Here is a 57671-nt window from a genome sequence, read left to right as displayed (position 1 = left end):
CTATCCGGCTCGGAAACTATTTACCAGCTTGGCCAAGATTTTTATTTGGATTATATAAAAAATATAATTTTACTCGGCGGAAGAGTGGATCATGATGGCTTGCTGTACTGGGTCTTTGACGGCAGAAGTGAGTTTGAAATGTTCAACTACTTAATGGATAACTTCCATATAAAACCAGAGGCCATTAACTTTTCTGCGGGAGAAATAATACGTAATAATTATTGGAAAAAGCATAATTCAGAAGAAAAAGGCAGGGCTGCATTTAAAAAGTTAATTGAAAAAGGCATCGATATTAATCTGCCTTTCAATAATGGCAATGACTTTAATTCTTTCTTGGGGCTCGTGTTTTGCCTTGAGCCTATTGTGTTTGAGCAGTATTTATTACAAAAACCCAGCCAACACATTATCGCTGATTTACCATGGGGGTTTGCGATTGAGAATGAATACTTTCATGATAAGCAATTGCAATTGGTTAAAAAATTGAACGAGTTGGGCTATCAGCTGCCTCTGGATGAGATCATCGAGTTATTGGAAGAAGAAGAATTGTACGATTACGCCAAAGCCCTTGCCTACTAAGCTGACGCTCGCCCCTAAGCGTATTCTGCTTAGGGGCTTATATTTCCCTTCATGCATCTTAGTGATTAAACACCCTTAAAATGCTGATAGGTGGTAAAGAGAAGAGATCAAATTGACCAAGGCCTAATCTTAAACCAAGTTTGTAAGCTTACATTGACGAAACTTTATGGCATTACTGGGTTATGTTATTGAACTCCAGCTTGATTTGACAACGCTTAATCAAAAAAACTAAGGAAATAACCATGGACACTACCCACGAGACAGCAGAGATAGAGCAAATTTTAATCAGGCTCAAACTGAACGACGCCGCGTTGAGTGAGATTGAAAACCAAACCCCTGAACTTTGCAATGTCGCGATTCAAGCTCACCCTGAAGCACTCCAGTATGTACAAAACCAAACCCCTGAACTTTGTCTTACAGCGGTCAAGCTAAGTGGATGGGCACTACCCCATGTAAAAGAGCAAACCGCAGAGATTTGCCTTGAGGCGGTTAAGCAAACCGGTTACGTATTACGCTTTGTAAAACAACAAACCCCAGAGATTTGTTTGGCTGCCATTCAACACAGTGGTTTAGCGATCCAACAGGTAAAGGAGCAGACACCGGAGCTTTGTTTGGCAGCGGTAAAGCAAAATGGTAACGCATTACGCTTTGTAAAACAGCAGACCCCTGAGATATGTGCGATTGCGGTTACCCAGAACGGCTACGCATTAGAATATGTTAAAGAGCAGACCCCTGAGCTGTGTCTTGCTGCGGTAACGCAAGATGGCAATATATTAGAGCATGTAAAACAGCAGACACCGGAACTTTGCCTTGCTGCGGTAAGGCAAAATGGCAACGCACTTCGCTATGTCAAAGAGCAGAGCGCTGAGATTTGCCGTGAAGCGGTAAAACAAAATGGCCGCGTATTATCAATGGTACAAGATCAAACCCATGAGATCTGTCTTGAGGCGGCAAAGAATTGTGGTTCTGTATTACAGGAAATTGAACAGCAAACTCCTGAAATTTGTCTTGCAGCGGTAACGCAGAACGGTATGGTATTAAATTATGTAAAAGAGCAAACCCCTGAGATTTGTCTCGCAGCGGTAAAACAAAATGGCTACGCACTACGCCATGTAAAACAACAAACGCCCGAGATTTGTTTGGCAGCGGTAAAGCAAAATAGCTACGTATTGGAGTATGTAAAAGAGCAAACCCCTGAGATTCTTTTAGCTGCGGGCAAGTAGGGTAGAAAGCTCACGGCTCTACAAAAAAACAGGGCGTTTAGTAGTTTGAGCGTGATAGTTTTTTTACATGTCTTGCACACTGGCTAAACGCCCTTAAAAATCTATGACTTATCGAGATAAATAAGCGGTGAACCCAAGCTGCTAGTAACTTGATTTTATCGCTCTTATGGTTGGCTGGACGAGATGACGCGCAATAAAAAACTTAAAGATATTGAATACAGAGTGTAACCATGACTGAGCCAACCATCGAACAGGTAAACCAGATTTTAACCCAGGCTAACCTTGCGTCAGTGACATTGACTACTCCGTCTTTCAAGTTATCGAAGGTTATCAACTCAATTATTAAAGACAGTAGCTTGAGCGAAGAAACTAACTTTGAACGGATCCGAGTCCTCCTTAAAGCCAGTATTTTAACAGAACGTGATGTTTTGGAACTGTATAATAATAAAGTCGAACATATGGACTTATCTTATGAACACTGTCCACTGGTCAAAATACTGGCACCATTAGAACGAGATGGAACCTTATATTTATCTGACTCTGAAGCTATTTACGAGCTCAGTTGGGATCTGTATCTGGATTATATAAAAAGTATTGTCATGCTCGGGGGAAGAGTAGACTATGATGGATTATTGTGTTGGTTGTTTGATGATAGATACGAAGTTGAGATGTTTAATTACTTAATGGACAATTTCAATATTAAAAAAGAGACAATAAACTATGTTGCAGCACAATTATTATACAATCAATACTGTAGCGATGAAGAGCCAGATGAGGAAGATAGGGCTCTGTTTAACCGGTTAATTGAAAAAGGTATTGATATTAATCTACCTTTCGATGAAAACTCTCATATGTCTGCATTTCATTCATTTCTTGGTGCTGCTTTATTTTGTTCACCTGATCTTTTTGAGCAATATTTATTACAGAGACCCAGCCAAGAGATTATTGAAAACTTACCTTGGTCATACCCTATTAGCGAAGCTGCTTTCACTGACAAACACTTACATTTAATAAATAAACTTATCGAGCTTGGTTATCATGTGCCTGTAGATGAAATAATTTCGGAACTAGAAGAATACGAATATTTTGATTACGCCAAAGCCCTTGCTCTTTAAGTTGACTCTGCCTCTAAGCTTATTCTGCTTAGGGGCTTATATTTTCCTCAATATACTCCAGCAATAAAATACCCTTCGTAGTTTGAGATTTGGTATGTCAACTGGTAGCTTTGTTGATACTTCCCTCTTAATTATTTGTTTTAGTGAATAATTTATTAGTGAGAAACCCTGTTGGTTTTGTATTGTGGTGGCAGGATAAGTAATCAATAGCAGCGTATAGATACCTTATCCGCGATATTTTACTACCAGCAAGATCTTTACCTTTCACTGGCCCTGCTGGACGAGATGACGCGCATGATAAAACTTAGGGATATTGAATACAGAGTGTAACAATGACTGAACCGACAATAGAACGCATCAACCAATGCCTAACCCAAGCCGACTTTGCAGCGGTGGCAAGAATTACGTCTTACTACCAGATATGGGAAGTGATAGATGCCATTCTTGAAGATAGCAACTTTAGTGAAGAAACCAATTTTGAACGAATCCGAGTATTACTTAGAGCTGGTATTTTAACCGATCTAAACATTCTGGAATTTTATAATAGTCATGTCGAAGATATGAACTTATCTTATGAACATTGTCCACTGGTCAAAATACTGGCGCCATTAGAGCGTGATGGCACCTTATATTTTTCTGGGTGTGACAGTTTTTACGAAGACCTATGTTATGATCTTTATTTAGATTATATAAAAAGTATTGTCCGACTCGGGGGCAAAGTAGACTGTGATGGTATGTTACGTTGGGTATTTAATGAGCACCGACGCGAGTTTTATTTGTTTAACTACCTTCTGAATAACTTCACTGTTAAACCAGAGACAATAAACTCTGTTGCAGGGGCAATCATACTCAATAATTATTGGCAAAATGGTTCTTCAGAAGAACAAAGGGAAGCCAAAGCAGCATTTGAAAAATTAATTGAAAAAGGAATTGATATTAATCTGACCATTGAGGAAGATGATTGGCACTCACAGTTTAACTCTTTCTTGGGAATTGCTTTTTGCTATGACCCGGATCTCTTTGAGCAGTATTTATTACAGAAACCCAGCCAACAAATTATTGCAAATTTACCATGGGATTTTTCTATTAAAGAAGAATTTTTCGATGATAAACAAGTACGTTTGGTTCAAAAACTGATTGAGTTGGGCTACCAGCTTCCTCTGGATGAGATCATCGAGTTATTGGAAGAACAAGAGCTGGACGATTACGCTAAAGCCCTTGCTCCCCCTTGTCCCTAAGCTAGCCCTGATGACGGCCTGCCACCAACACATCTCAGTGATAAACGCCCTCTGGTTCTGATAGGGCGAGTTTGTGCGAGTGCGTTTGCTAAAGGCGGGTAGGTTTGGAGCGGGTGGCACGGTTTTAATGACCCAGTGATTGGTTGTGGTGCAGGCGAGATGATGGTTTGTATCAGTAGAACCGCCGTCACCTTCAAATAAGGCTATTCAGCCGGGCACTTTTACGATGTAATGAGCGCCAATCGATGATTTAGGAATACAACAGATGAAAATTTGGGTTGATGCAGATGCGTGTCCAGTGGTGATCAGAGACATTCTTTTTAGGGCTTCTGAGCGAACTGGTGTGGAAGTCACCTTGGTGGCGAATCAGTTTATCCGCACCCCTGCTTCTCCAAAAGTGACCATGCTTCAGGTTCAGGCTGGTTTTGATGTGGCAGACAATGAGATTGTCCAACGTTGTGAGGCGGGCGATTTAGTCATCACCAGTGATATCCCACTGGCCGATGAGATCATTACCAAAGGCGGCCATGTGTTGAGCTCTCGAGGTGAGCAGTTTACGAAAGAGAACATAAAATCTCGTCTTAATATTCGTGATTTTATGGAAACCATGCGCAGTAGCGGTGTACAAACAGGGGGGCCAGCGCCCTTGAACCAAGCCGATCGACAGCAATTTGCTAACCACTTGGACAAATGGCTAGTACAGTGGCAAAGGGCACAAAAGTAGGAGTAGGGCATGTCCTTGGTTAACCAACTATCACTGTTTATTGATGTTGTGCAGCAAGGGTCTTTCACCAAAGCGGCCACCTTGCACAACATGGATAATTCGTCATTATCGAAACAGATCAAAAAACTGGAATCTGAGCTCGGTGTCCAGCTGCTCAATCGCTCTACTCGTTCCTTTTCCTTAACACCAGCGGGTGAAGAGATTTTGGAACAAGCCCACAGTCTGGTGGACACACTCGGGCATGTTCATTCGATTGCCGATTCTTATCAGGCAAGACCAAAAGGGCGAATACGCATCACAGCGCCCTTACATATTGGTCAACATTACCTTCAGCCTGTGATTACGCAATTTATGCGCAGCTACCCTGAGGTTGAAATTAACCTGCAAATGGATGATAAGCGCTCCGACATCATTTCTGATCATTTTGATGTTGCGTTTCGCCTTGGTCGGCTGGAAGATTCGAGTTTGATTGCGAGGAAAATCGCCGATATCAGACCGATAATTTTGGCGTCTGAACGTTTTATTAGGCAGTATGGAGATCCTCAAACCCCCGAGGAGTTAATGAGCTTACCTTCGGTGGTCTACAGCAATGGACCACTCACCGTGGATACGGCTCGTATTAGTGAAACACCAGAGAGTAGTCGCTTCATTAATCACAAAATGACAGGGAAATATAAGGTCAATGATGTGCTGACCTTATTGGCGGCAGTCCAAGATGGATTGGGCTATGCCATGATTTCATCCTCCAATCTCTATTGTCCCGTTGCCGACATCAACCTCAAGCCACTGCTCACTCATTACGGCTTATGCAATCGTGGGCTCGCACTCTACGCCTTGTACCCACATCGCAAGCAAACCGCTTTAGTGAGAGAGTTTATCTCGGCAGTGAAGGCCCATATCGGAACGCCGCCCCTTTGGGAAAAGCACGTCCCCAATTTTTCTCAGCTATACCCAACCCGCTAAATGATGAGTATTGCGTTGTCGCGGGCATGTTTTTACATCATTGGTGTGCCTAGAGGCACAGTGGCGCTAAGTTGGCTGTATCCTGCCAATCAGTTTAGATAAGCATAAAAAAATCGGAAACCGAGACTCGGTTTCCGATTGCGTTGGTGTACAGGCAGTCGTGTTCTGCTCTCAATTCACTTTGCGTTATGATGCTAACGAGTGATTAGGCGTAGCTTAACTTATGGTGTTGCAACTCGGTACGCATGCCCATCAACAAGCTGACACACATGGTGAGTAGAATCACGGTAAATGGTAAGCCAGTTGAGATGGTTCCGGCCTGTAATGCCTGAATCGCCTCTGTACCACCAACCCAAAGCAGCATGGCGGCGATAGCCCCTTCAACTGAGGCCCAGAAGATGCGTTGCGGGATAGGAGCATCGACTTTACCGCCTGCTGTAATGCTGTCGACAACCAAAGAGGCCGAATCAGAAGAAGTGATAAAGAACACCATGATCAGCACAATAGAAATCACAGACAGTAGTGTTCCCATTGGCATAGCATCAAAGGCATAAAACAGAGAGAGCGTAATGTCGGTCAAACCATTCTGACCGAGCTCACCAACTTGGTTGACCACTTGTTCAATGGCCAGGCCACCGAAAGCAGACATCCAAACCACTGTGATAGCGGTAGGAATCAAGATCACCGCTGAAAGGAATTCGCGTACTGTACGACCTTTGGAAATACGAGCGATAAACATACCGACACATGGTGACCAAGATACCCACCAAGCCCAGTAGAATACGGTCCAACCGTGCATCCAAGCTTCGTCTTCGCGTCCATAAGGGTTGCTCAGTGGAAGCATGTTTTCTACATAGCCTGTTAACGTAGTGGGAATCGTACCCAATGCCGTCGCTAGGCCAGCAATGATCACAAACATCAGTAGGGCGAAAGCCACAAGTAGGTTGATGTTACTGAGAACCTTCACGCCACCATCAATGCCGCGCACAACCGACATCACCGCCAGACTGGTAACAAAGGCAATCACACCGAGTTGTAACCCTAGGCCACTATCGATACCAAAGACATGGCTGATACCACTGGCAGCTTGCTGAGCGCCTAGGCCCAATGAGGTGGCAAGACCAAATAGTGTCGCTAGGACAGCAAGGGTATCGATGATATGACCAAACCAGCCCCATGTGCGGTCACCCAAAATTGGATAAAACACGGAGCGAATGGAAAGTGGTAAGCCTTTATTGAATGCAAAGAATGCCATCGCAAGTGCGACTACGGCGTAAATCGCCCATGGGTGAAGGCCCCAGTGGAACATTGTGGCGCCAAGGGCGACTTTAGCTGCTTCTTCAGTGAATGGCTCGACACCAAGTGGTGTTTCAAACCAGCCAGTGAAGTAAGCAACGGGTTCGGCAACGCCCCAGAACATCAGACCGATGCCCATCCCGGCGGCAAACAGCATTGCAATCCACGACAAGTTGGAGTGCTCAGGCTTAGCGTCGACACCGCCGATACGAATTTTACCAAATGGAGATAAAACCAGACCAATACAAAAAATCAGAAACACATTGCCTGACCACATAAACAGCGTATCAAATGACTCAATGATTTGCAGTTTTACGCCATCAAGAGTGGATTTTGCAACGTTAGGGTCGGCGATAAGAAGGGCGATAAGAAAGACAATGATCAGGCCAGCACTGGCACCAAAAACGGGATTATGGACGTCAAAACCCCATTTCTGAACGTTGTCTTGGCCGACGGTATAATCGGTATTTTCAATACTATACCTATCCTTATTACTACTCATTAATCCTCGCTAATTATTTAGAGTTCGAAGTAAATTGTGCGGTGCAGGGTAGCAGAAGGTCAACCAAAACGAAAGTCAGTCAGGGTTTTTAACAATAATTGTATAAATAATGTAAGGAGGATTAGGTAGAGGTCTAATGAAATGTGTCAGTTCTGTAACCTGTGACGTTGATTGCTTTGGTTGGCGAATTGCCACTTTCGCTTCCTTGCTGTGTGAGTGATGGTTGAACGCCACAACGATGTAAATGGTTCTTTTCAGTGAGTGATGTCTATGGGCTAAATCGCGGCTCAATGGCCGCGTTGTGAAAGAGAATGAAACTGTGTCGAGAGGTGGTGGTTTTTGAGGGTACAAATCAGCACGCCTTGCTGAGCGTTGTTGGATGTACCAGCTAATTCTCCTCTCTCATCCCAAACACTGTTTTGGCCGCAAGTTTCCCATCCACCGGTTTTTGATATGTGATTGCAGAGGAGCACGGGTAATCGATGGTGACCAGCAATACCAGACAAAATCTGCCCATCAGCAGTAAAGCCAGAAGGTGAGATCAAAGCACTAACAAGATACAGATCGGCTTGATTGTCGCTTGCGCTCTGAGCGTGCTGAGGTTGAGCAAAATCAGCACACACTGCGAGGGCAATACGTTTATTGTTCAAGGTGAATAAGTAATGGGTATTGCCTGAAGTGCAATACGTATCTTCACCGTCATGTAAGTACTGTTTGGAATAGAATTCAACCTTGCCATCTGGGAAGCAAATTACGGCGGCAATCGTCGGTTTTGAGCTGGGATTTGACAGTGGACAGCCTGCGATGACGGTAATCTTGTGTTCGCTGGCCGCGGCTGAAAGTGATTTAATCGCCGGAGTTGATGAGTCAAAAGCAAGCTCGTCGAGTAGGTCCAGTTCGTACCCTGTTAAAGAAAGTTCAGGAAATACAACGAGATTGGCGCCAAGTTGGGAGGATTGCGCCACGTGCGTAAGGTGATGACGCAAATTGGTTTCAATGTCTCCTCGCTCGACTGGAGCCTGAGCCAAGGCAATGATCAGTGTCTGTTCCATATTCAGTAATCCCTTTCCTTTATTGGTTTCTCATTTGATGGTTTTACAGGGGTTTTTCACAGCGGAAGAAAATAAAATTTGGGTTGGTTTTCAAGCGTTGATATGTGGTTTCACACATGGATTTCACTTTTTCATCCACGCTGCCTTCGGTAATGCGAGCTATTTTTAACCCAGATGCACTAATGGCCTCACTGATTTCCATTAGGGAGCGTCGATAGAAGCTCACTTTGACCGGTTTTCCTACGGTGTTCCACTCTTCTTCAATGTATTCGCATGCAAAGTAATTGCCCGATGCTGAACTCTCAAAGTCCACAAATGGGTGATGGGTTGAAAATACCATGTAACCACCGGGTTTTAGGACTCGATAGACTTCTGCGAAGACGGGAGAAAGATTTTCGATATAGTGCAAAACCAGAGGGCAGACAATGACATCGGCACTGTTCTCGGTTTCGTTGGGAAGTCCAACAGCAAGGTTCTGAATATAAGCGTTCACCCGATCGCCAAGTTTGGATTGTACTAGGTTGATCATGTCTTTAGAGGCATCAACGCAAGTCAGGTGTTTGACTGATTGGCCCAGCAACCACTCAGCATAGACGCCAGAGCCACAGCCCATGTCAATCACAGTCGCATCGGCCAGGTCATCAAGAAGCTCGATGGTGGAAGGACGCTCAAGCAAGGCGTTGTAGATGTTGTTTCTTATCACAGCATCATACTGTTTGGCGTGTTTGGTGTACATTTCAGACATGGTATCGGCCTTTTGTGTGGGCAGTAAGGTTGGTATCAAGGGGCTAGGGTTTGCGCGACAATCTGGCGTGAACACCATTCGAGCTTTCATTGCTCGCACAAGGATTCGATCGCGGCGAGAATCGAGTCAAATTGAATTTTAACAATACACACCTGAGCTTTACTGAATTCATGCGCTTGAATGAGGTCGGTGACATCTGCCAAATTGTATCTTGTAGGCTTGAGGTTGAGTTCAACCTTGTTACCGTGGGCTGTCAGTTCAAAGCACCTCCCTTCAGAATCGATAATCATATCGTCACTGTCGAGTATCAATGACTCTGATTCTCGAGTAAGCCTGTCACGTGAAGCGAGGTAAACCAGTTCGTTATCTCCTGCGAGCTTAAGGAGCGCTGGCCATTGCACCTCATTGTTCTCTTTGTTGACTGTGGTATCTATCAAAGCGATTCCTTAGGTTTTAGGTGAAGAAAACGTGAGCAAGCAGCTATTATATAAGCATTTTCCTTTTTTAATGTGCGATATCAACCATTTAATTTTTGCTGACTTTGAGACCGGGGTGTTGAGCATTGGTCGAGGACAATTCGCTGATTATTAGTCGATATTTTATAATAAAGTTTTGATTTATAAGGTTTATTTTATGAGTTAGAAAATCAGTGACTGCTAATATGGTCATCTATTGCTGTTGGGCACCTCGTGCTATTTAGATAAACGATTTTCATTGCTTATTTTTATCTCTATGATTAATAAGAATTTTTAATAATTAATATCAATTAATTAATAAATCGGCTATTTCCTACAGGAATCATAGTGTTATGCGGATTGAATGATAGTTTGTTAGTGAGATACATTCTCATTGGGATTATTCCCAACCATAAAATATGGAGAATTAAAATTGAAAACTAACAACGTCATTGGCTTAGTGACCCTTTTTGCTGCAACCTGCGTTTCAGCGAATGCTACCCTTACCTTTCCTGATACCCCATCATCGGTTCCAGATGCACCGATTGTGTTTCCCAAATCTCAGCATCCGATCGCGCTCATAGGTGGTTACACTATTGAAGATGGCATTCTGAAATCGAGAACTTACGACTGTGGTATTAACATCAGTGACTTAAACCTTACCGCTAAACTAATATGGGATGGCGTGACACCTAAACTGGCGATTATGGGCGACGATTTAATCATGTGCCGCTCAGGAGTAAACAATCCGTTTGAGCTTGACCTTAATCCCTTCTTTGACAACATTCCTGATCATGTCCTTTCTCGTCTCGAAGTGGCCAATACCGTTGACTTAAATCGCTAATGTATCGGCTAAGTAAAGGCTGAAGTTGTGACCTCTTTGATGTTCAATCATGATTTGGATGTTGTTACGTACGGTCATCTGTAGGGGCTTGTTGACATCAATGAGTTATCCCTAGCAAGTAAAAGCGCCCCACCCAAGTGGTTGAGCGCTTTTTTTGATTGTGCGAGAGTATTATACGCGCTCAGAGGTGACAAACTTTTTGAAGAAATCCGATAGATCAATGGTCGCAAGATCTTTGAACTCACCGGCATCGTAAAAACGACCTTTACAAGTCGGGCAGCTTTCAAACCAAATATGTGGTTGCTTGGGGTCGACGAGTCTTAGCATCTGGTTGTTTGGGCAAATTGGGCAGTCAATACGATCGATGGCGTTGTACGCTTTGCCGATTTCCTCATCGCCGACATCGATGACATCAGCAAGTGGCTTCATCGCCTCGATTTCATGGGCATCTAACCACAGCCCTTTACAGTCAAGACATCTCTCCACATCACCAAGTGGGGTTTGGAGTTGCTCGAAGTTAGAGTCGCATTTTGGGCATTTCATCTTGTTACCTTTTTATCCAATCTGAGTATTGTTGGGTTACTTCTTGTTGTCTTGTTTGCCCGTTAGGTCGCCCTGTGTGATGGAAATACACTATCGACATACATCGCGGGAGTACAAGTGCTTATTGTATAATTCCTAACTATATCAGACAGTAAGTAATCAAACGAGTGGCTGTGCATCAAAATGAGTAATTAAACAATTAAGGGTGCCGAGCCTTTGAGGTCATCTTCCACAGGCACTACTCAAGCTGAGCGAGCGCTTGGTAAGGGTCAACGCCCACTTTCTCATAGGTACCTTCATCAATTTGAATAGTGTGAAACTCCGCTTCACCTTGAGTGTTGATGAAATTGACTTCAAGCCACACGTGACCATATTCGTCGATTAACCAGACTCGCCACAGCAAGTTGGAATCGATGACACCTTGGTATATTTTATAGGTTTCGTATAGGCGATGATTGACGTCCCGAGAAGCACTCTCTAAATCACTCGGTAGCTGAGTGACGTGAACCAGATAATCCAATTCAATCATTATTTTTCCTTACAACTAGACGACATGATATTGATGGTGATTTTATACATTTAACATGTGTATATATACAGTTTTATTTCCAAAGGAGTGGCGCAAAAATCGCTGTGAAGGATGATTTAACGCCATTATAAGCCGTTTTTAGGGGGGAAGGATGTGCGTTACCTTTCGCAGCTCAACAAGGACGCCCCTTGGGTTAAGAGGCGGGTTTACCTCAGCTTTCAGGTGGTTTCAAACAGATCTCCCTGAGCGTCCTCTAAGCCTCTTAGATGATGATAGGCGCCACCTTGCGGAGTTTTATGGGAATCAACGCCATGCCCGTGTTCCAGTACTGTCACCACGGAAAAGCTGGTGATGACAATTTCTCCAACCTGGTCTAACTTGGAGCGAATGTCCATGACACAGCGGATAGAAGAGCCATGCTGGAAGCTGATTTGTTTGCTCAACACATCTTGTTTGAAACTCAGATCTTTCATCGCAAAGCTGATGTTTTGCCCTTGCCAGATGCCTTTCCATCGGTAGTTTCCTTGCCTTAGTACTGGAGAAACGATTTCTATCACGGCATTGTCAATGGTTTGTATCGGCAGCCGATGGGAAGGTAAAACAAATTGTTTGAAAGTGGCCCTGCTGATCTGCGACTCGGGCATGGCATCAGAGCCCGATGCGGTCAGCCCATTAATACCGAGTTTGGTGACTTTAGGGTAAGCGCTGAGAGACTTAAACAGATTCGAGCGGCGGGTGATCACCTTGTAGTTCTCATTCACCACTTCAGCAACCTGTGACACTGTTTTAAGGCTGACACGCTCAGATCTGACCTCCGCTTTTAGCTTCTCAATTCTCAGCTTACGTTCCTCTATGCTTAAACGCAGTTCTTCCTTTTGTAAACGCTCAAGCTCTGAGTCTGATTTAGGAAGCAGAGGGATGGCAATTGAAGCGATGCCTACAATGACTGAAAGTATACCTGCATTGGCGCTGGCCACGCGCCAGATATCACGAAGTCCCCCTTCCTGACGGGCTTCACTTTCTATCTGAATGTGTTCATTGATCGTGGCGGCAATTTCAAAAAGTATGGCGATGACCTCAGCTTCGCACTGATGTCGCACCAGTGCATCCATCGAGTGAGAGTCGTCATTAAAGTAATAGTGGAGTTGAAATTTATTGACTAACACCTGTTTATCCATACAGTATTTTTTAAGTTTCCCATACACAATACGGACAAATTTTTTTATTTCAAATGCAACTGCGTGACTATGTTCAAAGTTTGCAATAATAGAGCAACGTGAGCTTGAATGGCGTTGTGGCTTGCCAGGGTAAAGGCGTTTTAGCGAGTGCCGTGACTGAAACAAAGCCCCATACCATGAGATATAGGGCTTGGCTTACAAAGTTATCATGGCACTTATCTCGACTAGGAGACTTTGTCCAAGTTTGAGGCTGAGGCATCTTCCTCTGCTTGATCGGAGAAAATCTCAGCGACTGCACTTCGTTCTAACTCACCTTGCAGATTACCTTCATCATCGACGACAGGCAGTGAATAGTCGCAAGAGATACTGTCCATCAGCACTTCTTCGATAGCGGCATCTGGAGAAATGGAAGGGACTTCCTCGTAAATTTCTTCGTTAAACTCCTCACTGGAGGTATCTTTTGCTGCATCGAGTAAACCTTCTTTGGTCACAACGCCTTGATAACCCTCTTCGGTCACATGATAGGCGTAATCTTGTTTGATGCCTTTCATTTGTTTGATGGCTTCTTGAATGTTGGTCGCAGAAATACGGTAGGCGGGTGGCTGCATGACGGTTTCAACGGTTAGAGCGCGAGCTCGATTGACGTCTTTGACAAACGCTTCAACGTATTCATCGGCTGGGTGCAGCAGGATTTCATCAGGTGTGCCTTGCTGGACTAGCAGGCCATCTTTCAAAATCGCGATGCGATCGCCGAGGCGAAGTGCTTCGTCGAGGTCGTGGGTAATGAATACGATGGTTTTGTGCAGTTTCTCTTGTAACTCGATCAGTTGATCTTGCATTTCACTGCGGATCAAAGGATCGAGGGCAGAAAACGCCTCGTCCATCAGGAGGATTTCTGCATCAGTGCTGAGGGCTCTTGCTAAACCAACACGCTGCTGCTGACCGCCGGAAAGCTGCGCAGGATATTGGTTTTCGTAACCGTTGAGGCCAACAGTATCTAGCCATTGTTGGGCTTTGTTCTGCCTTTGGGCTTTATCAACCCCTTGAACTTCAAGGCCGTAGGCCACGTTTTCTACCACGGTACGGTGTGGTAACAAGCCAAAGCGCTGAAATACCATCGACATTTTATGGCGACGAAACTCTTCCAGTTGTTTCTGATTGAGTTGCATCACGTCGGTGCCTTCGACCAGAATTTGCCCTTGCGTCGGATCGATAAGGCGATTGAAGTGACGGATCAATGTTGACTTGCCCGAGCCGGAAAGCCCCATAATCACGAAGATTTCGCCTTTGTTTATTTTCAGGTTGATGTCTTTAAGACCGACAGTGTGGCCTGTCTCCGCCAGCACTTGTTCTTTGCTTTCACCAGCTTTCACACGTGCCATTACAGACTCAGGTTTGTGCCCGAAGACTTTATACAAGCCGCTAATTTCAATTAGAGGTTCAGTCATGTTTCATGTCTCCTAGGTGAGCTTGAGTACGTTTTGCGTAGGCCTGTGACGCCCGGTCAAACAAAATTGCCAAGGCAACAATGGCAAAGCCGTTCAGTAGACCTAAAGTAAAGTATTGGTTGGTAATGGACTTGAGAACAGGTTGACCAAGGCCTTTGACACCAATCATCGACGCAATCACGACCATCGATAGTGACATCATGATGGTTTGGTTGATCCCTGCCATGATGGTCGGCATCGCAAGCGGTAATTGAACCCCCCATAACCTCTGTTTTGCGCTGGCACCAAAGGCTGTCGCAGCTTCAAGGACTTCTTTATCAACCAGTCGAATACCGAGGTTAGTCAGGCGGATAACGGGGGGAATGGCGTAAATAACAACCGCAATCAAACCAGGAATTTTACCTATACCCAGCAGCATCACGACAGGGATTAGATAAACGAAGGCGGGCATGGTTTGCATGATGTCCAACATGGGCGTGACAGCGGACTGAATGCGATTCGAGCGTGCCATTGCAATACCAATCGGAATACCCAACGCGATGGAGAGCATGGTGCAAACGGTGATGATGCTCAGAGTACGCATGGTGTCTTCCCACATTCCGAAATAGCCGATCAGGATCAAAGAGACAAAACAGCCCAACGTGAGTTTCCATGAGCGGCTGGCGAGAAAAACGAGACCTGTACAGATAGCAAGTACGATGACCCAAGGTGTTGAAAGAAGCAGCTTTTCAAACCAGATCAAGAAAGACAGGAGTGGGTCAAACAGGGACTCAATGAATTCACCATATTCACGGGAGAATTCGCGGTAGGCGCCATCAAGGCTTTTGCGGATAGCTCTCAAATCAGAGCGTTCCATTTCAGGAAAGCGGTTAAACCAATTTTCTGCAGACATCATTCAATTCCTTTTAAAACCAAAGCCAGACAGAGCTGGCTTTGGAGTACTTCATTGGCGTTTAACATCAGTTAAAGCGCGCTTTTTACTTTGTTTGCAACGTCCTTAGAGACCCACTTGGTCCAGATTTGGGGGTAACCTTCTAAGAAGTGATACATGGTTTCTTCGCCATCGGCTTGATTGTCTTCCATCCATGCGAGCAATTGGTTCATATCTGCGTTGGTGAAACCACGTTTGGTGAAATACTGGTACGCATCTGGCGCTCGGCTAGCAAATGCTTCGGTTGTAATGGTGTGGACTGGTGATGGTGGATACATGGTCGCTTTAGGCGCTTCACAGTCTGCATTCGTGGTACAGGCGATAAACTCTTTTTCATCGACACCACTGCCAAAGTCGACTTTGACCATGTCATATTTGCCCAGAACCGCCGTTGGTGCCCAGTAGTAACCAAACCATGGTTCTTCTCGTTCATAGGCTTTAGCGATGGCGCCTGACAGACCTGCACTTGAGCCCGGATCGACGATCACAAAGCCAGAGTTGTCTAGCTTGAGTGCTTTAAACAAGTTGCCTGCGCTGATTTGACAGTTCCAACCAGCTGGACAGCTGTAGAATGCAGACTTATCTGGGTCTTCAGGGTGCTCAAATAAATTGGCGTGCTTAATCACACCATCAATGGTTTTTATCTCAGGGTATTTTTTGACCAAATAAGATGGAACCCAAAACCCTTCCTCACCGCCATCGACTAAGGAGCGGCCTGCATAGCGGAGTCGTTTCTCTTCTACACCTTTATCGAGCGCATCTTTCAGACTGTTACTCCATAGCTCAGGCGCGACATCCGGCTGACCTTTCTCGATCATCGAGGTGCCAGTGGGCATGGTGTCACCAGGGATGAGCTCGGCTTCACAATCATAGCCATGTTCAAGAATAAAGCGGTCAATATTGGCAATAAGACTGGCTGAATTCCAGTTCATGTCGGCGATAGTGACTTTGCCACATTCATTGGCTGAAGCCTGGGAAATAAAGGCGGCGTTGGCAGCAACTAATGCTAGCGCTGCAGTTGTGTATTTCATTTCGAATTCCTTTCTGATGGATACATGCACAGCGTAGTTAAAAAATGTTTAGAGTTCAAATGATTAATTTATTACTTACAAGAAGTGAGAGGTCGGTTTTTACAGTTATATTACAGTTCTTTAATCAAAAAGGGAGAGATCGAATGGATCTCTCCCTTAGTGTTCTAAATATAAGAGCTCGAATGAATGTTGGGCTAATCCGTTGACCATACGTTTCGTATGTCTGGCCAGCCCCAGTTAGTGAGTTCGACGTCTTTAAGTACGCCGTGGAAGCGCAATGTTTGACGATGATGAAAAAGTGGCGTTAGCCAGTACTGATTGATCAAAGCAGAGGCGATGGGTTCCAGCGCATCCAAGTATTGCTGTAGAGGTGTTTTCGACCTCAGTGTATTGAGTGATTGAGTGAGCCAGTGCTTTGCATCTTCACCGATGCAACTTTGCAGAACAGGATTGTGGTAAAGGCTATTAAACGCCGAAGCGTGTCGGTTATCGTCTAGGTTGATGTTAGTGATGATCATCGATTCGTTGAGCTGCTGATTTTGCGCAAGCTCGTTGAGTTCTCGATAAGAGTAGCTATTCACCTCTACTGTTATGCCCAATTTCGCCAATATTGCTTTGACAGCAAAGGCGCAATTTCTCAGCACCGTATAGTCGTAGACGGCAATATTAAGGTGCTGGGGGAGCGCCACGCTCTCCGCTTCTGGGCGGATGATCGGTTGCCACATTGGTAGCATGTTGTGTGCGATTTCGCAGCCAAACAGCGTCTGACTCGATTTGAGCTGTTCAAAAACACGAGATGAGCTCAGGTGTGAAGACAGGTAGCGCCGCTGAGCATCATTAAGAGTGGTGGAGGCGATCTGGTTAAACAGTATGAACATACAGCCATCTTCAATACGAGATTGCTGTGTATCACTACGTGCAGTGACGTCTACTGCATGAGAGAGGTAGTAGTTACATTCACTGCTTTCCTGAGCGCCGGGCTGGTTTGTCTGAATCTGTTTGTTGGCTAACTCACTTTCATCCAACTTCCAGATCGTGACTTGATCGGTTAATGCTCGGCAACCATAGTAGCGCTCAAATGCGTCGAGACAAAGGCGAGTTTGTGAATGTTCACTTACTTGAAAAGGACCAGAACCAATGACGGCGTAACTGTGGGCATTATTGACTTGGCTGGTTGGCTGAATCGCGTATTTTACACCTGAGATAAGGCCACCAAAGCCTTGATCTGGCTCCGAAAGCTGGAACACGACCTTGTTGGCTAAGGGTGAACTCACACTCACCAAATGAGAGAGCTCACTCTGGTAATTAGCGAGAGTCGACAGCTTGGCAAACAGGCTAACAATACTGTCTGCATCTATTACTGCGCCGTTGTGAAATGTGAGTGCTGGCCTGAGGTAAAACGTCCATTGATAGTGAGTTTTATCGTAATGCCAATGATGCGCGAGTTGAGGCTCTAAGTTGCCTTCTGCGTCACTGCTGACCAAGCAGCAATAAATCTGGCGCAGCAGGTATCGCTCACTGGAACGCTGCAATTGATGAGGCACTAAGCGTTCAAAAGGGCGCTTGTAGGTCAGTTGGATGTGGAGTAAACCTTCTCTGAGAGATGCCCCAGATGTGCTTTGCAGTAAACGCCCAAATGTCGTTTCATCATCATCGAGAATGTTCAGCGCTTTTTCATATTTCCCTTCCAGAATGCGTTTGGCAGCCAGTTGGGATTTCAGCTCATCCAATGGGTGGTTGAGTAGCAAACCAGAACGTTGGTTTCGTCCAACTTTGGGTGACCATTCCAACCACTCTAGCTGCTGCATTTGATTGAGTAAATTACGCGCATGGCGAGGGCTGGTGAATAGCATTTCAGCCACTTTGGGCAGGGCAGTTTTGATCTCTTCTCCAACCCCCAATGGTTCGAGGCGAGCGTAGTAACGTAATAAATTTAAATCTGACAAAAGGGCTCCAGGCGGCAAAAAACAAGCACTACGTAGTGATTTATTTTTCCTAGTTTACGAGATTTTGCCTAGTTATTCTCTGTATGGCTGTATTAATGATGAAAATGGGAACAGAAAATTAAAAATCTCTCGGTTTTTCTGTTCCGATTTAAAGGGAATAATTAACCGGTCAAAACAAACAAGCTGAGAGAAGAAAGATGGACTACAGCAAGCAGAGAAATCTGGTCTCGTACTACCATGAGAGGTTGGAAAAAACGGATTCTTGGTTGGAACGTTCAGCGATTCTGGCTTTGATACAACTTTGCCACTGGTAAGTGGCTAAAGACAGCAGCACTGCCACGCAAACATGCTCCGAACACCCCCAAGAACATGATTGGCAGTGCTGCTCTTTTTATCGCACATTCAGGCCCTAGTTTAGCCAGTGAGGTGTTATTTCTTGGCTAAACCCTTACTGTTTAGGTAGCCCTTGATGTGTGGACGGCTTTCGCCAGCGAGTTTGCCTGTGACTTGCTCAGACCAAGTGCTCTGCTTTTGATTGCTGCTACGACCTGCGTAGTAGGTCTGCATTGTTTCATCGTAGGCGCGAATATCGTCTAAATTAAGAGGCTGATACTCGTTTTCATGCACAATCACGTGTGCAGGTAAACGCGGTTTGATTTCAGGGGTTTGATCTGGATGACCTAAACACAGGCCAAACAAAACCGCACTGTGGACGGGTAGATTTAATAACTGATCAACGTCCTGAGCATTGCTTCTTACGCCGCCAATATAAACACCGCCTAACCCGAGCGACTCCGCTGCCACTAGACAATTTTGCGCCATAATGCCGCAGTCTACTGCGCCGATCAGGGTTAGCTCAGTAAGTTCTGGTTTTACCTGTGGGTTAATCTCAAAATGTCTCTGATAATCGATGCAAAACACAAGGAACTCTGCGGCGCTTTCTACGTAAGGCTGATCGCCAGCTAGATGCGCTAACGCCTTACGCTTTTCTTTATCCGTGACGCGGATGATCGACACCACTTGCAACATGCTGGAAGACGAAGCCGCAAGGCCAGACTGAATAATGGTGTCGAGCTGAGATGAGTCGATAGCCTGATCGGTAAATTTACGGATAGAACGGTGAGACAGGATAGTGTCTATCGTCGGTGTCATGGCTGAGTCCTTTGTTCTTGGTATAAATGACTTGTGCAACATATCGAGTACGTGCGGAAATGTCGAGTCACAGATCACTGAGTTGCCATGTTTCTGTTTCACAGTGATGGTCTGCTTCTATACTGAAATCGAAAATTCACAGAATAAGAAGGACTTATGAAAGAATTAGTCGTGCATGCTGTTACTGTATTTATGGGTTTTTTCGCCATAATGAACCCGATTGCTAACATTCCTATTTTTCTTAGCTTGACCAGCGATGATGATCGACAGACGGTCAAATCGATTGCTTTTCGTTCGGTGCTGTTTGCTTTCGTGATTGTTTCTGTGTTCGCTATTTCAGGAAAACTGATTTTTGACTTGTTTGGTATTACCTTGTACGCGCTGCGCATCACTGGGGGAGTCTTGGTGTTTCTCATTGGTTTTCATATGCTGCAAGGCAATTCCACGCATCATAAAACTAAGCAAAAAGCCTATTCTCCCGAGCAGCAGCAAGCGGCATTGAGTGTTGCGGTTTCTCCCCTTGCGATGCCGATTCTTGCAGGGCCCGGCACGATCGCTACGGCAATGAATTTTGCAACGACAGGTGGCTTTGACCAGACCATCATTACGATCGTTGCGTTCGGGCTATTGTGCATCATCACTTACGTGCTGTTCTTGTTTGGCAGCAAACTGGTCAAAGCCGTTGGTCCTAGTGCACTCAACGTGGTGACGAAAATGATGGGTTTGATTTTAGCGGTTATTGGTACTCAGATGTTGATAGAAGGGTTGGCGGAAGCATATAAAACCGTCTTTGTTTAAGCAGTTTTGAATTGATAAACGTAGGCCATCCTAGTGGATGGCCATTTTTAATCGGTTCAATTTGTGATCAAATACCTGAGGGCGTCAATACGCGTACTGTGACGGAGTCTTGGTCGATATGTTCAAAGACGCGTGGCCGAATTTCGTTGATCCACCACTCGTTGTACGTTTCAGCGTAGATTTTTTTGCGCGATGCTTCATCAGCAAATTCTCGTAACCAGATAAAGTAATCTTCACCGTCTTCGCCTTTGTGAATATAGGTACTGAGTACTTTTATGCCTTTCGAGATCTGATAAGGAAGAATTTCCTCGTGCATCCAGTCTAGCCATTGTTGAGTCATACCAGGTTTGATCTTGTATTCACGAAGTTCAATGAGTTTCAAAGTGTCATCCACAGGATAGATTAAGTGATACTGCTTGTTGTAATCTGATTGAACCACAAACGCAATACCTTGCGTCAGGTGGAACTAGGTCTTGTTATCACGGACCTGCTTTTTAGGACGTGTCCGGTAAGTGATGACGACGGGCCAATCAACGGTATTGTCCACGTAAAATGGAACCATGCTACTCAGATCTTACTCGCTAGCCGATCTCGGTCAGGGTTGAGGCTTGGTTGCAAAGTAAAGGGAGGCTCGACCTCCCCTGAATTACAGTGTTTTGTATAGCTTCACTCTATCACCGCGGTTTGTCCCAGTGATAAAGACCCCAGTGACCTGACTCGCTTGGGTTGCCCTCTCAGGGCGCAAATTTAGCGTGATATCACTAAATTGCTGCGCCGCTGTTTTCTGAGTACCAGTTTGCTCAAGTATGTGGCCTAAGTTGTTTCCGGTCCAGATAGAGGTCGATGTGTTTTCCCAGCTCTTAAGGAGTTCCTTAGTTACCAATTGAGCCGCAACCTTGAGCTTAGGCCCTGAAATGTTGGCGAACTGGAAGTAATCTACACCACTTTTGTTAATGGCTATCGCTTTGTCGTTTTGAACAAATAGGTTCGTGGTCTGGCTAGCGTCAAAGCTAATTTGTTTAGCGATTTCTCGCTGGTTGTTGTCGAGCAAGTAAACGCTGGTAGCGGTAATGACAACGGTGTATGCGCCGTTGGGAGAGGCGTCCATGAACTTAACTTGACCGTCGAGGTTAACGGAACCCAATTGCTGGGTATTGGGCGCTTTGTCTGTCCATATGACTTTGTTTTCCGATGCCAATGCCATCGCTATTTGCCCACCAGTTGTGAAGCTGGCATTTAAAACGTCAGTAACATTCAGTGCGAGTCGTTCGTTTAGTGTCTTAGTTTCAACCAACTTAGGTGCAGACTGACGGTCATCAGAGATAACGAGAATTTCATCGTCATCCTTGGAAAAAACAATTGTTTTCTCTTCAGATTGTAACGTGTATACGATGGGCTCCATACTCAGTGTCGCGGCATTCAAGCGGCGCAACTGATCCCCATCGGCATTCAGTCCATCGTCTAGCTTAGCGATCATGGTTCCTTGTTGGTAAAGGGGGTGGATCCACTCGAAATTATCGTTGTAACAATAAGAAGCCGACAGCGGAATCGTTGGTGGGGCTGGTGGCGGAGTAATGGGTAGATCACTGCCTGAAGCACCTCCATAAGTGTCAATTTTCATTGCCCGTGTTGTTCTGACAGCGACATTGGTGTTCGGGTTGCCGGTTTTATCCTGTAAGCTGGTCAAGAATATGCCGTTGCCCCCTGTCGTATTGCAGACAAAGCTTTGATTTCGAATGCCATTGGGTTCGTATAATTTGTAAGACTGAACACTGTTGAGTGCAGGTATCACTTCCTTGAGTGTGTTTGAGGTATCCTGTTGAAATCCAGGCAATCTGTTTACATTTCCGCCATAGTGATCATGATCGTCGTGTTCATGGTCCTCGTCTTCATGGTCGTCATCATAGGAAGTAATGCTAAGAGAACGAGATGAGGAACCTGCAGTTCCAATCGCCACCGATTGTTTGGTGACCGTATTGAGCTCTCGTACGTTATCCTGTGCATCAACGTAGATTATTCTGCTGTTGGCTGGGTTTAAAGCGATAGATTTCATAGCGCCCAAGCCAGCATCGCTTTGTGACCCATGAATTAACAGTGAACCATCAAAACTGATATGGCGTGATGCTTGGGTGGCCAAGTTGATTGACGAAAGGTCAAGCGTCTTATGTTCAATCATTACATCAAGGGCTTTGGCAATGTTCACCATTGGCGAATTCGCTGAGCCCTGAATTTGGGCTTGTTTCAGTGATGCCATTAGAAGGTTTGTGGCTTGCTGAGGCCCATGACTGATATCCACTGAAGTAAAATCGACACCCACATACTTACCGAGTACCGACTGTAAATAAATTTTTGATTTTTCGACACTTCCACTCGTTGATGGGTTGTACAACATTTCACTGTGGAGCAGAGTTGTGAAGGGAGAAATGATACTTAATTCTGCTGGCGAGGTGAGTATTGCCCCATTGGCGTCGATCATCCTCGCATAGCTGCTTGTCACGGCGACTTGTTTCTCATAATTGCTACAGATGCCATCAAGGTCGGTGTCGGCACAGGGTGTCATATTTTGGTAGCTGTATGTGTTGGCTGTTGCTGCCGGTGATGAACTTCCAGATTCTCCGCCACCACCGCATGCGGATAGAGCTATAGCACTAGACACAGCAAGGGCTGTGCAACATATTTTTGTATTCTCAAGCATGTTAAACCAATAATTTTGTTAATTAATATATAACCTAGCATTTATCCCTATTATTTAATCACCATGTAAAATAAAAGATCAAATGATATTGATAATAAATATCATTTAAATTAGTATCGCCGCCGGAATTTTGATTGGACTTAAAAATTAAAGGAGTATCCAGCGGTGAAAATGCTGACCAAAAAGCTCAGTGTCGGGGCGATGTCTGTTGCACTTTTCGGTTGTGGTGGAGGCAATGAATCTGACCCCAAACTGACTTCAGATGAGGCGCCTGCAACAGGCCACTCTGGCTCAGTATTGTCTGGTGTGGTACTCGATGGTTATCTGTACAAAGCGAATGTTTGCTTGGACAAGAACAACAACGCAGTCTGTGACAGTAGCGATGGTACAACGGTACTGACGGACCAGTCGGGTCAGTACACACTGCCTTTTGAAGGCAATGCTGAAAATTACAACCTGTTGGTGGAAGCCATTGCTAATGTAACGATTGACATGGATTCGCCAAATCAAACGCTCACTCAGGGCTTTACGCTAGAAATCCCATCGTCACAGCCGGGCATTATCAGCCCTATGACGTCTATGGTTGCCAGCTTAGCAAATCGCTCTGGAATCACCTTTGATCTCGCCGCAGAGACTATTGCTAGCGAGCTCAACGTTTCCTCTGATGTGATCAAGTCTGATTACGTAGCACAAGGTTCTCAGGAAAGTCGTGAGATACATATGCTCGCTCGCGGTATTACTCGTGTTTTGCAATCTGCGCAGGCAAGCTCGGTTGAAGGCGGTGTTAGCCAAGAATTGGCGAGAAAAGGCTCGATTCAAAGATTGGCGAATTTAGATGTCGCGCAACTCAAGTTTCGTACCGATCAAATATCCCATGGCGCGGACAATGAGGAAGAATTGTTAGCCCAGATCGATTCTGATTACCGTGAGCACCTTAAAATTAAGCCAGAAGACTTAGATGGCGACAACATTCTGACCAGACCGAGAGCGCCACGCGGCGGGGCCGTCAATGACGCAGCTGACACGTTTGATTGGCAATTTGTGCCGGGTTTTAAAGAGGTTAACGCTTACGAGTTCTCATTAGATAGAGGCCAAAGCTGGCAACCAGCAACGTCAAAGCCGATTAATGTTGGTGCTGCGGCAAGAAGTGTTGGTGATGTTCAGGTACGTACCATGGCAAAGCCAGAGCGTTCTTTGGCATCCGGTATGGCACTGCTATCGACCAAAGCGTTCACTGCGACGCTTGTACCTGCCGCGCCGATATCTTTGACACTCAATGATGCTGACAATAGTTTTGACTGGCAACATTCGGCAGAATTTCAGCTTATCGCTCACTATGAGTACACACTGGATGGTGGCAAAAACTGGCACAATGTAACGAGCAAGCCACAAAACATCGCTGATATTGCGATTCCAGTCGGCGACTTGAAACTTAGAGTTAAATCAGAGCCGAATGCAGGCCGTCCAGCGGGCCATGTGGTGAAATCAGACACTGCGATGACGGTCACTCCTGATAAACCCGTCGCGCCAGTGCTAATCTCTGCCAATGATGATTCCGATATCCTTGCTTGGGAAAATGTGTCTGGCTTTGACCGTGTGACTGATTATCAAATCAATCTCGGCAGTGGTTGGCAAGAAGTGTCAGCCAACCCTTACCAAATTGGCAATGTAGACATTCCAGCTAATACCATTCATGTGAGAGTCAAAGCAAACCCGATCAATGGCCGTGATTCTGGTGAAAGTTTGCTGGTGACGAGCGCATTTAACAAAGTGTTGAATAAACCAATTGCTCCGACGCTTCCCGTCATCAACGATGCTGACAACCTATTCAACTGGACGAGTGTTGACGGCTATCCGAACGCGGATCAATACGAGTATTCCCTTGATAGCGGCATCAGCTATCGTCCTGTGACATCAAAACCTCAGTCTATTCCAGATGAAGCATTTAAAGTGGCACAGGTTTGTGTCCGTATCAAAGCATCAGCCGAGGATGCTGGAGGTGAAAGCCTGTGTTCAGACAAGGTTTTTACTGTCACACCGAGCACGCCTAGCGCGCCGACGAATGGGCTGGTTAATGATGCGTTAAATACCTTCAATTGGGATTGGGTCGCGGGTTTTGATTCCGCTAATGATTATGAATATCGTATCGATGGTGCCGGTTGGAGCACAGTTCAGAACAAACCGCTGCAACTGGAAGACAAAGCGTATGGTGTAAGTAGTGTCGAGGTTCGTGTTAAGTATGACCCCGCCACAGGACGTCTTGCTAGTCCAGCTTTGTCGAACACCAAGGCTCTGACTAAACAACCGGAAGCGCCAGTAGCGCCAACTAGTGTGGTGGTGGATGACACCGCTGATACCTTAGACTGGGCCTTTGTCACTGGCTTTAGCTCATTGTCTGACTATGAGTGGTCAATCAATCAGGGAACGGATTGGACACCAGTGTTAGAAAAGCCAGTAGTGGTTGGCGATGTCGCCAAAAGTATCGGTCAGGTTCAGGTGCGTGTTCGTGCTAATGGTGAAAACGGTATGCTAGCAGGCGCGCACGCCAGCAATGGCATCGCATTTACAGAGCTGCCAAAACTGCCAGCACTGACTGGTGGAAACATCGTTATAGGAAGTGACCAAGCCAACACCAAACACCCTAACTTAATCGCTTGGGACTTTCTCTCTACGACTATTGCCAATAAGACCGTTACGTTTGATCAGCCTGAGTACTATGAGTTTACCGTTGACGAAGGTGCTAGCTGGAAACCTGTCACATCCGTTCCTCAGTTTATTGGTACGCAGGCTTATGCCAAGGATAAGGTCGGCGTGCGTGTTAAAAAGAGTGCATTCCCAGGCTTGGAACACCCGGCGAGTAAGGTTCTTTGGGCATCTAGTTTAGAAGGTAAGTTTGTTGCGATTCAGTATCTTCCGATGGTGTCAATGCTGCAAGTACCAAGCTATGCGGATTACAATGGCTGGGTAGGTAGCAATGTTAAATGTATCGCTGAATATGATACTGAAGGTAAAGGTACTCCTATCTTTTGGTCGAAATCGGCCTCTACCTCGAGTTCAGCTGACGTAATGAGCGTAATATCTGAGCTAAACCATTGCGGTATTGGTCAATGGACTTTACCGACCGCTGAGGAGGTAGCATTACTGTCGAAGAGAAATCGTGATTCTTTGCCTTCAATAGTGCGAGGCCACATGATCAGTGATGCTTCTTCGTTTGTCTGGGCTAACAAATCCGGCGTGCCAGTCACTTATACGAAAGGCATTGAAACAGAGCCTCACGCGTATAGCAACGATGTCTATGCCAAATGGGAAACCATTTCTAGCGATAGGTTACTTGCCGCGTCAATCGCTCAGTTGGATAACGTCGATAAGTTAATCTCTGACCAAAATGTTTTAACGACAGAGTCTGAGAATTTCTTATCCTACTGGCTCACTGCACTCAAGAATCAAACCAAAACGTCTCAAACACTACTCACAGATGTGTCAGATCAGTTGGAGAAGGTGAACAAGGCTGTCATGCCATCCAGTGCTCAGCTCGCACAAATGGAATCTGTGTTGAAAGGTTTTAAACTACAGTCCAATCTGCTTAGGTACAACACGGATACGGCGAGCATTAGTTTTCTTGTCAACGTAAAAAGCCTTGAGACTAAACTCTCTACTGTTCGCCAAAATATAAGTGCTTTAGTCGCGACAAAACAGCTTCTGCAAGCTGCAACACAGATAGCGACACTGCATACTCTGAACAATAAGCTGGTTTCTGAAAAAGATCGTTTATTGGCAGCAAGCCTAGGTAGTGATATTCATTCTTCGTCATTGGCATTGAGCGATTTAGTCGCTCAAATGGAAAGTGAAATCAATTCACTTGAGGTTTTGAAGCAACTATTGGACACGAGTTTAGCGACGCTCCCTGAGCGCTTCAAAACACTGGGTTTGTTAATGACACCACTGACAGAGGAAATTGCTGTCGCAACTTCACTGCAAGATGTGTCGGCTTTGAAAGTGATTATTGTTGACGGATTAAATCGGGCACATGATGCTGGATACGTTGTTAGCCAAGGTGAAGCCACCGTATTGGGTCGGTTTGCCAAGTTGGACTCACTTGGTCGTTTCTTGCCGGCAAGTGCCACATACGCTCAGGGCTGGCGTTGTGTATTGGATGTGAGTTCTGGTGATAAGAAGAGAACATGGACTCTACTCCAAGATGGCCAAATGGGTGGTGTCGACCACGTCTCTTTCAATGCAGCAGGCGCTGACATAAAAACCTTGCTAGGTGCTGGTGGTTACTTAGAAGCGAGAAACGACCGTTCTTTTTGCGGATTCAGTGACTGGCAAGTACCGAGTTTACCTCAGTTAAAAGGATTAGCGACAGCTACCATGCTAGATGGTAAAGAGGCGACTTTAGATCTGGTTGCTTTTCCCCATCATCCTAAGAATCAAGACCAGAAAACGGCCACATTTTACTACTGGTCAGGTGCTGAATACAGTGCTGACAAGCAGATGGCTTATCACTATTCCAGTCAAGCGAGCATAGGTAAGACGGAGAGCTTCTCACACAGCCATTACTCAGACCAAGATGTTACGTTAGCGCGTTTAGTTCGTGAAACGGTTCAACAGGTTAACTGGACCTATCTCGCGCACAATGGTGATGTGGTTCAAAGTAGAGAACAAGCATCATGTGCAAGAAATGAATCTACCGGAGCCGTTTGGCAAATATTTCAAGACGACAACGCTAGTTCGCGCACTGTTAACTATCGAGAGGTAAATGAAGCACTTGCTGCACAACGCTCGTCTCGTGTGTGCGGGTTGAACAATTGGAGGCTTCCATCGCAAGAGGAGTTACTGGGTTTACTACCAGTCGATGCACAGTTGTTCAAATACAATGCGGTGAATAAATTTGGCACAATCAGAAGATATCTGACCAACAGGATAACGGATAAGCAGTATGACTTTATTGATACTGGAACGGGTGAACATGGCGCTGTCAGTAGATCAAGCGTCGTAGATCAAAGCCTTTACCTATACCGATTTATCTCAAAATAATAATAACTTTCAGCCCTTATAGTGGGGCTGAACCTTCGCTTTTTCAGGAGTTTATTCATGTTAAGTAAAAACAAACAAGGCGGCGCTGCCGCTATTGAGTATGCCATTCTGGCTGCTGCAATGTCTGTCGTTTTGCTCTCATTTGTTGGGGGTAGTGATGGCAAGTTGACTAAAGCCATTGTCGGTGCCTATGAAACAGTGATCGAATCACTGGAACAAACGCAGGATTCTGGTAATTAACCCGATAAGGCTGAAGGAGTAATCATGACGGCTAAGCGATTGATGTTGTTGTCTATCTTATTGTCCAGTGTAGGCATAGGATTGTTGCTGCTTGGACAAGACAACTCAGAACATCAGGCGAAAGAGAAACCTGAGCAAGTGTTTCAGCGAGTGCTGGTTTCTGGTCAGGATATCAGTATCGGTGATATCTACACGCCCAATATGTTTCGTTGGCAATCTCTAAGCGAAGAGCAGCTTTCTGAATACATCGATTACGTGACGGAAGATGAAATCACCTCGATTAACTTGGCCAGCGGTATTGCACATATTGCAATCAAACAGGGGCAAGTTATTGCGGCGGCTGATTTGATACCACCACAGGGTGGGGCTTCATTAGCTTTGAAAGTCAGATCTGGGTACAGAGCGGTATCGGTGCCGGTTGATCAGGTGACTGCCAATTCTGGCTTTGTTCAACCGGGCGACAAAGTCGATATTCTATTGTTGGGCTCTAAAGTCAGTGAGTTGAAAAAGTACGACAATGTGGTTGAAGGCCTCTACGTCAGCACAATCGCAACCAATGTCCGTATTCTTGCTTTCAATAATCTTTCATCATCGGAAGGTTTTCAGGAACAGCGACATGACTACGGGGCGAAAATACCGGATAACAGCTCTGTGTCACTGGAAGTGACGCCGGAGCAAGCCACACAAATTGTGCTTGCCAACCAGTTAGGTCGCTTGACCCTTTCATTACGTGGTTCGGGTGAAACTGATGTTTCAATCCCGCCAAGCCACACCATTACAACGACTCAGCTCAATCCGCAAAGTAAATCCGTTGCGCCGGACGTAGACCTGATTCAGTTACGACCAAACAGCGACAAAAACTAATAACTTCAGGACGAAATAATGAACACAATACTGCGCTGGTGGAGCTTGTTGTTGCTTCCCGGTTGGCTTTTTGCGCTTCCAGCATCGGCAAATGCCCTCGAAGTGAACATCAATGAAGCGAAAATGATCCGTCTGTCAGAAAAGGCGAAGTCGATTTTCATTTCTAATACACACATTGCCGACTATCAACCTATGACTAATACCAAAATCATGGTGTTTGGTATGCAGGCGGGGACTGCCACGATCACGGTTCTCAATGAACAGGAGCGAGTGATCTACAGCAACAAAGTCCGCGTGGTCCACGACACGCAAGAACTGGATGAACTCATCAAAGCTCAGTTCCCAGATGCTTCGGTGAATTCTGAGTCATTGGGTGGCAAGCTGTGGCTTAAAGGGTCGGTGCCGACTCCGTCAATGGCGCACAGTATCGTTAATGTGGCGAAAGGGTATTTGTCACCAGTCGTTGCTCCGCAAGAAAGCAATAACGATGACTCTGCAAACAGCAGCAACTCATCAAAGAGCAATTCTGAGAATCAACAAAACGGCAATGGTGATGAGTTGATTAACCAGTTGGTGGTGACGATGCCAACGCAAGTCAACATCCGGATTCGTATTGCAGAAGTCTCGCGCAATGTTTCGAATAAACTCGGCATTAAGTGGGGCTCGCTGGTCACCAATGGTAACACGGTGGAAAACACCGTTGGCAGCTTTCTTTACAATAAACCTTGGGATGTAAGCAGTTGGGGTAAACCTAACTTAAGTGCGCTGGTTGATGCGCTAGCCTCTACTGGTGATATGTCGATTCTAGCGGAGCCAAACCTGACCGCCATGTCTGGTGAAGAAGCCAACTTCCTAGTCGGTGGCGAAGTCCCGATTCCTTTGATTCAAGGTGATACTGCAACGGTTGAGTACAAACCATTTGGTGTCAACTTGAACTTTAAGCCTGTGGTGCTTGGCCCAGATAGAATCAGCTTAAAAGTTGAACCTGAAGTCAGCAGTGTTTCTGTTGATAATCAAACGGTTCTTAACGGTAATGTGCTGCCTTCATTTACGTCACGCAGAGCATCAACAACAATTGAACTGGCTAGCGGGCAGAGCTTTGCTCTTGGCGGTTTACTGCAAAGCAGCGAAATTGAGCAACTGCAAAAACTGCCGGGCATGGGAGATATTCCCATCCTAGGTGGGCTGTTTCGTTCCAATGAATATCAGCGTCGTGAAACTGAACTGATCATTATTGCCACTGCTTATCTGGTCGAACCAACACGCAGCGACAACCTGCCGATCCCTACCGATGCGCTGATTCCACAAAGTGATCTTGAAAGGCTGCTGGCCTTGCCTGATGAGGATTTCGTCGGAACCAGTGGCAAAGCAACTTACACCGACAACCGCAAGCCGCGTTTACTGGGCGACAACGGATTTTATTATTGAGGTGCGCATGAAATTACAATCTTTACTTTTGCCTGTTTTGCTCGTCCTGAGTGGCTGTGCTTCGGATCAAATAGCGCGTCAACCTGCCATTGATGTGGTTTCGGTAACCAATAAGCTTACCCTTGCGGTCGAAAAGCCGTCGCTCACTCCGCAGCAGCAACAGGATATTCGATCCTTCATCGTTCAGCGTGGAAATCCTTATAGTCTCAGAGTGAAATTGGTGAGCTATTCGCCTAAAGGGCGGTCTCAGGTTAAGTCTATTTCAGACCTGTTGCTCGGACAGGGACTTGCTAAGCACCAGATCATCACGGAACGCGCGACCGGCACGCAGTCTGGTGATGTACAGATCGTTGTGGAGTCGTTCCGTGCCAAAGTTCCTGGGTGCGGCACTGATAAAGCACAGCCAGTTATCTTCAACCAATATAAGACGCATCCGGCATACGGGTGCAGCAATGCTGCGGCTTTAGCGCAAATGGTCGCTAATCCGAGAGATTTGGTTGTGGGTGAAAAGCTCGGTCCAACCAATGGTGCAAAAGCCGTTGCAGCGATTGATGCCTATGTCACTCCAGCAAGCAGCAATGAAAGTAGTCAAGATAACAGTTCTGTGATTTCGATTAATACGGGGGGGAATTAATGATGAAAAATCAGAACCTTTCGGTATTGGTGGCAAGCTCTCCGGCACTGGACAGCTATCATTTAAGCCTTGCATTCGCAGAACAAGGGATCACCCAGCTTACCCAGGTTTCTTTAGATCGTGAGCAAATCATTAAGCAGGCATTGATCAATAATCACAGTGTGATTGCGCTGGATGTGATTGGTTTGCCAATCGAAGAAGCTCAGAGTTTAGTGAGTAACCTAGTTCATCGTACAGGTTGCAAGGTAATCGCTATTGGTGATGATGAAAAGATTGCCTACTATCGCAGTTTGCTATCGGTGGGAGCCCTTGAATATTTGGTGAATCCGATTGCACCGGATGCATTGGTTTCTCTCGATTTTGGTCAAGAACACAATGGCAATCAAAGGGGCAAGCGCATCTCTGTGGTGGGGACAAAAGGTGGCGTTGGTACTTCGACCATCGTTGCCAATCTGGCTCGCATGATGAACAGTCGGGGCCAGTCGACAGCGGTAGCAGACCTTGATTTTGCCTCAGGTGATCTGGACTTACATTTCGATGTCCAAGGCAATACCGCACTGGTTGAAATGCTGCAATATCCAGAACGCCTTGAGCCCGTGGTCTTTGAGAGAAGTGGCATTGCGGTTCAGCCAGGTTTAACCTTGTTTACTGGCTATTTGTCTTTGGATACGGACCCGTTTTGGCCAGACAAAAACGCGTTAGAACATTTCAGTAAATACTGTCTGGACCACGCCGATAACCTCATCTTCGACATTCCTTCTTTCTCACTGAGAGATCAAGTGGGCATGAGCGTACTCAAAAGTGCAGATGTACGAGTGATTGTGGTAGAACCCACTTTGCCGTCAATACGTAACGCTGGACAAATCTTTAGCTTGCTTTCTACTGGTGATCCGACAGGCCACGCTAAGGAAAACCTGTTAGTGGTTAACCACACTAAATCGAACAAAGCGTCCTTAATTGCCTTGAATGATGTGCATCGAGCGCTGGGCATTGATATTGATGTTGCAGTCCCTTTTGCACCGAATCACTTCTTAGCGAAAGGCTCTTTGGGGCAGTCTGCCATCAAAGGAAATCGTAAGGTCAGCCGGGCGTTTTATGACTTAGCAGATAAAGTTGAAGGTACCCAGCCATCACGCTCACTTAGATTCTGGAAGCGAGGGGCCTGATGTTCAAGTCGACAAGAACTAAAGAGCCATTAACCGTCACTCAATCACACAGTGCCGTAGCGCCATCATCGGATCCTATTCGTGAACATTATCACCTGATCCACTCTCAGGTGGTAAACGCGATTGAAGCGAGTGTGGTTATCAAGCTCAGTCCTCAGGAATTGGAAGCGAGAATTTTACTGCTGGTAACGGACGTGGTAGCGACTCATCAGCTGCCGCTGGGCAATCGTGAAGTCGCGCTAGTGGTTAAACAACTGGTGGATGAGCTACTGGGTTTGGGGCCTCTACAACCATTGATCGACGACTCTATGGTGAGCGACATCATGGTCAATGGGCCCAATGAGGTTTACATCGAGAAATTGGGTAAGTTGCAAAAGACGCCGGTCGAGTTTCGCAGTGAAGAGCAACTGCTGAATTTAGCTCGTCGAATCGTAAGCAAAGTTGGCCGTCGAATCGATGAAAGTTCACCATTGGTTGATGCGCGATTAGAAGACGGCAGCAGGGTCAATGTCATGATCCCTCCGCTTGCATTGGATGGCACGTGTATTTCCATTCGTAAATTCAATCAGGAAAAACTGTCTCTCAATCAGATGGCGCAAAATGGTGCCATGTCAGACAGCATGGTGCGCCTACTGGATATCATTGTTCGTTGTCGGTTGAACGTTTTGATTGCGGGCGGTACTGGCGCAGGTAAAACGACGCTGCTCAATGCGATGTCATTCAGTATTTCACCTCATGAGCGAATCATCACCATTGAGGACGCTGCGGAGCTTCAACTTCAACAGCCGCATGTCGTTCGAGCTGAAACCAGACCCGCAAACGCAGAAGGGCTGACGGCTGTCAGTCAGCGGGAGCTGGTTAAGAATGCGTTAAGGATGCGCCCCGATCGGATCATACTCGGCGAAGTACGTGGTGATGAAGCCTTTGAAATGATGCAGGCCATGAACACTGGCCATGAAGGTTCTTTGTCGACCTTACATGCTAACTCGTCTTTAGATGCCTTGGTTCGAATTGAAAACATGTTGATGATGGCGCAATCTACCTTGCCATTGTTTGCCTTACGTCGACAGGTTGCTGATACGATTGATGTAGTGGTGCAGGTTGAGAGAATGCGTGATGGCAAGCGTCGGGTTGTTGCCATTACAGAGGTTGTTGGCTTGGAAGGTGAACAGTATGTCACCCATGATCTCTATCGCTTTGAGGTTCAGGGCGAAGATCATCAGGGCCAGCTACTGGGGCAATTTATGAGCGCCAAAAGTTTGCCTGCTTTTGCATCTAAGGCGCAATACTATCAACTTGATAGCCAATTACGGTCGGCTATGGAGCTCGACCTATGATCCTTGCTCTGGTCGCGATATGGTGCCTGACTATAGCGGTTTCTTTTCATTACGTTGGCCAGCGTCTCAATGTGAAGCGACGTTTGTCGAAATATGTCCCGCACACGGACACTAGCCATTTAAGCTCGATTGTTAAATCGCGCCGGTCTGGTGGGACAGTTCGCGAATTCTGGTCTCGTACTGATGCTTTGTTGCCAAGTCAGGACAAGCTCCTGCTTGCTTTGTCAGCATTCGCTTTACCGCTTGGTACGATATTCTGGTTGCAAGCGCTGGCATGGTATTGGCAGGCCGCTGTGGCTTTGGTGTGCTTTGGTCTCTTATTCTGTACGCTTTTTGTTGTACGTCGCAAAAAGCAAATTGAAGAGTTTGATACCAATATCGTTAAGGTATTGGGGCTTGTCAGTCGTGCGGTGTCCGCTGGACTTTCTGTTCCTCAAGCTATCGAACAAGTATCGAATTCGCAAACCGGGTTATTGGGGCGGGAATTTGCGCTTATCACAGACAACTTGGCACTAGGTATTTCACTGCGTCAAACCCTTGATGAAGCCTGTACTCGCCTTCCATACCGTACGTTTCGTTACTTTTCCGTCGCTCTTGTATTGAATCAAAGTAACGGTGGTCAGTTGAGGGAGATCCTCCACAATCTGAGTCGTACCATGCATGACAATCGGGCCATGCTCAAGAAGGTAAAAAGCATGACTGCGGAGCCAAGAATGACGGCAAAGTTTCTTTCCTTACTACCCTTGATGCTGGTGGCTGTAGTGGCATGGATCGATGTTTCACTGTTTGAGTTATTGGTGTATACCGAAAGTGGCCAATCGATTCTGATTTACTGCGCAGCCAGTATTGCATTTGGCGGCTTTATGCTCCATTCGCTGACCAAAAATAGGAAGTTCTCATGATAGTTATGATAGCGACCTTGCTGATTGTGGTGGGCGTCATTAGCTCCGTTATTTGTTTTCAGCTTGCACGTCAGCAAGACGTCATTCATCGCCGCTTGAAGCAGGTCAGTGTTTCGACACTGCACACTCGCTCACTTGGTGAAAAGTGGCGATGGAAGTCTAACCCTGCCCGTCAAAAGCAATTGGCACTCATTGGCTTTGGTCAAAGTCATGCAGAGACCCAGTTTGTATTGATTCGTTTTGCCTTGATGCTTTGTGGCGCAGGTATGTGGCATTTTGCTCGCTCTTTAGGTTGGTCTGCAGCGGATATTGCTCAGGACATAGCAGTGGCTATCGCTTGCGGTATTGCGGTTGATCGACTGCTTGAATGGCGTGTTAACCAGATTCGTCAGGAAATTTCCAAACTGGCACCCGATGCTCTCGACCTGATGGTAGTCTGCGTCGCTTCCGGGCTGACACTGGAAAACACCTTTCGTGTTGTCGGTGAGGAAATGACGTCAGTATCTCCGGCTTTAGCCCGAGAATGGACGCTGACTGCGACGGAGATGTCAGTATTAGATTCTCCGCAGCAAGCTTTGCTCAACCTGGATCAGAGATTGGAATTGCCAGATATCAACAATATGGTTGTGACTATGTCTCAGGCGCTTCAGTTTGGTACGCCTCTGTCACAGGCATTGAGCCTGATTGCGTCCGATAGCCGCCAATACCAGTTGCTCGATCTCGAAGAATGGGTGGGGAAAATTCCAGCCAAAATGTCTTTCCCACTTGTGGTATTCATCATGCTGCCAGTCGTTGTCATGATTGTTGCCCCTGTTGTTCTTAGCCTGTTTAATACTCTGGACACATTATGATCAAACCCTTCATTATTGCCTGCTTCTGTCTTTCGGTTCTTGGTTGTCAGTCTACCGATAATCAGGTTGAGAAATCTGACTTTCAATTGGCGCAAACCGCCCTGACAAACGGTCATGCTGATAATGCGCTCAGTATTTACAAGAAGAAGCTGGAGAATAATCCAGACGATCCTCAGCTTTTATTTCTGGCGGGCAGCGCCAGCAATCAAGCCGCGCGTTACGATGAGGCTTTGCATTACCTCACTAAGGGTAACTCACTGAATCCTTCCCCTGAGTTTGAACGTGAATTGGGGCGTGCGCATTTAGCCTTAGGCAATGTTCGTTTAGCGACAGATTCACTGCGCAGAGCAGTGGAAGAAAATGATAAAGACGAAGTGGCGCTGAACAGTCTCGGTGTGAGCTACTCATTGCAAAAAAACTATCGAGAAGCTCGTGAGGCATTTCAGCAGGCGATTAACATCAGGCCGGACAGTCTAGAGTACCGAAACAACCTCGCACTAAGCTGGATGCTCGATGGTCAACCAGAGCAAAGTATTCGGATTCTTTACCCTATTTACCAACGTGGAGAAGCGACCACTAAATTACGGCTTAATTTGGCATTATCTTATGCATTGCAAGGTGAGGTCGATGCGGCGCGAATGATCGCAATGGGCGATCTGACCAAAGCGGAGTTAGAGAACAACTTAGCGTATTACCAGCATCTTGCTGAGCAGGGAGCTGGCACATGGCGATGAAACGTCATTCTGGGAGCCAGACGATAGAGTTTGCCATGGTCATTGTTCCACTGATGATTGTGCTGTTGGCGACATTTGAATTCGTTCGTTTGATGTGGGTCACCATGATCTTTGAATCTGCCGTCAATGCTGCGGTGAGGGAGATCAGAACGCTGCCACCTTCGACGATGTTAGATAATCAAATCCGCGATCGCATCGCGTCGTTTCCGTTGCTCGATCTGGAGAAGATTGACATTGATCCTCCGCGTTATAGCGATAGCGTCCAGTCTTTAGCTGTGGGGAGAAAGGTCACGCCTTTAAGTGCAGTGATGACTGAGTATCAAATCCATTACCGATTTAGCTTTTTATTGGTGCCAGCCCTATCTGAAAAGTTTCCTTCGGTGGCGTCTTTAAGTCGAACCGTATTGGTGAGTCACGATGCGTAGTGTTTCAAAGCAGAATGGCGCAGCCGTGATTGAATTTCCGTTTGTTGTGCTTGGTATATTGACCATTGTTTTGGGGTTGTTTGCGGTGTACAAACTGCTCTACCTCCAGAGTCGTATTGACAACACCACATATTCGATGGCGAGCGCTGCTGCAAGAGCCTTAGTGCCGCAAGGTAGCGCCAAATCCTATGACGATGCGAGTGCTAATCAGTTGTTGAGTGTCGCACAACGCGCTTTACCCTCAGGCTTTGAAGCAGAACGTATCGGGCTTGTGCTTGAAATTCGAACCGTGACGGCTGGGCGAACAGAGCTCATCACCCAAAAAGTAGGCAGTGATTGCGAAGTGGAACAAACGATAGATTCTCTGTCTTTATTCGCCCCAATCAGCCGAAGCTCGGTCGCCTCGTTACATGGCAAAACGGCGAACCTGTATCAAGTCACACTGTGTGTCTCTGAGCCGCTGGAGTCGGATAGTGCCATTTTCCACTGGCTGCCGTTACCGCTTCCAAAGTCGATGCGCAGTCAAGCTGTCATTATTGGGAGGCGCTACAGTGCTTAAGCCACAAACAGGTTCCGTCTCCTTAGCCTTTCTCGCCCTGCTGATTCCTTTGGTGGTGTTGTCTGCCGCGACCATCATGATTGGTTTTCAGGTCCAGCTAAGCAGTCGTGCAATGCAAGCCGTGGATGCGGCCTCTTTGGCGTGCGCCTTTTCTGATTACTCAGATCCGAGCGTTAATCAGGCGTATTTAGACTATTACCAGCCCAACGTAAAACTGGTGAAAAGCGAAATATTCAGTACTTCTGGTTGTGAGATCAATATGGGGTATTCGTTGACGGGGCTTTTTTCATCATTGAAGTTTGCTCAGGCTTCGTATTCTGCGCAGTCAAATTCCGTTGCGCAGGCGAATGTTAATCAGTCATCCAGTGTGACTCCCACCGAAATGACCCTAGTGTTGGATATTTCCAGTTCCATGACGGGCTCAATCGAGTCGTTGAAGCGTATTCTTATCCGAGCAATTGAGCGTATTGAGCGAGACAATGTACAAATCGATGGAAGGCGAGCAATCAGTATTTCTATTGTTCCCTTTTCTGATGGTGTCTCCGCTCGCAACACTGCTTGGCTGGAAGAGAAAGCCGTCTTCTGTATCGATGGGCTAACCAAACAAGCGGGTGGCTCAGTGTTGGTGAATGAAACGGTTCAAAACCTAGATAGAATTCATTCCGAGAAAGCGGTGAGTCATCGTAAGCCGGGTAAGTTTCTTGCGGATTGCAGTGATTCAGCCACTCTTGTCCCGCTTACCGATGATATGAGCGAAGTGAAAACAGCCATCAACGCCCTAACTACGACAGGTGGGACACACTCGTATCAAGGCATCATTTGGGGGGCTCGTCAGCTGATTCCAAGATGGCGCCAAGAGTGGGGATACAACCCTTATTCGCTCACACCCAAGCAAAAGCTGATTCTGATGACAGACGGAGCCGACAGTGGCTATGTACTGGATGACCTGATTGAAGCTGGCCTTTGTGACCGTTTAGCCAATGAATTTGCTATTGAACTCAATTTTATTGGTTTCAATGTACAAGAAAGCCGCTTAGCTCAGTTTCAGAGCTGCATCAACGCCGCAAACACAGAAGGTATCAAGGGGCAGGTTTTCTCTGCAACCAACACCGAGAAACTCGATGAGTACTTTTCAAAGATATTGGAAGTTCAGTATGACACCACGCTTAACTTCGGACAGAAATAAAACCACAAAATTAGGGAGAAAATAATGATTAAACAATTGGTTGTGTTATTCGCTTTATGCACTTCTTTCTCTGCATCTGCGTTTAAAGAAGGGGACACCATCACAGATTCAGCATCAACAGGACTTAAGCTGGATCAAAGCCAGCTAACGATAGTGGATTTCTTTGCAGAGTGGTGTGTTTCATGTCGCCATGAGTTGCCTTTGGTTAATCAGCTCTACAGTGAGCTAGAAGGGACAGGCGTGACGGTTGTCGGTGTAGATGTTGATGAAGAGGTTGAAGTGGGCCTTGAGTTTCAAAAATCGCTGGGTTTGACCTTCCCTGTCATTAACGATCCCAAGCAACAGTTGATCGCCGAGTTTAAGCCGATTGGTATGCCGGCGCTCTACTACATCTATCAGGGGCAAGTGCTGAAAGTTCGGTTTGGTGCCATCAATGATATTCGGACGGTTATTCTGGCGGATCTGGCAGATATGGGAGTTCAACTATGAAGCCAGTTGTTCTCATCGTTACTCTCTGCTTTCCTGCGTTGAGCGTTGCAGCCCCAAAAGTGGATTTAAGTCAGCTAGGGAAAAAGCCTTCTCAAGCTACGGAAACCTCGGTCAGTGGCTCCAGCATTGAAGAAGAGGTGATTTCTGGACAGGTTTACACCAGTGGCAGTTCAGAAATTGGTGCTCGTCGCAACGTTGAATTAGTCAAACCCCAAGCTAAGGATTTAACGTTGGAGAAACCGAAAGCTGTCGTAAATGAAAAATCGGCCCTCGCTTTTGTCGATGAGGCTCTAGGCATTGAGCCAGTTAAACCGTGGGAAAAAGGCACCTTAGCTAAGAAAGAGATGAAACCCGGAGGGCCGGTGCCTGAGTTTGACTTATTTTCAGAGAAAGTCTTCTCATACAAGCAAGGTTCAGTGGGTGGCAGTGGCGTCGGTGGCGGCGGCTGTGGTTGCAACTAAATATTAAAAACTAATTACAATGAAAAAACTACCTTTAACGTTGCTTAGTGCAGCGGCAGTGGCGAATAGTGCGCTGGCAGAAGATCATATCTCTGTTCATTATCTAAATTACGAAGAGTATGACGACAAAGTGGAAGCTGGCGATAGCGTGGTTTCCATAGAAAAGAGTTTTGGTCTTGATTGGACTATAAATCTTGAATTAGGTTACGACACTGTGTCGGGCGCGTCACCGTCCTGGGGGCCAACCACCCCCGTTGGCAGCACTGCGGATGCAGTCAATCGGGCGACAAAAACTCAGCAAGCGCAAAATATGACGGATCAGGTCATTCGTGCTGGCTACGATCCCCACAGCAGTGGCTACAAAATTCAGAAATATGAGTTGGAAGATACTCGTAAATCAATCAATGGCAGTGCCACCTATCGAGATGAGCTACGAAACGAGTGGACCTTCGGCGCCAACTTTTCCAAAGAAGAGGATTATCGCAGTATTGGTTTAAATGGTAAGGGGCTGATTTACGCTGATTCACAAAAGAACCGCTCATACAGCCTAGGTTTCTCCACCCTGTTTGACGAAACGATGACGTTTGGCAAGTATCAAACCTCGACCAATCCGCAATCTTGGGAAGACATCTTTACGGGGAATGTTGAGGCAGGCCTCTCACAAACCTTCACGCCAAATTATTACATGGTCTTCACCGGCTATGCAGGTTATCGCTCTGGCTATCTGAGCAATCACTATCTGACGGTATTGCGTGAGGTGGATATTGATGGCGATGGTTCGATTGGTACTGACGAAGTCTTTCTTGGTCAGGATTCACGCCCGGATACTCGTTTGTCAGGTGGCGTGAATATTCAGGCGTTCTGGTCCATGTCGGAAACTCTAGTAGTTCGTCCTCGCTACAAATGGTTTCAGGATGACTGGGGAGTGGCCTCTCATCAGCTTGGAGGTAAACTTTCTTGGACGGTCAATAACTGGTTAACTTTAGCGCCGGGTTATTTTTGGTATACCCAAAGTGCAGCTGACTTTTACCGTGACCCGAATGGCAACGATCCTACGTTTGCATCGTCAGGTTATGCAACCTCTGATTTACGTCTTGGTGATTTTACGGCCAATGCCTATGAATTAGGTGCAAGCGTTAAAGTGCACAAGAAGCTGCGTTTCAATCTGCTTGGTGCTTATTACGAGCAGTCCAATGGCTTTGAAGCTCAGTGGTGGGCAGTAGGGGCAACCTATGAGTTTTAATTTGCCTTTTGTTCACCGATTTAAGGCGATGACGGTACCTTGTGAAGTTCAGCTGTACCACTCAGAGAAAGCCGCTGATGTGGCGGGTTTGATTGAGTCTAACACTCTGAGATTAGAGAAGAAGTTTAACTTTTATGATTGCCACTCTTGGCTTAATCGGCAAGTGAACCGACGTCAGTCATCATCTGTGATTTTGGATGATGAAAGCTACGCCGTATTTGAAGTTTTGAAGCGTTTGGTTGAGGGCACGAAAGGTGTTTTTGACCCAACAGTAGGTACGCTAAAGTCAATGATGGAAAGCACGCCTCAATGGGACAGAACCACGGCTTATGAAAGTGCTAAGCCGTTTATGGGCGTTGGTGCTTGGTCGCTATCTGACAAAACACTATCTATCCCTCATGCCGAGACTCAATTTGATTTGGGCGGTGTGATTAAAGAGTTTGCGGTCGATCAGGCGGTGATGCTCGCAGAGAAATTTGGTGTTTCCTCAGCGCTGGTGAATTTTGGAGGAGACATTCGAGCTCTCGGTGCGAAACCAGATGGATCCCCTTTTAATGTGGCGGTACTTAATCCGAAGAATAAGCACGAGCCATTTTTCTCAGTGCCACTGGCGAATGCCGCATTGACGACGTCAGCTCATTACGAGCGAAGCTTCCAATTTGGTGATGAGGAAAGTTCACATATATTGTCGCAACGTGGCACACATCCCCAAGTGCTTTCGGTCAGCGTCTTAGCGCCAACGACGCTGGAAGCAGGGGCACTCAGTACCGCATTGACTCTAGAACCGACTTTACCCGTCCCAGAGCAAGTTGGCGTCGTGTTTATCGACGATAAATTAGCTATTCATCAAGACACGGAGTTTGTAACGTGATCAGAATGTTCATCTGGCCTTTTTTACTCTTTATCTCTGCCTTTGCGTCTGCACAGGATCCTGACTTTTTGCCTGTGGAAGAAGCATTTCCTTACCAGTGGTCGGTCAGTGAGCAAGGCGTGCAGATCCATTTCGCAACTCAGCCTGAATATTATCTCTATAAAGGTCGATTTAAGTTTTCAGCAGATAGCGGCATCGAGTTAACTGAGCCTCAATTTTCTTCACCGGGCAAACAGAAACAAGATAAGTACTTTGGTGAAGTCGTCGTTTTCGATAAGCCAGTAACCGTGCTGGTACCTTATGGTGGCGAAGGTCAACTCAACGTTCGTTATCAAGGTTGTTCAGAAAAAGGTCTGTGCTACTTACCTCAGACGATCAAACTCGACTTGCCCGCCAATACACTGAATGACAGCAACTCCTCAATTTGGGATAAAGTGGGTGGTTTGGCAGAAGACACCGCGGGCTTGTCTGAGCTATTAGGTAGTGCGTCCAAAACTCAGGCTCTCCTCATCTTTTTCCTACTTGGCTTAGGGTTGTCACTAACACCCTGCGTGCTGCCTATGGTGCCTATTTTGTCGAGCATCATTGGTGGCGACGCCAAAATGACAGGTCGAAAAGGTCTAACTCTATCGACTTCCTATGTGTTGGGAATGGCTTCCAGTTATGCGCTAACAGGGGTATTGGTCACGACGCTGGCCAAAGGCGTTAACCTGCAAGCGGCGATGCAGCAGCCTTGGTTGCTATCGATATTTGCGCTGGTGTTTGTCTTGCTTGCTTTAGCGATGTTTGGCTTTTATGAACTGCAGTTACCCGCATCCATTCAGCAGAAACTGAATGCAAGCTCAGACAAATTGGGCGGCGGCAAAGTAGCAAGTGTGTTCGTGATGGGCGCAGTGTCGGCCCTCGTCGTGTCACCCTGCGTGAGTGCACCATTGGCGGGGGCATTACTGTATGTTTCCACCACGCAAGATTGGGTTTTGGGCGGCGTTACTCTGTTTGTGATGGCATTGGGTATGGGTGTACCACTGATTCTGATTGGCATGAGTGGTGGTAAGCTGCTCCCTAAAAGCGGCCCTTGGATGATTGCCGTGAAGCAATTGTTTGGTGTGTTATTGCTGGCGGTTGCGATTGTGTTGTTAGGCCGTTTCATTCCTAGTTGGTTGATGATGCTCTTGTGGGCGCTGCTTGCCATTGGAAGTGGTATTCATTTTGGTGCGCTGGATTCAGCGCAACCCGGTTGGGCGAGGACCCGTAAACTGGGCGCATTTATGTCTCTGTTCTATGGATTGATCTTATTTGTCGGCATGTTGACAGGGTCAAATGATCCTCTTAAGCCACTCAATGTTGTACAGACTAGTTCAGACAAGCCAGCCGAAGTTTTGCCATTTGAGAAAATCAGCTCTGTTAAAGTCTTGGATCAACAATTAGCATTGGCGAAGCAGCAAGGTAAACCAGTACTAGTCGACCTTTATGCGGACTGGTGTGTCTCGTGTAAGGTCATTGAGAAAGAAGTGTTTGGCGATCAATCTGTACAGAATAAGTTTGCTAACTGGAATACGATCAAGTTTGATGTCACAGAGAGTAATCCCGAGCAGATGGCGTGGCTGGCAGAGCGCAATGTGTTTGGTCCACCGGCGATATTTTTCTTTGATAACAAAGGTGCTGAAATTGCTCAGCAGAGAATTGTCGGGGCCACAGGGCTTGAGCATTTTCAATCTGTGATGACCCAATTGCAGTAATTAACACAAGGCGGCATTAATGTCGCCTTTTTCTTATGCACGTTATGGGTGTGCTAGCCAAGACATTGGTGTTTAATCTGGCTACTATACTTATGGGCAAAGAATAACCAATCAGGTGATAATGGCACATGGAAGGCGTCGTAGATCTTAATCGTTGGCAAAAAGAACACATCAAGACTCAACAAGAGTTACTTCATCTTTACGCTGAAGTCAGAGCTTTTTATATGAGTGAACCATTTTCTGGCTACAACGTGCGGATGAAAAGGCTCAAGATCCTCAAACAAGCTTTACTTGAACATAAACAAGAGTTGGTTGAAGCTCTGCAAAAGGATTATGGTGCTCGTAGCCGTTTTGATAGCATGATTTGCGACCTCTTACCTGCGGTTTCTCATATCAATTACACGATCAAGCACCTGAAGAAATGGATGAAACCAAGTCGACGTAAAGCGGGGCTGTTGCTCTCTCCTTCGTCAATCTCGGTCGAGTATCAACCACTTGGCGTTGTCGGAGTGATCGTGCCTTGGAATTTTCCAATAGTGCTGAGCATTGCGCCTATCGTGACGGCGATTGCAGCGGGAAACCGAGTGATGGTCAAGCTGAGCGAACATACTCATCACACCAACCAGGTACTGAGCCAGATCTTATCTTGCTTGGACAGACACATTTACCCCATTGAGGGCGAAGCGGATATCGCCAGCTATTTTTCTCAGCTGCCATTTGATCATCTTATCTTTACGGGATCGACGCCAGTAGGGAAGCTAGTTGCTCAAGCTGCTGCGAAAAACCTTACTCCAGTAACGTTGGAGCTAGGTGGTAAGTCGCCTGTTCTGATAGACAATGACATTGATCTTCGCGCCGCCGTTGACGCGGTATTACTCGGCAAGTCAGTCAATGCTGGGCAAATTTGTGTTGCGCCAGACTACGTTCTGCTGCCTCAAGGAAAAGAGCTGCTATTCATCAATCTGTACCTCAAACGCTATAAATCACTGTACATCGAAGGCAACAAAGCGCCAACGGTCACTCACATTATTAATGAACGGCAGTACGACCGCCTTTACAACATGTTAGAGGATGCACAAGGCAGAGGTGCCAGCATATATAGCATAGAGGATGTCACCTTGGAGGGGCGTCAAATGCTGCCTCATTTAATAACGGGTGTGACAGAAAACATGCAGGTGATGCAGGAAGAGATATTCGGGCCGCTGCTTCCCGTGATTGGCTATCGTCATCTGAATGAAGCACTCAATTACATTAATGCCAAACCTAGACCCCTGGCATTGTATCTGATGTCGACGGATCGCACGCTTCAGCGACAAATTATCGAGCAGACCCACAGCGGTGGGGTCGCCATTAACGATACTTTGTTACATGTGGCGGCTGAAGATGCTCCCTTTGGTGGAATAGGGGAGTCGGGTATTGGTCATTATCATGGCTTCGAAGGTTTTCAGACTTTCACTAAAGCAAAAACGGTGTTAGCTTCTCCGGCTTGGCTGCCAAGAAGCCGCTTGGTGTTGCGATTCAGGAATTTGACTGAAAAAGTGTTAAGCCGACTCTTTATCCGCTAAGCGAGCATCGAAGTAGTGCTTCACAAAACTGATGAATTCGCGTAGCCGCTTAGGCTGAAAACGATCTCTATGATAGATGGCCGAAAAATCGACGCTCGGAATGCCCCAATGGTCAAATACTTCGACTAGCTTTCCGCTCGCTAACTCTTGTTCACAGTAAATCATCGGCACACGTATGATGCCGTTGCCGTTGAGTGCGCCTTTCACCAACACACGGCCATTTTTGCATTGCATATGCCCATTGACGAAGACATCGTAGTGTTGCGCATCCGCTTTACTTTCAAAGCTCCACCTTTTGACCGAACCCGTTAAGCAATGATGCTGAGTGAGCTCTTTAGGGTGATTAGGCTGACCATATCGTTTTAGGTAGTCAGGGCTGGCCAGAGTCCCCATTTGGATATCCAGCAACTTTCGGGCAACGAACCCTGAGTCTTCAAGCTTGCCCATACGAAAGGCAATATCGAAGTCATCTTCAATCAAATCTACTCGATGGCTACTGAAGTCTAGATGGATACTGACATCGGGGTGCACATGCATAAACTCCGTTGCAATTTGAGCGATCAGTTCTTCGCCGAGATAGCCGCCCACGCAATTAATCTTTATTTCGCCTTGTACTTTTTCTACGTCATCCACGGCAGCCAATAACGCCTGATCAATATTATGCAGCGCTTTCTCACATTGCTGGTAAAAGGCTTTCCCTGCTTCAGTGAGTTTGAGTGTGCGTGTGGTTCGGATCAGTAGTGTTACGCCTATTTGGTTTTCAAGACTGCTTATCTGACGTGATACGTGCGAGCGCGACACACCCAGCGCTTCTGCAGCTTTAGTAAAGTTCCCCAATTGTGCGATGAGAACGAAAGAGCGGATGTCCGCGAGATTAATCTGGTTGAGCACAATGGATATCCAATCAAGTTGAGTTTTGATTATTGTTGCACTACAGCAACAGTGTTTCAACTAGAGTGATATATATCAATAAAAACGATTGACGTAATATACCTCCATCGCAGCGAAAAAGAGCTGCTACTGAACAACTACAGAGGAAATAAAGATGAAAAAACTAATCGTAATAACAGGTGCAAGTTCTGGTATTGGTGAAGCCATTGCTCGTCGTTTAAGCAATGAAGGTCATCCTCTACTTCTGCTTGCTCGTCGCGTAGAACGTCTTGAAGCCCTAGATCTGCCAAACACGCTATGTGAAAAAGTAGATGTCACAGACAAAGCGTCATTTGAAGCAGCGATTGCCAAAGCAGAGGCGCAATTTGGCCCGGTAGATGGTTTAGTAAACAACGCTGGTGTGATGTTGTTAGGTCAGATTGATACACAAGACACAGTTGAATGGAAACGTATGTTTGATGTCAACGTACTTGGCCTACTGAATGGTATGCAATCGGTACTGGCACCTATGATGGAGCGCAACAGCGGCACTATTATCAATGTCAGCTCGATCGCAGGTAAGAAAACCTTCCCGAATCATGCTGCTTACTGCGGTACTAAATTTGCCGTTCACGCAATCTCTGAAAACGTACGTGAAGAAGTGGCTGCATCAAATGTTCGTGTGACGACGATTGCACCGGGGGCGGTAGAGACAGAATTGCTTTCTCACACTACTTCTCAGGAAATCAAAGATGGCTACGACGACTGGAAAGTTGATATGGGCGGCGTATTGGCTGCTGATGATGTCGCTCGTGCGGTAGAGTTTGCTTACAATCAACCTCAAAACGTCTGTATTCGTGAAATTGCATTGGCTCCAACTAAGCAACAGCCCTAATCACTGTGTTATTGAAATAAGCTCAGCGAATACTGACCTTTTTCTGTTCTTGCGTTATCGATTGAAAAAAACGTCAACCTTTTGGTTGACGTTTTGTTTATCTACACTTTGAAGAAGTCTAGCTGCTGTTTTTGTTTCTCAGCTAACGTAGACAGCTCGTGACTGGCGGCAGCGGCTTGTGTAATCCCAGTGACGTTTTGACTCACCAGCTCATAGATGTTGCTTAGATTGTTGTTGACGTCGGATGTGACTTGGCCTTGTTCCTCAGAAGCGACGGCGACTTGAGCATTAATACTCGTCAATTCAGAAATGGATGCACTGATGTGCCCGAGCGCCTCGCTCACTTTGTTCGCTTGTGTCTGATTCTGAGCAATCATTTCTAGGCTTGAGTTCATGCTATCGTTGGCAACGCTAGACTGATTCTGCAGATCTTCAATGATGACCTGAATTTCCTTGGTCGATTCTTGTGTTCGAGCTGCCAACATACGTACTTCATCAGCAACAACTGCAAATCCACGTCCACTTTCCCCTGCGCGAGCGGCTTCAATAGCCGCATTCAGTGCGAGTAAGTTAGTTTGCTCTGAGATGCTTTCTATTACTTCAATGACCTTACCAATTTGCTCTGACTGCTCTTTTAAGGAGTTGACCACCTCAGCGGCTTGAGAAAGGTGTTGAGCCATCTTTTTACTGGCGCGCGTGTTTTGTTCAAATGTCTCCAAACTGTCACGAGCCAGCTTATCTGCATTATTGGAAGCCGCATCAGCATTGTTGGCATTCTGAGTGACTTCCATCGCGGTGCTTTCCATCTGATTGATGGCTGACGCAACTTGTTCTACCTCATTCTTTTCCTGATCGGAGTTGATACTTGATTGCGTCATCACCGCGGCTAATTCAGTGGAAGCGGATGCGACATCAACACTGATTCGAACCAGTGAGTCGACCGTATTCTGTAATTGTCCTATTGTGCTATTGAAATCACGAGATAAGGCCGAAATTTCGTTGTCGCCTTCTTCTTCGACGGAAACCAATAAGTTGCCTTGTGCGAGCTCCTTCATAGCTTGCTGTAACTTTTTAATCGGTGTCACTATGATACCTGCTAGCATCCAGCTAATGGCCAACGCTGCGGCCAGAACTAATAAAAGCCCGACTATGCCACTACTCATCACATTAGAGTGGATGGCCTCGTTAGCGTTCACTTCATCCAATGCCAGTGTGTTGAGCTTCTTAGATAGGTTATCAATGGCCTTAACCATCTGGTTGCCAGCGGTGCGGTAGTCGCTTGCTGCTCTCTCATATTGGGTCTCAAACCCTAGCGGTGGGTTGCTGTCGTCGTGACGCACATTGAGTAAAGGAATCATCACGTTGATAGAGTAGTTAACGTAATGATCGATTGCGGCGTTCATATCTGCAACTTCTTGCTCCAAACCTTCCACTTTACTCAGAGAGCGCAGTAATTGACGGTTTTCTTGTTGCTTGCTTTGCAAATGTGTCGCCAGCTGTTTGACATCTTCTGCACGAAATAAGCTGTAGATAGCTTTGATGCGCATACCATAAGTGTTATCGATGATTTGTGTCAGTTCATCCTTATTATTGATGAGATTCTCCGTAGAGACGGTGACTTGCTTAAAGGCTTCTTTTAGGTTGGTTGTGCTGTAACCTATCCCGGCCACTAGTAGTAGCAATGTGAATATGACAGGAACCACTACTTGGAGCTTAATAGAAAGCCCGCTGAGCAATTGGCGCATCGATTGTCCTCTTCTATTGATGTTGGTGAGTTGTATATTGTCGTTTTTATAATTAGGAGGGACGATTCTAGTTTTTCTCAAATATAATTCAATCTGGAATTTGATTATTTTATGAAATTATTGTTAGTCAAGTTAGGAATCAATTTTCTTTTTAATTCATAGAGTTATAACTCTAAATTTGTAGGCTGATTGTTAAGCTACGCCGCCTTGTTTCATTATTGTTCGACCTATCAGTCACTTCCGATAAAACATGCACATTAAATCTTATCTGTCATACAGGCTTCAACGAAGTGAAACACAAATGTCATATTCGAGTCCTAAAGTGAGCATCGTTCAAGTGAAACACAACGGCAATAATGCCCACTAAGGAAATTGTGATGAAAAAGACAATTATCGGTGCAATCGCACTTCTAGGCGCAATGACAGTAACTTCAGTTTCTGCCAAAGAAACTATCTCTGCAGTGGGCTCTAGCAGCGTAACTCCACTGATGGAAGTTTTCTCTGAAACATACATGAAGGATAACTCGAGCGTATTTATCGAAGTTCAAGGGCCTGGTTCTTCTGCTGGCGTAAAAGCGGCGAAAAATGGTTCAGCTGACTTAGGTATGTCTTCTCGTAACCTGAAAGACTCTGAAAAAGAGCCAGCTCTAAAAGAGCTTACGATTGCATTAGATGGTATTGCAGTCGTCGTTAACCCTAAAAATGGCTTACAAGCACTGACGGCTGAACAAGTGACCTCGATTTACAAAGGCGAGATCACTAACTGGAAAGAAGTCGGCGGTGCAGATAAGCCAATCGTTGCTATCACACGCGACACGGCATCTGGAACTCGCGGTGCATTTGAAGATATCATGAAACTGAAGAAGAAAATTTCTGGTAAGAAGGTCTCTGCTATCTCTCAACGTGCTCAAGTTGCCAATGGTAACGGTGCACTGAAAACTATGGTGGCATCTAACCCATACGCGATTGGGTATATCTCTCTTGGCACAGTCGACAATTCTGTTCATGCACTTCCTATCGATGGTGTTGAGGCAAACGTAGACAATGTGAAGAACGGTTCTTATAAAGTTGCTCGTCCATTCCTTGTTCTTTACAAAGACGGCAAGCCGTCTGCTGAAACTCAGAAATTCCTAGATTGGATGGTGTCTAATGAAGCGCAATCTCTTGTAGACAGCAAAGGCTACATTTCAGTTAACTAATCATTAGTAATACTCTTTAATTGCTCAGCCCACCTTGGGCTGAGCCTTTTCTTGACTTCAAGCGAACGCAGTTCGTGAGAAAGGTAAGAACTCTATGACCATCGCAACAAATAGTGACGAGCTTATGAATACTGAAGCGACTCAAGTTTCTAAGCCGAGTTTACGTGCAAGCAAGCGTGTTGACTGGAAAGAGCGAATTTTCCATGGCTTATTCCTTACCAGTGCTGTTATTGGCATTGTATCTCTGGCGGTCATCGCCTATTTTATCGTTAAAGAATCTATCCCTGCATTTCAGGAAGCAGGGGTTTCTGGAATTGTCTTAGGCCAAGACTGGCTGCCACCGGCACTTTACGGTGTAGCAACTATGATTGTTGCTTCTGTCGTCTCGACGTTTGGAGCAGTCATCGTTGGGGTTCCAGTTGGTGTGCTTACCGCTATCTTCATTGCTGAAGTGGCCCCCAAGCGTTTGGCTGACATTATTCGACCAGCTGTAGAGTTGTTAGCAGGTATCCCATCAGTAGTTTATGGCTTCTTTGGCCTGGTCATCATCGTTCCGTTGATTCAGGACGTGTTTGAAGTACCAGCAGGTAACACCATTTTGGCTGGTATCATTGTGCTGGGCGTGATGATTCTTCCGACGGTTATTACCGTTTCAGAAACCTCAATTCGTGCGGTACCGCGCACATACAAAGAGGGCTCACTAGCTCTGGGCGCATCAAAAATCTTCACTATCTTTAAACTGCTTGTTCCGGCGGCACGCTCGGGCATCATGACAGGGGTGATTCTTGGTATTGGCCGAGCTCTTGGAGAAACGATGGCAATCATCATGGTGATGGGTAATGCGCCAGCCATGCCTCAGGGCATTCTCGACTCTGCTCGGACGCTAACCGCAAATATCGCTATTGAAATGTCTTACGCAAGCGGTGTGCACGCTAATGCACTCTATGCTACAGGTGTAGTTCTACTCGTGTTTATCATGATGCTGAACGCAGCACTGCTCTATCTCAACCGTGAAAAAGCGAAGTAAACTGGCTCAAAGGTGATGACTATGGATCGCGCAAAATTAAAGAAAGCACGCCAGTTTAAAGACAATATCTTTAGTGGCTTTATTTGGGCAGCAGCGGCATTGACGGTAGGTTTTTTGTTCTGGATTATCTGGTACATCCTATCGAACGGTTTGCAGCATGTTGACTGGGACTTTATTACTGACAACTACACTCGTACTGGCGAAGAGCATGGCATCTTCCCAATGATTGTAGCGACTATTTACATGGTAATCGCGTCAATTGCTGTTGCAGCTCCACTGGGTATTATGACGGCAATTTATCTTACCGAGTACGCGAAAGTGGGCAGTAAACTTGTCAAAGTTATCCGATTCTGTACTGAGTCATTGGCGGGTATCCCATCAATTATTTTCGGTCTGTTTGGTATGACTTTCTTCGTGGCAATCTTAGGTTTGGGTTTCTCGATTCTTTCGGGTGCATTGACACTAAGTATTCTTATTCTCCCAGTGATCATCCGTACTACGGAAGAAGCATTGATGGCAGTGCCACAAACGTATCGTGAGGGCTCATATGGTTTGGGCGCTTCAAAAATCTACACCATCTGGCGTTTGATTTTGCCTAGTGCAATGCCAGGTATCTTAACCTCGGTCATTCTTAGTATTGGTCGTGTAATAGGTGAATCTGCCCCTGTCTTTCTGACTGCTGGTATGGTGGCTCGTATACCTGATTCTTTACTTGATTCAGGTCGAACGCTAACCGTTCACCTATATAAGCTAACTACTGAGCTTTTCACTATTGAAGAGTGGAATCAAGCTTATGGTACAGCTACCGTGCTGATTGTCGTTGTTCTCTTGATCAACATGATCACCAAGCTAATCGCAAGCCGTTTCAACACTGCGAATTATTAATCTGCGACTTTAACTGCAACAAGCACAGACACGAATTTAAGATTGAAGAGATAGAGACAATGAACAAATTTGATATTGAAAACCTAGATCTGTTTTATGGCGAAAATCAAGCACTGAAAGCGATTAATTTGCCGATTCCCGTACGTCAGGTAACGGCACTTATTGGACCGTCAGGCTGTGGGAAATCTACGCTATTACGTTGTCTTAACCGTATGAATGACCTAATTGAAGGGGTAAAGATTACAGGTAAGTTGGATATGGACGGCACGGACATTTATGGAAATATAGATGTCGCTGATCTACGGATTAAAGTGGGCATGGTGTTCCAAAAGCCTAATCCATTCCCGATGAGCATCTATGAAAATGTCGCATATGGCCTGCGAGCTCAGGGTATTAAAGACAAGAAACACATTGATGAAGTCGTTGAGCGCTCACTGCGCAGCGCAGCACTTTGGGATGAAGTAAAAGATCGCTTGAAGTCACATGCGTTTGGTCTTTCGGGTGGTCAGCAGCAGCGTTTGTGTATTGCTCGTACTATTGCCATGGAACCAGATGTCATCTTGATGGATGAACCAACGTCTGCCCTTGACCCAATCGCAACCCATAAGATTGAAGAGTTGATGGAAGAGCTGAAGAAAAATTACACGATCGTTATTGTGACTCACTCTATGCAGCAAGCACGCCGTATCTCTGACCGCACGGCTTTCTTCTTAATGGGTGAGCTCGTTGAACATGATGCTACTCAGGTCATTTTTAGCGAACCCAAAGATGACCGTACCAAGGGATACGTAAATGGTGATTTTGGTTAATCACTCTACTGTTTTATTGGCATTATCACTATAACAATAAGCGATGGTACTTTGCCCCTCCTAATGAGGGGCTTTTTTATGTTTCAATGTTGAGGCTATGGCTAGCGTTTTCTTAAGCTGTAAACTTTTTATCTCGGCTTTTGGTGGAGAACTTCTTTTGGTACATATTCTGATCAGCGATGGAAATCAATTGGTTAAGGCTGGTTGAATCTTGAGGGTATGCTGCACTGCCTAAGCTGGTGGAAAGATACACCGTTTGCTCTTGAATGGTGATACTTTCATCAAAACAGCGATTAATCGAATCTGACAGTTGTTGAATGATTGCTTCATCATCTGAGTTGGTAAGAACGGCGAATTCATCACCACCGATCCGAAATACAGACAGGTTGTGACGACTCATCAATGCGACTAAACGCGCCGATACTATCCTCAGCGCTAGGTCACCCGCTTGATGGCCATGTGAATCATTGATTTTTTTGAAACCATTTAGGTCGAGCAAAATCAATGAGAAGTGAGAGGTCTGTTCAATGTAATCGGTGAGTTGACGCATAAAGGCTAAACGGTTTGGAATGCCTGTTAGAGAGTCTGTCAGCGAGACTTGTTTATGGAACAACGCTTCTTTGTGGATGATATAGCTGACGACACCGACACAGGCAAACAGTAACATCATCAGCACAAACTGCGCGTGTGTAATTGCTTGAGCTTGTTTCATTTGAGATTGGTATAGCGGGCTCTTAATACGAAAATTTGTATTCACATAGTTGATCATCGACATGTACTGGTATTCGAAGTCCTCCGCGAGGCTGAGTGCGAGCTTTCTGTTGTCGGGCAATTGTTCTACCTTGCCCTCCAAACTCTTAAATTGCTCAAACAAGGTTCTAAAGAAGCTCTTAGCACCAGGAAGCGCAATATAGGTATCTGCTTCGCGGCTATTTATCAGCAGCTCGAAGCGACTCCAAGTCAACTCATATTTCAGTATTGTGCGGTCTAAAAGTTGGTCGTCTTTTTCAGCTAGAGCAGTGATGGTTCTGAGTTCAGAAAACTCTTTTGTCAGTTGAAAGAGAAACCAGGTCGCATTGTTTTGCTGTTCGCTATATGAATGAGCCAAGTCACGCGTGGCTGATAGAAAGTATAAGTTCGCGACGATCAGTATCGCAGAGAGAAAGATAAGCAACACTTTAGCTCTGGATAGGATCTGGTTAAAACTACGAACGCTAGTTGGATTTCTCATCAGGACTTCTGTGAATCATTATTTTGCCAATTTGCCATACCATTTGAGAATGAAAAGTTGTGTTGTCAATCTCAGGGAACTTGTCTAAGTTAAAGACCAACCAATATGGACCTTTATTTCGCACTCTCATTTTCTTACCATTCATTTTGTACGCGATTATGGGCTCGTACCTCACAATGTTTTCTATCGTTACACTCGCCGAATAGTCATTGAGAGCGATAAATGAAACTGAGGTTGTGTCTTGAATGCCGAGTTGTTCAAGCATGTCAGAGACCCTCACCCCAGTAAACTCATGGGCTTCTGGTTGCCATGGAAGTTGGGTTGTGAAGGAGGTTGGGGGATATTGGGAAACCAATTGAGCATAAACCAAAGTTTTAGGTTGATGGTTATCGATGCCAACGACTAACTCAGCACTGAACAAGGGCGTGCTAAACAGAAGCACAAAGGCGACAATAACACCTCTCATAGACCTTCCTTCGATACAACAGTTAACTAGTAAGTATTATATTATTAATTATATGTTCAGATATTAGCCATGGAAATTAATTTACTCGATGAGTCGATAAAATGGGATTAAGTCTCTGACACTGAGACATTCAACCTGAATAAGGTTAGGTGGAAGTAGGGGAGAGAGAGATCTTCCTGAAAGACAATGGGGTGGTGTTAGTGTTGTGTATAAGGTTGGTGACAAACAAAAAGCCCAGCATGTCGCTGGGCTTGAGATACTATTGGGTGTTCAGGCTGGAGGCTTAAGCTTTTTGCTTTTGCTTCGCTTTACATACAGCGGCCGTAAACACCACATCAGTCGAGCTGTTGAGAGCCGTTTCTGCTGAATCTTGAACCACACCGATAATGAAGCCAACCGCGACAACCTGCATTGCAATTTCATTTGGAATGCCAAACAGGCCACAAGCTAATGGGATAAGTAGCAATGAGCCACCAGCAACACCAGAAGCGCCGCATGCAGAGACGGCTGCAACGATACTTAGAAGTAGGGCTGTCATGATGTCGATTTCGATACCCATAGTATGTACTGCTGCAAGAGTCAGTGTCGTGATAGTTATCGCTGCCCCCGCCATATTGATGGTTGCCCCCAGTGGGATTGATACTGAGTACGTATCTTCATCAAGTTTAAGCTTCTCACAAAGTGCCATATTCACTGGGATGTTTGCTGCACTTGAACGAGTAAAGAAGGCGGTTACACCACTTTCACGTATACATTGAAATACGAGTGGATAAGGGTTTTCGCCAGTTTTGACTAGAACAATGATCGGGTTCACGACTAGAGCAATGATCAGCATCGAGCTAAGCAGAACAACTAGGAGTTGAGCATAACCTGCCAGTGCGTCGAAACCTGTTGTTGCCAGTGTTGAAGATACCAAGCCAAAGATACCAAATGGTGCTAGGCGAATAATGAAACGAACGATCTGAGAAACACCATGGCTGAGATCTTCAAACACGGCTTTGGTTGTACCTGAAGCATGATGAAGAGCGAGACCAAGGCCAACGGCCCATGCCAGAATACCAATGTAGTTGGCGTTCATTAGTGCACTTACAGGGTTATCAACGATCTTGAACAACAGCGTGTTCATGACTTCTGCGATACCTTGAGGTGGTGTTGCTCCTTCTGCACCAGAAACCAGTGTAAGTGTCGTTGGGAAGATGAAGCTAAGTGCGACTGCGGTCAATGCTGCAGTAAAAGTACCGAAAAGATACAGAACCACGATTGGGCGCATATAAGTGTGTTGGTTTTTTTTCTGATTGGCAATGGATGCTGCAACCAGAATAAAAACAAGAATGGGGGCGACAGCTTTTAGTGCTCCGACAAATAAGCTTCCAAGTAAACCAACACTTTGCGCATGTTCTGGTGACACAGTCGCTAAACCTACACCGAGAACGATACCGGCTAGGATCTGTAATACCAGGTTTCCACGTGCAAAGCGGGCAAAGATAGAGTTGTGTTGCATAGTTATCCCTGCAATGAATTATTTTATAAAATTTTAGTAATTTCAGTTATTGGAACTGAGGTCGACAATACTAGCGTGTTGAAATAATGTGTCTAGAATTAATTGATTTTCAGCATGAAAATTTATTGAAAATGTTAATTTGTGAATATGATGTTATCAATGTTGTGTGAATTGTACTAAAAAAGGGGCTGAGAGCCCCTTTTTAATTTTACAAACTCTGTTTGCGGTTACGTCGGGCCGCTTGAACGTTCCGATACATTTTGGTTTGCTGCTTATGGGAGGTTCGGCGTTCAGAGATGGTGGCTCCATTCCTTTCTTGCTCCCGCAGTAACTTTTGATAGTTTTTCAGTCGGCGATGGTCTAGTTGACCTGTTTCAATCGCACCAGTGACAGCGCACCCAGGTTCGCTATGGTGGCAGCAATCAGAAAATCGACATTGCGCTGCCAACGTTTCGATATCTGCGAAAGTTTCAGAGACACCGTCAGCACAGTCAAACAATTGCAACTCTCTCATTCCAGGTGTATCAATTAAGACACCGCCACTTGGAAGGAAGTGCATTGAACGGCCAGTGGTGGTGTGTCGTCCTTTACTATCACTTTCTCGAATGCCTCCTGTTAATTGAACAGGCTCGCCGAGTAAGCCATTGACTAACGTTGACTTTCCGACACCAGAAGAGCCCATGAAAGCGACAGTGGATCCTGACTTACACCAACTGCTTAGCGATGTATACTGCTCTCCATCTAAAGCATTGAGCATTTCTACCATAAGCAAAGGATCGAGTTGCTGCACTTGTTGGCGCTTCTCTTCTGCATCAGTGACAAGATCAGCTTTTGTTAACACGATGACAGGCTCGACCTCGGCTTCGTTTGAAGTGGCCAGATAGCGCTCAATACGGCTTAGATTGAAGTCATCGTTGAGTGCACAAACGATAAACAAAGTGGACACGTTTGCAGCAATCAGCTGCTCGGCGACTTTGCTGCCAGCAGCTTTACGAGCAAACAAAGATTGGCGGTCTAATAAACGCTCGAAGCCACCTTGTTTATCTAACAAAAGCCAGTCACCGACAGTCATCATAGGCAGTGATTTATGTATGGCTAAAGTCATTTCACCACCTTCGCTGAGCAGCTTGTATCCACTTCTATGGTGCTCTACTACGCGTGCAATGCAGCTGTGTTCAAGTTCTTCAAGTGTCAGTTGTTGTTGAAACGAGTTATTCCAGCCGAGTTGAGCTAAGTTCAACGGCTGTTTGGGATTGTTATACATTTTGTACCCCAGACATGCAGAAAGGTCTCTGCAAAAAATTGTCAGCTAGGGTCATTAGACCCCGGTATGATTACACCGGGCAAAGAGAAGGGAAGAGTGTAACCTGAGGCTATTTATTCTTCACTAATTCTGCCGGGTGGGTTCTTGCTACAATCATCGTATCCTCCTAATGTTATCTGTTCGATTTTTTGGTCAGCTTAGTAAACCACTGATTAGTATAATCGTGATTGTTCTTCTAATCGACTCTTTTTTAAGCGTAATATAAATGGGTATCATGCCTGTGCGAACTTTTGTTGCCGATATTGAGTGATTGCTTATAAACTGTATATGTGAGTTGGTTTATATGGATGTGATAGAATAATGACACAAGCGACGCAAAGCGAGAAAGCTGAAGTGATCGAACTATCTTCCGCTGATGCTACCCAGACGAAAGAAGCCCCCAAGTTACCCTCTGATAACATCAAATATGGTGAAGACGCCTTCAGTGACGTCAAGCCTTTGAGTGAAGTTGCATTCCTGATCACGACTCCTACAGGTAAAAATCTCAAAGGCAAAACCAAGTATATTGGTCTTCACTCCAACAATCTTATGCTGCTAGAGATGCCAAAAGTTTCTCCTAAAGAAGTGGCTGTTTTTTTTCAGCGAGGCTATGCAATAAAAGCGTGTGTCATTGCTGAGGCAGGTGAAGGCGCTAGAATTTACTTCAAGAGTAAGCTGGAGTACGTGATTGAGGCTGGGGGAAACAGTTTGTTTCTCATCACTTTGCCTGCCGCGACTCAAGTTGCAGCGGGGTTGAGAGAGAGTGCTCGATTGGAGTTGGCGTTGGAGGGAATACTGGCGCCACAATCCCATCATGTTAAATGTCAGATTCGCGATATATCGAGCAATGGCTGCTTGATCGTAGTGGATCGCAACCTAGCCAACCACAAAGTTGGTGATCTTATCTCGTTAAGCATACAGGAAACGGAAAGCGATAAAGTGGTAGAGCCGCAAGTGCTTGAAGCAACAGTTAGGAATGTAAAAATAACTAGCCGTTACTGTAAACTTGGTGTTCAGTTTGAGAA

General features: G+C 45.8%; 53 protein-coding genes (2 of these 53 running past the window's edge). 33 read left to right on the top strand and 20 right to left on the bottom strand.

Going from position 1 to position 57671, the window contains the following annotated elements:
* From OH455_RS09005 to OH455_RS08980, 6 genes are all read left to right on the top strand, one after another.
* Positions 1-576, top strand: partial view of a hypothetical protein gene (locus OH455_RS09005; RefSeq protein WP_269981138.1) — the 3' portion only. Its footprint begins 300 nt before the window's first position; 576 of the gene's 876 nt are visible here — the last part of the coding sequence; its start codon lies off the left edge, out of view; its stop codon occupies positions 574-576.
* 242 nt (positions 577-818) lie between these two features.
* Positions 819-1799: a DUF4116 domain-containing protein gene (locus OH455_RS09000; protein ID WP_269981137.1), complete on the top strand. Its 981-nt coding sequence runs from the start codon at positions 819-821 to the stop codon at positions 1797-1799.
* A gap of 230 nt (positions 1800-2029) precedes the next feature.
* The gene (locus OH455_RS08995) at positions 2030-2914 is read left to right on the top strand and encodes a hypothetical protein (protein ID WP_269981136.1); all 885 of its coding nucleotides are present in this window, start codon (positions 2030-2032) and stop codon (positions 2912-2914) included.
* 332 nt (positions 2915-3246) lie between these two features.
* Positions 3247-4152 carry a hypothetical protein gene (locus OH455_RS08990; protein WP_269981135.1) on the top strand — a complete coding sequence of 302 codons (906 nt, stop codon included), beginning with the start codon at positions 3247-3249 and terminating at the stop codon, positions 4150-4152.
* A 265-nt stretch (positions 4153-4417) separates the two neighbouring features.
* Positions 4418-4876 carry a YaiI/YqxD family protein gene (locus tag OH455_RS08985; RefSeq protein ID WP_006960182.1) on the top strand — a complete coding sequence of 153 codons (459 nt, stop codon included), beginning with the start codon at positions 4418-4420 and terminating at the stop codon, positions 4874-4876.
* A gap of 9 nt (positions 4877-4885) precedes the next feature.
* A complete protein-coding gene (locus tag OH455_RS08980) occupies positions 4886-5839 on the top strand; it encodes a LysR family transcriptional regulator (protein ID WP_269981134.1) in 954 nt (317 codons plus the stop codon).
* A gap of 205 nt (positions 5840-6044) precedes the next feature.
* Here the strand turns inward: OH455_RS08980 and OH455_RS08975 are convergent, their stop codons facing one another.
* The 4 genes from OH455_RS08975 to OH455_RS08960 all read right to left on the bottom strand — a co-directional run bounded on the left by OH455_RS08975 (position 6045) and on the right by OH455_RS08960 (position 9871).
* On the bottom strand, positions 6045-7637 hold the full coding sequence (locus OH455_RS08975; protein ID WP_045974964.1) for a BCCT family transporter: 1593 nt from the start codon (positions 7635-7637) through the stop codon (positions 6045-6047).
* Positions 7638-7924: 287 nt separating this feature from the next.
* Positions 7925-8689: a carbon-nitrogen hydrolase family protein gene (locus tag OH455_RS08970; RefSeq protein ID WP_045974963.1), complete on the bottom strand. Its 765-nt coding sequence runs from the start codon at positions 8687-8689 to the stop codon at positions 7925-7927.
* 43 nt (positions 8690-8732) lie between these two features.
* Positions 8733-9434, bottom strand: a complete 702-nt coding sequence (locus OH455_RS08965; RefSeq protein ID WP_269981133.1) for a class I SAM-dependent DNA methyltransferase — start codon at positions 9432-9434, stop codon at positions 8733-8735.
* Positions 9435-9520: 86 nt separating this feature from the next.
* The gene (locus OH455_RS08960; protein ID WP_269981132.1) at positions 9521-9871 is read right to left on the bottom strand and encodes a DUF4144 family protein; all 351 of its coding nucleotides are present in this window, start codon (positions 9869-9871) and stop codon (positions 9521-9523) included.
* 451 nt (positions 9872-10322) lie between these two features.
* Between OH455_RS08960 and OH455_RS08955 the strand changes: the two genes are divergently transcribed.
* Complete coding sequence (locus OH455_RS08955) at positions 10323-10733, top strand: hypothetical protein (protein WP_269981131.1); 411 nt, start codon at positions 10323-10325, stop codon at positions 10731-10733.
* 171 nt (positions 10734-10904) lie between these two features.
* Here the strand turns inward: OH455_RS08955 and OH455_RS08950 are convergent, their stop codons facing one another.
* The 8 genes from OH455_RS08950 to nfsA form a co-directional block, all read right to left on the bottom strand.
* Positions 10905-11276: a zf-TFIIB domain-containing protein gene (locus OH455_RS08950; RefSeq protein WP_045974960.1), complete on the bottom strand. Its 372-nt coding sequence runs from the start codon at positions 11274-11276 to the stop codon at positions 10905-10907.
* 238 nt (positions 11277-11514) lie between these two features.
* Complete coding sequence (locus OH455_RS08945) at positions 11515-11805, bottom strand: hypothetical protein (protein ID WP_269981130.1); 291 nt, start codon at positions 11803-11805, stop codon at positions 11515-11517.
* Between the two features lie 218 nt (positions 11806-12023).
* A complete protein-coding gene (locus OH455_RS08940; protein ID WP_269981129.1) occupies positions 12024-12971 on the bottom strand; it encodes a hypothetical protein in 948 nt (315 codons plus the stop codon).
* Positions 12972-13207: 236 nt separating this feature from the next.
* On the bottom strand, positions 13208-14431 hold the full coding sequence (locus OH455_RS08935) for a quaternary amine ABC transporter ATP-binding protein (protein WP_269981128.1): 1224 nt from the start codon (positions 14429-14431) through the stop codon (positions 13208-13210).
* A complete protein-coding gene (locus OH455_RS08930; protein WP_269981127.1) occupies positions 14424-15323 on the bottom strand; it encodes an ABC transporter permease in 900 nt (299 codons plus the stop codon). The genes OH455_RS08935 and OH455_RS08930 overlap by 8 nt, the downstream gene beginning before the upstream one ends.
* Before the next feature lie 71 nt (positions 15324-15394).
* The gene (locus OH455_RS08925) at positions 15395-16393 is read right to left on the bottom strand and encodes an ABC transporter substrate-binding protein (protein ID WP_219348688.1); all 999 of its coding nucleotides are present in this window, start codon (positions 16391-16393) and stop codon (positions 15395-15397) included.
* Positions 16394-16587: 194 nt separating this feature from the next.
* Positions 16588-18339 carry an SgrR family transcriptional regulator gene (locus tag OH455_RS08920; RefSeq protein WP_269981126.1) on the bottom strand — a complete coding sequence of 584 codons (1752 nt, stop codon included), beginning with the start codon at positions 18337-18339 and terminating at the stop codon, positions 16588-16590.
* A gap of 429 nt (positions 18340-18768) precedes the next feature.
* Complete coding sequence (nfsA, locus tag OH455_RS08915) at positions 18769-19491, bottom strand: oxygen-insensitive NADPH nitroreductase (protein WP_269981175.1); 723 nt, start codon at positions 19489-19491, stop codon at positions 18769-18771.
* A gap of 156 nt (positions 19492-19647) precedes the next feature.
* On the opposite strand from nfsA, the gene OH455_RS08910 reads away from it, so the two are divergent.
* Positions 19648-20289: a MarC family protein gene (locus OH455_RS08910; protein ID WP_045974952.1), complete on the top strand. Its 642-nt coding sequence runs from the start codon at positions 19648-19650 to the stop codon at positions 20287-20289.
* A 67-nt stretch (positions 20290-20356) separates the two neighbouring features.
* On the opposite strand, the gene OH455_RS08905 is transcribed toward OH455_RS08910, so the two are convergent.
* A complete protein-coding gene (locus tag OH455_RS08905) occupies positions 20357-20671 on the bottom strand; it encodes an NIPSNAP family protein (protein ID WP_045974951.1) in 315 nt (104 codons plus the stop codon).
* A 264-nt stretch (positions 20672-20935) separates the two neighbouring features.
* Positions 20936-22945 carry a hypothetical protein gene (locus OH455_RS08900; protein WP_269981125.1) on the bottom strand — a complete coding sequence of 670 codons (2010 nt, stop codon included), beginning with the start codon at positions 22943-22945 and terminating at the stop codon, positions 20936-20938.
* Positions 22946-23155: 210 nt separating this feature from the next.
* Here OH455_RS08900 and OH455_RS08895 point away from each other — a divergent pair, with 210 nt between their 5' ends.
* From OH455_RS08895 to OH455_RS08805, 19 genes are all read left to right on the top strand, one after another.
* Positions 23156-28021 (top strand): DUF1566 domain-containing protein, encoded by a 4866-nt coding sequence (locus OH455_RS08895; protein ID WP_269981174.1) that lies wholly within the window; start codon positions 23156-23158, stop codon positions 28019-28021.
* Between the two features lie 57 nt (positions 28022-28078).
* A complete protein-coding gene (locus tag OH455_RS08890) occupies positions 28079-28261 on the top strand; it encodes a Flp family type IVb pilin (protein ID WP_045974948.1) in 183 nt (60 codons plus the stop codon).
* Between the two features lie 24 nt (positions 28262-28285).
* Positions 28286-29125 carry a Flp pilus assembly protein CpaB gene (cpaB, locus tag OH455_RS08885; protein ID WP_206369306.1) on the top strand — a complete coding sequence of 280 codons (840 nt, stop codon included), beginning with the start codon at positions 28286-28288 and terminating at the stop codon, positions 29123-29125.
* A gap of 18 nt (positions 29126-29143) precedes the next feature.
* Positions 29144-30553, top strand: coding sequence for a type II and III secretion system protein family protein (locus OH455_RS08880; RefSeq protein ID WP_269981124.1), 1410 nt, complete (start codon positions 29144-29146; stop codon positions 30551-30553).
* Positions 30554-30560: 7 nt separating this feature from the next.
* The gene (locus OH455_RS08875) at positions 30561-31187 is read left to right on the top strand and encodes a CpaD family pilus assembly lipoprotein (RefSeq protein ID WP_269981123.1); all 627 of its coding nucleotides are present in this window, start codon (positions 30561-30563) and stop codon (positions 31185-31187) included.
* The gene (locus OH455_RS08870; protein WP_269981122.1) at positions 31187-32353 is read left to right on the top strand and encodes a P-loop NTPase; all 1167 of its coding nucleotides are present in this window, start codon (positions 31187-31189) and stop codon (positions 32351-32353) included. The genes OH455_RS08875 and OH455_RS08870 overlap by 1 nt, the downstream gene beginning before the upstream one ends.
* Positions 32353-33690 carry a CpaF family protein gene (locus tag OH455_RS08865; protein WP_269981121.1) on the top strand — a complete coding sequence of 446 codons (1338 nt, stop codon included), beginning with the start codon at positions 32353-32355 and terminating at the stop codon, positions 33688-33690. The genes OH455_RS08870 and OH455_RS08865 overlap by 1 nt, the downstream gene beginning before the upstream one ends.
* The gene (locus OH455_RS08860; protein ID WP_269981120.1) at positions 33687-34592 is read left to right on the top strand and encodes a type II secretion system F family protein; all 906 of its coding nucleotides are present in this window, start codon (positions 33687-33689) and stop codon (positions 34590-34592) included. The genes OH455_RS08865 and OH455_RS08860 overlap by 4 nt, the downstream gene beginning before the upstream one ends.
* On the top strand, positions 34589-35443 hold the full coding sequence (locus OH455_RS08855; RefSeq protein WP_269981119.1) for a type II secretion system F family protein: 855 nt from the start codon (positions 34589-34591) through the stop codon (positions 35441-35443). The genes OH455_RS08860 and OH455_RS08855 overlap by 4 nt, the downstream gene beginning before the upstream one ends.
* Complete coding sequence (locus OH455_RS08850; protein WP_206373894.1) at positions 35440-36177, top strand: tetratricopeptide repeat protein; 738 nt, start codon at positions 35440-35442, stop codon at positions 36175-36177. The genes OH455_RS08855 and OH455_RS08850 overlap by 4 nt, the downstream gene beginning before the upstream one ends.
* Positions 36168-36602, top strand: coding sequence for a TadE/TadG family type IV pilus assembly protein (locus OH455_RS08845; RefSeq protein ID WP_269981118.1), 435 nt, complete (start codon positions 36168-36170; stop codon positions 36600-36602). The genes OH455_RS08850 and OH455_RS08845 overlap by 10 nt, the downstream gene beginning before the upstream one ends.
* Positions 36595-37161, top strand: coding sequence for a tight adherence pilus pseudopilin TadF (gene tadF / locus OH455_RS08840; RefSeq protein WP_219348695.1), 567 nt, complete (start codon positions 36595-36597; stop codon positions 37159-37161). The genes OH455_RS08845 and tadF overlap by 8 nt, the downstream gene beginning before the upstream one ends.
* A complete protein-coding gene (locus OH455_RS08835; protein ID WP_269981117.1) occupies positions 37154-38347 on the top strand; it encodes a vWA domain-containing protein in 1194 nt (397 codons plus the stop codon). Before tadF ends, OH455_RS08835 begins: the two co-directional genes overlap by 8 nt.
* A gap of 24 nt (positions 38348-38371) precedes the next feature.
* A complete protein-coding gene (locus tag OH455_RS08830) occupies positions 38372-38836 on the top strand; it encodes a TlpA family protein disulfide reductase (RefSeq protein WP_045974937.1) in 465 nt (154 codons plus the stop codon).
* On the top strand, positions 38833-39297 hold the full coding sequence (locus tag OH455_RS08825) for a DUF4266 domain-containing protein (RefSeq protein WP_269981116.1): 465 nt from the start codon (positions 38833-38835) through the stop codon (positions 39295-39297). The genes OH455_RS08830 and OH455_RS08825 overlap by 4 nt, the downstream gene beginning before the upstream one ends.
* 19 nt (positions 39298-39316) lie before the next feature.
* Positions 39317-40540: a DUF3570 domain-containing protein gene (locus OH455_RS08820; RefSeq protein WP_045974935.1), complete on the top strand. Its 1224-nt coding sequence runs from the start codon at positions 39317-39319 to the stop codon at positions 40538-40540.
* Complete coding sequence (locus tag OH455_RS08815) at positions 40530-41411, top strand: FAD:protein FMN transferase (protein ID WP_269981115.1); 882 nt, start codon at positions 40530-40532, stop codon at positions 41409-41411. Before OH455_RS08820 ends, OH455_RS08815 begins: the two co-directional genes overlap by 11 nt.
* Positions 41411-43150, top strand: coding sequence for a protein-disulfide reductase DsbD (gene dsbD / locus OH455_RS08810; protein WP_443088593.1), 1740 nt, complete (start codon positions 41411-41413; stop codon positions 43148-43150). The genes OH455_RS08815 and dsbD overlap by 1 nt, the downstream gene beginning before the upstream one ends.
* Positions 43151-43278: 128 nt before the next feature.
* Positions 43279-44715, top strand: coding sequence for a coniferyl aldehyde dehydrogenase (locus OH455_RS08805; protein WP_269981114.1), 1437 nt, complete (start codon positions 43279-43281; stop codon positions 44713-44715).
* On the opposite strand, the gene OH455_RS08800 is transcribed toward OH455_RS08805, so the two are convergent.
* Complete coding sequence (locus tag OH455_RS08800; RefSeq protein WP_269981113.1) at positions 44692-45606, bottom strand: LysR family transcriptional regulator; 915 nt, start codon at positions 45604-45606, stop codon at positions 44692-44694. The two genes, OH455_RS08805 and OH455_RS08800, sit on opposite strands and share 24 nt — an antisense overlap.
* A 154-nt stretch (positions 45607-45760) precedes the next feature.
* Here OH455_RS08800 and OH455_RS08795 point away from each other — a divergent pair, with 154 nt between their 5' ends.
* Positions 45761-46480 carry an SDR family oxidoreductase gene (locus tag OH455_RS08795; protein WP_045974931.1) on the top strand — a complete coding sequence of 240 codons (720 nt, stop codon included), beginning with the start codon at positions 45761-45763 and terminating at the stop codon, positions 46478-46480.
* Positions 46481-46581: 101 nt separating this feature from the next.
* Here the strand turns inward: OH455_RS08795 and OH455_RS08790 are convergent, their stop codons facing one another.
* On the bottom strand, positions 46582-48225 hold the full coding sequence (locus tag OH455_RS08790; RefSeq protein WP_269981112.1) for a methyl-accepting chemotaxis protein: 1644 nt from the start codon (positions 48223-48225) through the stop codon (positions 46582-46584).
* Between the two features lie 377 nt (positions 48226-48602).
* Here OH455_RS08790 and OH455_RS08785 point away from each other — a divergent pair, with 377 nt between their 5' ends.
* The 4 genes from OH455_RS08785 to pstB all read left to right on the top strand — a co-directional run bounded on the left by OH455_RS08785 (position 48603) and on the right by pstB (position 52145).
* Positions 48603-49424: a phosphate ABC transporter substrate-binding protein gene (locus OH455_RS08785; protein ID WP_269981111.1), complete on the top strand. Its 822-nt coding sequence runs from the start codon at positions 48603-48605 to the stop codon at positions 49422-49424.
* Positions 49425-49518: 94 nt separating this feature from the next.
* Entirely contained in the window at positions 49519-50451 is a 933-nt protein-coding gene (pstC, locus tag OH455_RS08780) for a phosphate ABC transporter permease subunit PstC (protein WP_269981110.1), read from the top strand.
* Between the two features lie 21 nt (positions 50452-50472).
* Positions 50473-51336: a phosphate ABC transporter permease PstA gene (pstA, locus tag OH455_RS08775; protein ID WP_045974927.1), complete on the top strand. Its 864-nt coding sequence runs from the start codon at positions 50473-50475 to the stop codon at positions 51334-51336.
* A gap of 59 nt (positions 51337-51395) precedes the next feature.
* Positions 51396-52145 carry a phosphate ABC transporter ATP-binding protein PstB gene (gene pstB / locus OH455_RS08770; protein WP_045974926.1) on the top strand — a complete coding sequence of 250 codons (750 nt, stop codon included), beginning with the start codon at positions 51396-51398 and terminating at the stop codon, positions 52143-52145.
* Between the two features lie 112 nt (positions 52146-52257).
* Here the strand turns inward: pstB and OH455_RS08765 are convergent, their stop codons facing one another.
* From OH455_RS08765 to rsgA, 4 genes are all read right to left on the bottom strand, one after another.
* Complete coding sequence (locus tag OH455_RS08765) at positions 52258-53376, bottom strand: GGDEF domain-containing protein (protein WP_269981109.1); 1119 nt, start codon at positions 53374-53376, stop codon at positions 52258-52260.
* The gene (locus OH455_RS08760; RefSeq protein WP_269981108.1) at positions 53360-53842 is read right to left on the bottom strand and encodes a molybdopterin-dependent oxidoreductase; all 483 of its coding nucleotides are present in this window, start codon (positions 53840-53842) and stop codon (positions 53360-53362) included. The genes OH455_RS08765 and OH455_RS08760 overlap by 17 nt, the downstream gene beginning before the upstream one ends.
* Positions 53843-54125: 283 nt before the next feature.
* On the bottom strand, positions 54126-55343 hold the full coding sequence (sstT, locus tag OH455_RS08755) for a serine/threonine transporter SstT (protein ID WP_206369285.1): 1218 nt from the start codon (positions 55341-55343) through the stop codon (positions 54126-54128).
* Between the two features lie 208 nt (positions 55344-55551).
* Positions 55552-56607: a ribosome small subunit-dependent GTPase A gene (gene rsgA / locus OH455_RS08750; RefSeq protein WP_269981107.1), complete on the bottom strand. Its 1056-nt coding sequence runs from the start codon at positions 56605-56607 to the stop codon at positions 55552-55554.
* A 360-nt stretch (positions 56608-56967) separates the two neighbouring features.
* Between rsgA and OH455_RS08745 the strand changes: the two genes are divergently transcribed.
* Positions 56968-57671: the 5' portion of a PilZ domain-containing protein gene (locus OH455_RS08745; RefSeq protein WP_269981106.1), read on the top strand. Its footprint extends 76 nt past the window's final position; the window shows 704 of its 780 coding nt (coding positions 1-704); the start codon lies at positions 56968-56970; the stop codon falls past the right edge of the window.

Source organism: Vibrio sp. T11.5, assembly GCF_027587155.1.
Lineage (GTDB): Bacteria > Pseudomonadota > Gammaproteobacteria > Enterobacterales > Vibrionaceae > Vibrio > Vibrio neptunius.
This window is presented reverse-complemented; position numbering and strand designations above follow the sequence as displayed.

Bases quoted from the DNA above. Each gene is read 5' to 3' on its own strand.
- OH455_RS09000 (WP_269981137.1), top strand. From the start codon at position 819: ATGGACACTACCCACGAGACAGCAGAGATAGAGCAAATTTTAATCAGG.
- OH455_RS08995 (WP_269981136.1), top strand. From the start codon at position 2,030: ATGACTGAGCCAACCATCGAACAGGTAAACCAGATTTTAACCCAGGCT.
- OH455_RS08990 (WP_269981135.1), top strand. From the start codon at position 3,247: ATGACTGAACCGACAATAGAACGCATCAACCAATGCCTAACCCAAGCC.
- OH455_RS08985 (WP_006960182.1), top strand. From the start codon at position 4,418: ATGAAAATTTGGGTTGATGCAGATGCGTGTCCAGTGGTGATCAGAGAC.
- OH455_RS08980 (WP_269981134.1), top strand. From the start codon at position 4,886: ATGTCCTTGGTTAACCAACTATCACTGTTTATTGATGTTGTGCAGCAA.
- OH455_RS08975 (WP_045974964.1), bottom strand. From the start codon at position 7,637: ATGAGTAGTAATAAGGATAGGTATAGTATTGAAAATACCGATTATACC.
- OH455_RS08970 (WP_045974963.1), bottom strand. From the start codon at position 8,689: ATGGAACAGACACTGATCATTGCCTTGGCTCAGGCTCCAGTCGAGCGA.
- OH455_RS08965 (WP_269981133.1), bottom strand. From the start codon at position 9,434: ATGTCTGAAATGTACACCAAACACGCCAAACAGTATGATGCTGTGATA.
- OH455_RS08950 (WP_045974960.1), bottom strand. From the start codon at position 11,276: ATGAAATGCCCAAAATGCGACTCTAACTTCGAGCAACTCCAAACCCCA.
- OH455_RS08945 (WP_269981130.1), bottom strand. From the start codon at position 11,805: ATGATTGAATTGGATTATCTGGTTCACGTCACTCAGCTACCGAGTGAT.
- OH455_RS08935 (WP_269981128.1), bottom strand. From the start codon at position 14,431: ATGACTGAACCTCTAATTGAAATTAGCGGCTTGTATAAAGTCTTCGGG.
- OH455_RS08930 (WP_269981127.1), bottom strand. From the start codon at position 15,323: ATGTCTGCAGAAAATTGGTTTAACCGCTTTCCTGAAATGGAACGCTCT.
- OH455_RS08925 (WP_219348688.1), bottom strand. From the start codon at position 16,393: ATGAAATACACAACTGCAGCGCTAGCATTAGTTGCTGCCAACGCCGCC.
- nfsA (WP_269981175.1), bottom strand. From the start codon at position 19,491: ATGACACCGACGATAGACACTATCCTGTCTCACCGTTCTATCCGTAAA.
- OH455_RS08910 (WP_045974952.1), top strand. From the start codon at position 19,648: ATGAAAGAATTAGTCGTGCATGCTGTTACTGTATTTATGGGTTTTTTC.
- OH455_RS08895 (WP_269981174.1), top strand. From the start codon at position 23,156: ATGCTGACCAAAAAGCTCAGTGTCGGGGCGATGTCTGTTGCACTTTTC.
- OH455_RS08890 (WP_045974948.1), top strand. From the start codon at position 28,079: ATGTTAAGTAAAAACAAACAAGGCGGCGCTGCCGCTATTGAGTATGCC.
- cpaB (WP_206369306.1), top strand. From the start codon at position 28,286: ATGACGGCTAAGCGATTGATGTTGTTGTCTATCTTATTGTCCAGTGTA.
- OH455_RS08880 (WP_269981124.1), top strand. From the start codon at position 29,144: ATGAACACAATACTGCGCTGGTGGAGCTTGTTGTTGCTTCCCGGTTGG.
- OH455_RS08875 (WP_269981123.1), top strand. From the start codon at position 30,561: ATGAAATTACAATCTTTACTTTTGCCTGTTTTGCTCGTCCTGAGTGGC.
- OH455_RS08870 (WP_269981122.1), top strand. From the start codon at position 31,187: ATGATGAAAAATCAGAACCTTTCGGTATTGGTGGCAAGCTCTCCGGCA.
- OH455_RS08865 (WP_269981121.1), top strand. From the start codon at position 32,353: ATGTTCAAGTCGACAAGAACTAAAGAGCCATTAACCGTCACTCAATCA.
- OH455_RS08860 (WP_269981120.1), top strand. From the start codon at position 33,687: ATGATCCTTGCTCTGGTCGCGATATGGTGCCTGACTATAGCGGTTTCT.
- OH455_RS08855 (WP_269981119.1), top strand. From the start codon at position 34,589: ATGATAGTTATGATAGCGACCTTGCTGATTGTGGTGGGCGTCATTAGC.
- OH455_RS08850 (WP_206373894.1), top strand. From the start codon at position 35,440: ATGATCAAACCCTTCATTATTGCCTGCTTCTGTCTTTCGGTTCTTGGT.
- OH455_RS08845 (WP_269981118.1), top strand. From the start codon at position 36,168: ATGGCGATGAAACGTCATTCTGGGAGCCAGACGATAGAGTTTGCCATG.
- tadF (WP_219348695.1), top strand. From the start codon at position 36,595: ATGCGTAGTGTTTCAAAGCAGAATGGCGCAGCCGTGATTGAATTTCCG.
- OH455_RS08830 (WP_045974937.1), top strand. From the start codon at position 38,372: ATGATTAAACAATTGGTTGTGTTATTCGCTTTATGCACTTCTTTCTCT.
- OH455_RS08825 (WP_269981116.1), top strand. From the start codon at position 38,833: ATGAAGCCAGTTGTTCTCATCGTTACTCTCTGCTTTCCTGCGTTGAGC.
- OH455_RS08820 (WP_045974935.1), top strand. From the start codon at position 39,317: ATGAAAAAACTACCTTTAACGTTGCTTAGTGCAGCGGCAGTGGCGAAT.
- OH455_RS08815 (WP_269981115.1), top strand. From the start codon at position 40,530: ATGAGTTTTAATTTGCCTTTTGTTCACCGATTTAAGGCGATGACGGTA.
- OH455_RS08805 (WP_269981114.1), top strand. From the start codon at position 43,279: ATGGAAGGCGTCGTAGATCTTAATCGTTGGCAAAAAGAACACATCAAG.
- OH455_RS08795 (WP_045974931.1), top strand. From the start codon at position 45,761: ATGAAAAAACTAATCGTAATAACAGGTGCAAGTTCTGGTATTGGTGAA.
- OH455_RS08790 (WP_269981112.1), bottom strand. From the start codon at position 48,225: ATGCGCCAATTGCTCAGCGGGCTTTCTATTAAGCTCCAAGTAGTGGTT.
- OH455_RS08785 (WP_269981111.1), top strand. From the start codon at position 48,603: ATGAAAAAGACAATTATCGGTGCAATCGCACTTCTAGGCGCAATGACA.
- pstC (WP_269981110.1), top strand. From the start codon at position 49,519: ATGACCATCGCAACAAATAGTGACGAGCTTATGAATACTGAAGCGACT.
- pstA (WP_045974927.1), top strand. From the start codon at position 50,473: ATGGATCGCGCAAAATTAAAGAAAGCACGCCAGTTTAAAGACAATATC.
- pstB (WP_045974926.1), top strand. From the start codon at position 51,396: ATGAACAAATTTGATATTGAAAACCTAGATCTGTTTTATGGCGAAAAT.
- OH455_RS08765 (WP_269981109.1), bottom strand. From the start codon at position 53,376: ATGAGAAATCCAACTAGCGTTCGTAGTTTTAACCAGATCCTATCCAGA.
- OH455_RS08760 (WP_269981108.1), bottom strand. From the start codon at position 53,842: ATGAGAGGTGTTATTGTCGCCTTTGTGCTTCTGTTTAGCACGCCCTTG.
- sstT (WP_206369285.1), bottom strand. From the start codon at position 55,343: ATGCAACACAACTCTATCTTTGCCCGCTTTGCACGTGGAAACCTGGTA.
- rsgA (WP_269981107.1), bottom strand. From the start codon at position 56,607: ATGTATAACAATCCCAAACAGCCGTTGAACTTAGCTCAACTCGGCTGG.